The 57671-nt window shown below is 48.7% G+C and carries 47 protein-coding genes, 1 rRNA gene and 1 pseudogene (1 of these 49 running past the window's edge); 22 read left to right on the top strand and 27 right to left on the bottom strand.

All coding sequences use genetic code 11. The annotated features are described in order from the left end of the window. The 6 genes from CWE22_RS00240 to CWE22_RS00215 all read right to left on the bottom strand — a co-directional run. On the bottom strand, positions 1 to 457 hold the 5' portion of the coding sequence (locus CWE22_RS00240; protein WP_169929414.1) for a 1-acylglycerol-3-phosphate O-acyltransferase. The gene continues 281 nt to the left of window position 1, outside the view; the window shows 457 of its 738 coding nt (coding positions 1-457); it begins with the start codon at positions 455 to 457; its stop codon lies off the left edge, out of view. Positions 458 to 523: 66 nt separating this feature from the next. Beyond that, the gene (parC, locus tag CWE22_RS00235; protein ID WP_169929413.1) at positions 524 to 2767 is read right to left on the bottom strand and encodes a DNA topoisomerase IV subunit A; all 2244 of its coding nucleotides are present in this window, start codon (positions 2765 to 2767) and stop codon (positions 524 to 526) included. Positions 2768 to 2777: 10 nt separating this feature from the next. Then, on the bottom strand, positions 2778 to 4670 hold the full coding sequence (gene parE, locus CWE22_RS00230; protein WP_169929412.1) for a DNA topoisomerase IV subunit B: 1893 nt from the start codon (positions 4668 to 4670) through the stop codon (positions 2778 to 2780). 68 nt (positions 4671 to 4738) lie between these two features. Next, positions 4739 to 5317, bottom strand: coding sequence for a YqiA/YcfP family alpha/beta fold hydrolase (locus CWE22_RS00225; RefSeq protein WP_169929411.1), 579 nt, complete (start codon positions 5315 to 5317; stop codon positions 4739 to 4741). Positions 5318 to 5320: 3 nt separating this feature from the next. Then, positions 5321 to 5761, bottom strand: coding sequence for a DUF1249 domain-containing protein (locus CWE22_RS00220; RefSeq protein ID WP_169929410.1), 441 nt, complete (start codon positions 5759 to 5761; stop codon positions 5321 to 5323). Positions 5762 to 5768: 7 nt separating this feature from the next. Continuing rightward, positions 5769 to 6404: an NUDIX domain-containing protein gene (locus CWE22_RS00215; RefSeq protein WP_244595908.1), complete on the bottom strand. Its 636-nt coding sequence runs from the start codon at positions 6402 to 6404 to the stop codon at positions 5769 to 5771. A 258-nt stretch (positions 6405 to 6662) separates the two neighbouring features. Here CWE22_RS00215 and tolC point away from each other — a divergent pair, with 258 nt between their 5' ends. After that, positions 6663 to 8024, top strand: coding sequence for an outer membrane channel protein TolC (gene tolC / locus CWE22_RS00210; protein ID WP_169929408.1), 1362 nt, complete (start codon positions 6663 to 6665; stop codon positions 8022 to 8024). Further along, positions 8017 to 8946 (top strand): LpxL/LpxP family Kdo(2)-lipid IV(A) lauroyl/palmitoleoyl acyltransferase, encoded by a 930-nt coding sequence (gene lpxL / locus CWE22_RS00205; RefSeq protein WP_169930962.1) that lies wholly within the window; start codon positions 8017 to 8019, stop codon positions 8944 to 8946. Before tolC ends, lpxL begins: the two co-directional genes overlap by 8 nt. Positions 8947 to 8948: 2 nt before the next feature. Here lpxL and glnE read toward each other — a convergent pair. Together glnE and CWE22_RS00195 are read right to left on the bottom strand one after the other, a co-directional pair. Beyond that, positions 8949 to 11696, bottom strand: a pseudogene (gene glnE / locus CWE22_RS00200) (bifunctional [glutamate--ammonia ligase]-adenylyl-L-tyrosine phosphorylase/[glutamate--ammonia-ligase] adenylyltransferase); the annotation flags it as partial. A 34-nt stretch (positions 11697 to 11730) separates the two neighbouring features. After that, on the bottom strand, positions 11731 to 13221 hold the full coding sequence (locus CWE22_RS00195) for a CYTH domain-containing protein (protein ID WP_169929406.1): 1491 nt from the start codon (positions 13219 to 13221) through the stop codon (positions 11731 to 11733). A gap of 218 nt (positions 13222 to 13439) precedes the next feature. Here CWE22_RS00195 and putA point away from each other — a divergent pair, with 218 nt between their 5' ends. Beyond that, positions 13440 to 16607 (top strand): bifunctional proline dehydrogenase/L-glutamate gamma-semialdehyde dehydrogenase PutA, encoded by a 3168-nt coding sequence (gene putA / locus CWE22_RS00190; protein WP_169929405.1) that lies wholly within the window; start codon positions 13440 to 13442, stop codon positions 16605 to 16607. Between the two features lie 37 nt (positions 16608 to 16644). Here putA and CWE22_RS00185 read toward each other — a convergent pair whose 3' ends face one another. The 3 genes from CWE22_RS00185 to CWE22_RS00175 form a co-directional block, all read right to left on the bottom strand. Continuing rightward, complete coding sequence (locus CWE22_RS00185) at positions 16645 to 18423, bottom strand: acyl-CoA dehydrogenase C-terminal domain-containing protein (protein WP_169929404.1); 1779 nt, start codon at positions 18421 to 18423, stop codon at positions 16645 to 16647. A gap of 64 nt (positions 18424 to 18487) precedes the next feature. Continuing rightward, positions 18488 to 19177 (bottom strand): general secretion pathway protein GspB, encoded by a 690-nt coding sequence (locus CWE22_RS00180; protein WP_169929403.1) that lies wholly within the window; start codon positions 19175 to 19177, stop codon positions 18488 to 18490. 3 nt (positions 19178 to 19180) lie between these two features. Next, on the bottom strand, positions 19181 to 20614 hold the full coding sequence (locus CWE22_RS00175) for an ExeA family protein (RefSeq protein WP_169930961.1): 1434 nt from the start codon (positions 20612 to 20614) through the stop codon (positions 19181 to 19183). Between the two features lie 106 nt (positions 20615 to 20720). On the opposite strand from CWE22_RS00175, the gene CWE22_RS00170 reads away from it, so the two are divergent. Continuing rightward, positions 20721 to 21815 carry a tRNA nucleotidyltransferase/poly(A) polymerase-related protein gene (locus CWE22_RS00170; protein ID WP_169929402.1) on the top strand — a complete coding sequence of 365 codons (1095 nt, stop codon included), beginning with the start codon at positions 20721 to 20723 and terminating at the stop codon, positions 21813 to 21815. On the opposite strand, the gene CWE22_RS00165 is transcribed toward CWE22_RS00170, so the two are convergent. The 3 genes from CWE22_RS00165 to folB are packed head-to-tail and all read right to left on the bottom strand — an operon-like array spanning position 21812 to position 23498. Further along, positions 21812 to 22609, bottom strand: coding sequence for an undecaprenyl-diphosphate phosphatase (locus CWE22_RS00165; protein WP_169929401.1), 798 nt, complete (start codon positions 22607 to 22609; stop codon positions 21812 to 21814). The genes CWE22_RS00170 and CWE22_RS00165 overlap by 4 nt on opposite strands. Further along, positions 22606 to 23136: a 2-amino-4-hydroxy-6-hydroxymethyldihydropteridine diphosphokinase gene (folK, locus tag CWE22_RS00160; RefSeq protein WP_169929400.1), complete on the bottom strand. Its 531-nt coding sequence runs from the start codon at positions 23134 to 23136 to the stop codon at positions 22606 to 22608. Before folK ends, CWE22_RS00165 begins: the two co-directional genes overlap by 4 nt. 2 nt (positions 23137 to 23138) lie before the next feature. Next, positions 23139 to 23498: a dihydroneopterin aldolase gene (gene folB, locus CWE22_RS00155; RefSeq protein ID WP_169929399.1), complete on the bottom strand. Its 360-nt coding sequence runs from the start codon at positions 23496 to 23498 to the stop codon at positions 23139 to 23141. Positions 23499 to 23595: 97 nt separating this feature from the next. Here folB and plsY point away from each other — a divergent pair, with 97 nt between their 5' ends. Then, positions 23596 to 24198, top strand: coding sequence for a glycerol-3-phosphate 1-O-acyltransferase PlsY (gene plsY / locus CWE22_RS00150; RefSeq protein ID WP_169929398.1), 603 nt, complete (start codon positions 23596 to 23598; stop codon positions 24196 to 24198). On the opposite strand, the gene tsaD is transcribed toward plsY, so the two are convergent. The 3 genes from tsaD to CWE22_RS00135 all read right to left on the bottom strand — a co-directional run bounded on the left by tsaD (position 24179) and on the right by CWE22_RS00135 (position 27428). After that, positions 24179 to 25198 carry a tRNA (adenosine(37)-N6)-threonylcarbamoyltransferase complex transferase subunit TsaD gene (gene tsaD, locus CWE22_RS00145; RefSeq protein WP_169929397.1) on the bottom strand — a complete coding sequence of 340 codons (1020 nt, stop codon included), beginning with the start codon at positions 25196 to 25198 and terminating at the stop codon, positions 24179 to 24181. The genes plsY and tsaD overlap by 20 nt on opposite strands. 65 nt (positions 25199 to 25263) lie before the next feature. Next, the gene (locus tag CWE22_RS00140) at positions 25264 to 26376 is read right to left on the bottom strand and encodes a PilT/PilU family type 4a pilus ATPase (RefSeq protein ID WP_169929396.1); all 1113 of its coding nucleotides are present in this window, start codon (positions 26374 to 26376) and stop codon (positions 25264 to 25266) included. A 14-nt stretch (positions 26377 to 26390) separates the two neighbouring features. Continuing rightward, the gene (locus CWE22_RS00135; protein WP_169929395.1) at positions 26391 to 27428 is read right to left on the bottom strand and encodes a type IV pilus twitching motility protein PilT; all 1038 of its coding nucleotides are present in this window, start codon (positions 27426 to 27428) and stop codon (positions 26391 to 26393) included. A gap of 45 nt (positions 27429 to 27473) precedes the next feature. Between CWE22_RS00135 and CWE22_RS00130 the strand changes: the two genes are divergently transcribed. From CWE22_RS00130 to CWE22_RS00115, 4 genes are read left to right on the top strand one after another with little or no spacing between them, the layout of a single operon-like run. Beyond that, positions 27474 to 28163, top strand: a complete 690-nt coding sequence (locus tag CWE22_RS00130) for a YggS family pyridoxal phosphate-dependent enzyme (protein ID WP_169929394.1) — start codon at positions 27474 to 27476, stop codon at positions 28161 to 28163. 32 nt (positions 28164 to 28195) lie between these two features. Next, entirely contained in the window at positions 28196 to 29026 is an 831-nt protein-coding gene (gene proC / locus CWE22_RS00125; RefSeq protein WP_169929393.1) for a pyrroline-5-carboxylate reductase, read from the top strand. Positions 29027 to 29053: 27 nt separating this feature from the next. Further along, positions 29054 to 29578, top strand: a complete 525-nt coding sequence (locus CWE22_RS00120; RefSeq protein ID WP_169929392.1) for a YggT family protein — start codon at positions 29054 to 29056, stop codon at positions 29576 to 29578. A 3-nt stretch (positions 29579 to 29581) separates the two neighbouring features. Further along, positions 29582 to 30019 (top strand): DUF4426 domain-containing protein, encoded by a 438-nt coding sequence (locus CWE22_RS00115; RefSeq protein ID WP_169929391.1) that lies wholly within the window; start codon positions 29582 to 29584, stop codon positions 30017 to 30019. A gap of 2 nt (positions 30020 to 30021) precedes the next feature. On the opposite strand, the gene CWE22_RS00110 is transcribed toward CWE22_RS00115, so the two are convergent. After that, complete coding sequence (locus tag CWE22_RS00110) at positions 30022 to 31821, bottom strand: potassium/proton antiporter (protein ID WP_338052895.1); 1800 nt, start codon at positions 31819 to 31821, stop codon at positions 30022 to 30024. 20 nt (positions 31822 to 31841) lie between these two features. Between CWE22_RS00110 and rdgB the strand changes: the two genes are divergently transcribed. After that, positions 31842 to 32438: an RdgB/HAM1 family non-canonical purine NTP pyrophosphatase gene (rdgB, locus tag CWE22_RS00105; protein ID WP_169929390.1), complete on the top strand. Its 597-nt coding sequence runs from the start codon at positions 31842 to 31844 to the stop codon at positions 32436 to 32438. Beyond that, positions 32435 to 33571, top strand: coding sequence for a radical SAM family heme chaperone HemW (gene hemW / locus CWE22_RS00100; protein WP_169929389.1), 1137 nt, complete (start codon positions 32435 to 32437; stop codon positions 33569 to 33571). Before rdgB ends, hemW begins: the two co-directional genes overlap by 4 nt. 2 nt (positions 33572 to 33573) lie before the next feature. On the opposite strand, the gene trmB is transcribed toward hemW, so the two are convergent. Further along, the gene (gene trmB / locus CWE22_RS00095; protein WP_169929388.1) at positions 33574 to 34296 is read right to left on the bottom strand and encodes a tRNA (guanosine(46)-N7)-methyltransferase TrmB; all 723 of its coding nucleotides are present in this window, start codon (positions 34294 to 34296) and stop codon (positions 33574 to 33576) included. Positions 34297 to 34430: 134 nt separating this feature from the next. Next, entirely contained in the window at positions 34431 to 35495 is a 1065-nt protein-coding gene (locus tag CWE22_RS12145) for an OmpA family protein (protein WP_275069048.1), read from the bottom strand. 163 nt (positions 35496 to 35658) lie between these two features. Between CWE22_RS12145 and mutY the strand changes: the two genes are divergently transcribed. The 4 genes from mutY (at position 35659) to CWE22_RS00070 (ending at position 39571) form a co-directional block, all read left to right on the top strand. Further along, complete coding sequence (gene mutY, locus CWE22_RS00085; RefSeq protein ID WP_169929387.1) at positions 35659 to 36675, top strand: A/G-specific adenine glycosylase; 1017 nt, start codon at positions 35659 to 35661, stop codon at positions 36673 to 36675. Positions 36676 to 36747: 72 nt separating this feature from the next. Beyond that, the gene (locus tag CWE22_RS00080; protein ID WP_169929386.1) at positions 36748 to 37020 is read left to right on the top strand and encodes an oxidative damage protection protein; all 273 of its coding nucleotides are present in this window, start codon (positions 36748 to 36750) and stop codon (positions 37018 to 37020) included. A 188-nt stretch (positions 37021 to 37208) separates the two neighbouring features. Further along, on the top strand, positions 37209 to 38321 hold the full coding sequence (proB, locus tag CWE22_RS00075) for a glutamate 5-kinase (RefSeq protein WP_169929385.1): 1113 nt from the start codon (positions 37209 to 37211) through the stop codon (positions 38319 to 38321). Beyond that, positions 38318 to 39571: a glutamate-5-semialdehyde dehydrogenase gene (locus CWE22_RS00070; protein ID WP_169929384.1), complete on the top strand. Its 1254-nt coding sequence runs from the start codon at positions 38318 to 38320 to the stop codon at positions 39569 to 39571. The genes proB and CWE22_RS00070 overlap by 4 nt, the downstream gene beginning before the upstream one ends. Here CWE22_RS00070 and waaA read toward each other — a convergent pair. Together waaA and CWE22_RS00060 are read right to left on the bottom strand one after the other, a co-directional pair. Further along, entirely contained in the window at positions 39568 to 41583 is a 2016-nt protein-coding gene (gene waaA, locus CWE22_RS00065; protein ID WP_169929383.1) for a lipid IV(A) 3-deoxy-D-manno-octulosonic acid transferase, read from the bottom strand. The two genes, CWE22_RS00070 and waaA, sit on opposite strands and share 4 nt — an antisense overlap. 9 nt (positions 41584 to 41592) lie before the next feature. Further along, entirely contained in the window at positions 41593 to 42333 is a 741-nt protein-coding gene (locus CWE22_RS00060; RefSeq protein ID WP_169929382.1) for a glycosyltransferase family protein, read from the bottom strand. A 156-nt stretch (positions 42334 to 42489) separates the two neighbouring features. On the opposite strand from CWE22_RS00060, the gene CWE22_RS00055 reads away from it, so the two are divergent. Then, entirely contained in the window at positions 42490 to 44082 is a 1593-nt protein-coding gene (locus CWE22_RS00055) for a cryptochrome/photolyase family protein (RefSeq protein ID WP_338052893.1), read from the top strand. A 46-nt stretch (positions 44083 to 44128) separates the two neighbouring features. Here the strand turns inward: CWE22_RS00055 and CWE22_RS00050 are convergent, their stop codons facing one another. After that, the gene (locus tag CWE22_RS00050; protein ID WP_169929381.1) at positions 44129 to 45964 is read right to left on the bottom strand and encodes a DEAD/DEAH box helicase; all 1836 of its coding nucleotides are present in this window, start codon (positions 45962 to 45964) and stop codon (positions 44129 to 44131) included. Positions 45965 to 46329: 365 nt separating this feature from the next. Here CWE22_RS00050 and CWE22_RS00045 point away from each other — a divergent pair, with 365 nt between their 5' ends. The 6 genes from CWE22_RS00045 to nspC all read left to right on the top strand — a co-directional run bounded on the left by CWE22_RS00045 (position 46330) and on the right by nspC (position 54459). Continuing rightward, positions 46330 to 47784, top strand: coding sequence for an NAD-dependent succinate-semialdehyde dehydrogenase (locus CWE22_RS00045; RefSeq protein WP_169929380.1), 1455 nt, complete (start codon positions 46330 to 46332; stop codon positions 47782 to 47784). After that, a complete protein-coding gene (locus CWE22_RS00040) occupies positions 47781 to 49133 on the top strand; it encodes an aldehyde dehydrogenase family protein (RefSeq protein WP_169929379.1) in 1353 nt (450 codons plus the stop codon). The genes CWE22_RS00045 and CWE22_RS00040 overlap by 4 nt, the downstream gene beginning before the upstream one ends. Positions 49134 to 49164: 31 nt before the next feature. Further along, on the top strand, positions 49165 to 50022 hold the full coding sequence (locus CWE22_RS00035; RefSeq protein WP_169929378.1) for a tetratricopeptide repeat protein: 858 nt from the start codon (positions 49165 to 49167) through the stop codon (positions 50020 to 50022). Positions 50023 to 50105: 83 nt separating this feature from the next. Further along, positions 50106 to 52016 (top strand): tRNA(Met) cytidine acetyltransferase TmcA domain-containing protein, encoded by a 1911-nt coding sequence (locus CWE22_RS00030; RefSeq protein ID WP_169929377.1) that lies wholly within the window; start codon positions 50106 to 50108, stop codon positions 52014 to 52016. A 102-nt stretch (positions 52017 to 52118) separates the two neighbouring features. After that, entirely contained in the window at positions 52119 to 53318 is a 1200-nt protein-coding gene (locus CWE22_RS00025; protein ID WP_169929376.1) for a saccharopine dehydrogenase family protein, read from the top strand. 4 nt (positions 53319 to 53322) lie between these two features. Beyond that, positions 53323 to 54459, top strand: a complete 1137-nt coding sequence (nspC, locus tag CWE22_RS00020; protein ID WP_169929375.1) for a carboxynorspermidine decarboxylase — start codon at positions 53323 to 53325, stop codon at positions 54457 to 54459. A 33-nt stretch (positions 54460 to 54492) separates the two neighbouring features. On the opposite strand, the gene CWE22_RS00015 is transcribed toward nspC, so the two are convergent. From CWE22_RS00015 to rrf, 4 genes are all read right to left on the bottom strand, one after another. After that, positions 54493 to 55230, bottom strand: coding sequence for a type III pantothenate kinase (locus CWE22_RS00015; RefSeq protein WP_169929374.1), 738 nt, complete (start codon positions 55228 to 55230; stop codon positions 54493 to 54495). Then, positions 55208 to 56206, bottom strand: coding sequence for a bifunctional biotin--[acetyl-CoA-carboxylase] ligase/biotin operon repressor BirA (gene birA / locus CWE22_RS00010; protein ID WP_169929373.1), 999 nt, complete (start codon positions 56204 to 56206; stop codon positions 55208 to 55210). Before birA ends, CWE22_RS00015 begins: the two co-directional genes overlap by 23 nt. A 3-nt stretch (positions 56207 to 56209) precedes the next feature. After that, the gene (gene murB, locus CWE22_RS00005; RefSeq protein WP_169929372.1) at positions 56210 to 57223 is read right to left on the bottom strand and encodes a UDP-N-acetylmuramate dehydrogenase; all 1014 of its coding nucleotides are present in this window, start codon (positions 57221 to 57223) and stop codon (positions 56210 to 56212) included. A gap of 362 nt (positions 57224 to 57585) precedes the next feature. Next, positions 57586 to 57671: ribosomal RNA gene (gene rrf, locus CWE22_RS12210) — 5S ribosomal RNA — on the bottom strand; the annotation flags it as partial.

Here is a 57671-nt window from a genome sequence, read left to right as displayed (position 1 = left end):
CCTCTGGAAAGAGCAATATCGAGATATTACGTTGTCGGATAGCTTCTGCAGCTTGTTCGATGGTGCCGCGAGCGCGACCTGTGTTTTTGCGATCGATGAGGATGTTGCCAGCTAACCAATACAGTTGCCCGAAAAAGGGGATCCACTTCAAACTCTTTTTACCAATACTCACTGTATTGTGCGGCATCACATGAGCCAGTGTGAAGATGTCCCAGGTATTCTGGTGGTTGGCAATGTAGACATACGGACCACCATGTTGCTTATCACCATGGTCGAGATGATCGGGAATTCGAATATCAAGCCGCAGACCCAGCAACTTATGCATGCTGCCATACCAATATGCTGCAACTCGAGTATTTTCCGGATGGAAAGGCCGCACTAGGCACATCAAAATGCCTAACGTGCTAAAAATGATAATAAAAATACCGAGTAAAATGATTCGTATAACTGCGAGCATGAATTCTCCTTCTATTTCATGCCCGGTAGTATACCGTGTTCGTCCGCGAAAAACGTCCGATCAGTCTTACTGTTCAACTAATATTCCATCTACCCGCTGCAACCCGCGTGGTAGTTTATTACCCCGACGTCCACGCTCGCCTCGATAGTGTTCAAGATCAGCTGGCTTCAGCGTTAATTTGCGTTTGCCTGCTAACAACGTGATCGCGGTATCGGGCTGTACTACTGCTGTTGCAACCACATATTCCTCGCGCGACTGTGCTCGCAGCGTTGGAATACTCATCATTTTATTGCCCTTTCCTTTCGACAACTCAGGTAAGTCAGCCAGTGGGAAAATCAACATTCGGCCTTCGTTGGATACACAGACCAGGAGTTCCGATGCGGTATCTTGAACGGGCTGCGGTGGCAAAATTTTCGCTCCAGTTGGCAAGTTCAGAACCGCCTTACCATTCTTATTCCGACTCACTAAGTCGCTAAACTTACAGACGAAGCCATAACCAGCATCAGAAGCCATCAGGTAACGCTGGTCATCTTTTGCCATCATGACCTGATCGACCGTTTCCCCTGCGACCAAACTAAATCGACCTGTTAACGGCTCGCCCTGTGTGCGAGCGGACGGCAGTAAGTGTGCCTCACAAGAGAAACTGCGGCCGGAGCTATCAAGGAATACAACCTGTTGATTACTCTTACCCTGCGCAGAGCTGAGGAAGTTGTCCCCAGATTTATAAGCGAGAGTCGTGCCATCGACATCATGTCCTTTAGCAGCGCGTACCCAGCCTTTTGCTGATAGCACCACTGTCACCGCTTCGGCGGGCGTCAGGTCACGCTCACTCAATGCTTTCGCTTCTTGTCGTTCGACTAACGGTGACCGACGATCATCACCATATTTCTCGGCATCCGCCAAAACCTCTTTTCTGATCATCGTTTTCAATCGACGATCTGAGCCCAATACCAGCTCTAATTGTTGGCGCTCCTGCTCAAGCTCGTCCTGCTCACCTTTCAGCTTCATTTCTTCCAGCTTGGCTAAATGGCGTAATTTCAACTCAAGAATAGCCTCGGCTTGCAATTCGGTAAGACCGAAGCGCTTCATCAATTCAGCTTTTGGCTCGTCTTCATAGCGAATAATTGCAATGACCTCATCGAGGTTCAGGTAAGCAACCAATAGACCTTCGAGAATATGTAACCGCGCGAGTACTTTATCGAGTCGATGCTGTAAACGCCGCGTCACAGTGATTTGCCGAAACTCTAACCATTCCTTGAGGACAGCCAGTATCGGTTTGACTTGCGGGCGGCCATCAAGACCCAACATATTCAAATTAACCCGATAGTTCTTTTCCAAATCAGTCGTCGCAAACAAATGCGCCATCATTTGTTCAATATCCACCCGGTTCGAGCGCGGGACAATGACTAATCGAGTTGGATTTTCATGGTCTGATTCATCGCGTAAATCAGTGACCATAGGTAGCTTTTTCGCCTGCATTTGCGCAGCAATTTGCTCAAGTACTTTAGCGCCAGATGCTTGATGAGGGAGCGCGGTCACAACAACCTCGCCATCTTCCATTACATACTTGGCGCGCATCCGAATGGAACCACGACCGGACTCATAAATTTTGATGATTTCGTCACGCGGCGTGATGATTTCCGCGTCCGTTGGATAATCAGGCCCATGCAAATGTTCCATGACCTCCGGCAACCCAGCACTCGGCTTTTCCAACAGCATCGCGCAGGCTTGCGCAACTTCGCGGGCGTTGTGTGGTGGAATATCTGTGGCCATACCAACCGCAATACCGGTCACACCATTCAATAAAATGTGCGGTAAGCGCGCTGGTAACATCCGTGGCTCTTTCATGGTGCCGTCAAAGTTCGGCGTCCAATCGACGGTACCCTGACCAAGCTCGCTGAGTAGCACCTCACTGAAGCGCGACAATCGAGCTTCGGTATAACGCATCGCGGCAAACGACTTGGGATCGTCTGGCGAACCCCAGTTCCCTTGACCATCAACGAGTGGATAGCGATAGGAGAAAGGTTGCGCCATCAGCACCATAGCTTCATAACAAGCACTGTCGCCATGTGGATGGAACTTACCTAAGACGTCACCAACGGTCCGAGCTGATTTCTTATATTTTGCGAGCGCAGACAGGCCCAGTTCCGACATCGCGTAGATGATTCGGCGTTGCACAGGCTTCAAGCCATCACCAATATGCGGTAACGCTCGGTCCATAATCACGTACATTGAATAATTTAAATATGCATCTTCGGTAAATCGGCGAAGGGGCAGTGTTTCTATATTATCTAGGGTATCCATCGACATACTGCTCTCCTTATAACTCTGCCAAATCGACTAAGTTGCCTTTGCTTTCCAACCAATCTTTGCGATCGTGAGCACGCTTTTTCGCCAATAACATATCCATCAATTCTTCCGTGGTTTCGATTTCATCAATAGTGAGTCGGACCAGTCGACGGGTATTTGGATCCATCGTCGTCTCTCGCAGTTGTAACGGATTCATCTCGCCCAATCCTTTAAACCGCTGAACATTGACTTTGCCCTTGCGTTTCTCTGCTTCAATTCGGTCGAGCGTTCCCTGCATCTCATCTTCATCGAGGGCATAAAACACTTCTTTACCGACGTCAATTCGGTAGAGAGGCGGCATTGCGACATAGACATGGCCATGGTCCACTAGGGGACGGAAGTGACGCATGAATAATGCACACAACAGCGTCGCAATGTGTAATCCATCGCTATCGGCATCGGCTAAGATACAGACCTTGCCATAGCGAAGATTTTGCAAGTCGTCGGAGTTCGGATCGACGCCAATAGCTACCGAGATATCGTGAATCTCTTGAGAGCCGAGAATTTGATCAGAGTCGACCTCCCACGTATTTAAAATTTTACCGCGCAGTGGCATGACCGCCTGAAAATCGCGGTCGCGTGCTTGTTTGGCTGACCCCCCCGCGGAATCCCCTTCCACCAAGAACAATTCGCTCCGATTAATGTCTTGGCTAGCACAGTCGGTCAACTTACCGGGCAAGGGTGGGCCTTGGGTGACTTTCTTACGCACGACTTTCTTACTGGCTTTCATGCGTCGTTGTGCGTTGTTGATACACAAGTCCGCAAGTTGTTCCGCCAGATCAGTATGTTCATTCAGCCACAGGCTGAAGGCGTCTTTAACCACTCCAGAAACAAAAGCTGAGCACTGCCGCGACGATAAGCGCTCTTTGGTTTGCCCAGCAAACTGTGGATCCTGCATTTTGACCGACAGAATAAAGCTGCACCGATCCCAAATATCCTCAGGCGTGAGTCGAACTCCTCGCGGCAACAAGTTTCTAAATTCACAGAATTCCCGCATGGCATCCAACAAGCCTTGGCGAAGACCGTTGACGTGCGTTCCGCCTTGCGGAGTTGGGATTAGGTTGACGTAACTTTCCATCACCCCTTCACCGCCTTCAGGCAGCCAGGTTACCGCCCAGTCGACAGCTTCTTCATTGCCACTGGAAGCACCAATAAATGGCTCTTCTGGCATGGTCGGCAATTCAGCGACTGCTTCGACCAAATAATCCCGTAAGCCATCTTCGTAGTACCATGACTGTTCGGTGTTATCGACTTGATTATCAAAGGTGATACGCAAACCTGGGCATAATACAGCTTTGGCGCGTAACAAATGCGTGAGTTTTAAAACCGAAAATTTTGGCGAGTCAAAGTACTTTGGGTCAGGCCAAAAACGCAAACCAGTACCGGTATTGCGTTTACCGACTGTACCGGTAATGGTGAGTTCGCTGACCTTATCGCCATTTTCAAAGGCCATTTCGTAAACGTTACCGTCACGTTTTACGGTAACTTCGACGCGAGTGGATAACGCGTTTACCACGGAAATACCTACCCCGTGCAAACCGCCAGAAAATTTGTAGTTCTTATTGGAGAACTTACCACCGGCGTGCAACTTGGTCATGATCAGTTCGACCCCAGGCACGCCCTCTTCCGCATGCACGTCGACTGGCATTCCGCGACCGTCATCCAATACTTCAAGTGATTGATCAGGGTACAAAATAACCGTTAATTCACGAGCATGACCCGCCAATGCTTCATCGATACTGTTATCGATAACCTCTTGGCCTAAATGATTGGGACGAGTCGTGTCGGTGTACATGCCCGGCCGACGTCGCACCGGTTCAAGACCATTGAGAACCTCTATGGCATCTGCTTTGTAATCTGACATGCGCTGTTCTTCTAATTATCGCCAATTCTCGTTGCAAGAATCGTGGTTATAGGAATCCTCATATACTGTTACAGGACGCCCAGAAACTCAAGCACTGCTGGCAGGTATCGAGGGAAGTTTTGAAAGCGATGATCACCACCTTGTTCAAGAATCATTCGTTGCGAGGAATAACGCTCCTGCGCGAGGCGAACATCGAGAACTTCATCGCCAGCCTGCAACAGCACCAAGAGTTCCACATCATCACGCAATGCATTCTGAGCTGCCGCTAAAACGTCAGCATCTTGAGGTCCCAACCAATATTCTTCTTTGGTATAGGGATGCACTCGCTGATGTGGTTCCGGCGGCATCCAAGCCAGCGGACGCACCGCCGGATTGATTAATACGCCACGTACTTGTTCTCCGCGTTGTTTTAATCGACTCACAACATAATGCGTCCAGAAGCCGCCCAACGAACTACCCATGACTGCGGTTGGCGGTTTAGCTTGCTCAATATATTGATCAAGCAACTGTCGAATAGCGACCATTGACGCGGGTTGTTGCGGTGCCTCGAGGCAAATGGTCGCCTGCTGAGTTTGCAGGAATTGCCGCGTTTCATCTATTTTTTGTGACGCAGGTGAACTTTCAAATCCATGTAAATACAGTAACAACGATTAAATCTCCTGCGCTAACCCTGAACGTTTGATCATCTGCAGCCAATCACTCAAAAACTGATTCATTTGATGCTTTTCATCTGGCTGATGCATGTTGGGATTGGGCTGCGGGTAAACCGGCTGCAAACGCTCAATACCTTGACTGCGCACAACTTCCGCAAGTTGCGCATCATGATAGAGTCGCACATCCAACTGCGTTTCTTTCAAGCCTGGCAACTGCTGCGTAATCGATTGTTGTTGGATGCGCACTTCCGTCGTATAGGGTGCCGTTTCGGTTACCTCTATGGTGAAATGTAACTGACGGCCAACTTTAATCCGGCGTGCTGTCGCTGTCTTTAAGTTCTCAACCATAGTTTGTAACAACGCATAATTGACCGCCGCCATGCGTTGCAGGGCTGCTAAATCAAATTGATATCGTTTGCGTTTTACATCTGTTGTCATAGCACCACTAAACCTTGTTTTGTTGCCACCATTGCAACAGGCGTTGCCGGTGGAGTTGCATCCATTGTAGCCCAATGACGCTGGCCGCATTGTTTATTTTTCCATGTGCTAATAACTCATCCACTTCCGCACGTGGCAGCACATGAACACGGATATCTTCATTCTCAGTCACTAAACCACCGTGCTTTGAAGCTTGCGAACTATCCACCGTAGCCACGAAAATAGTAATCTTTTCCGTGCAACCACCCGGTGAAGAGAGATACGTAAGGGCGTAGTAAAAATGGCTGGCGATTAAGCCCGCTTCCTCATCTAATTCGCGAGCAGCGACCGCCTCGGGCGTTTCCTCTGGCTTATCTACCATGCCCGCAACAAATTCAAGCAGCCACGGGCTTGCGCCATAATGGTCTGCCTCATCGAGTGCACCAATTCGAAATTGCTCAAGCAGAACATAACAATCACGCTCCGGATCATATGGAATAACCACTACGGCGTGACCACGATCCATAATTTCTCGCTCAAATTCGGGCGACCAACCACCCGCAAACAATCGATGTCGTAACCGATAACGATACAAACTTAAAAAGCCCTCGCGAATGGGTTCTCGTGTTATAATATCGACATCATCTCGATTAAATTTTTGCACAGTAAACTTCCCGTCGTTGTTGATCGTCTTAAATACTCGCTTGAGCGCGTCTCGGACTATTTCTAATTGTAAATACCGCGCTTCAAGCCACATAATTAGTTACACTTGAGCACTTGTTGTTGCATCTCAACACCTGAACGTTGATCCAGTTCGGTGTAAACTAGTATTCATTCATGAGTGTATGTAAAATACATTCACAATTCGGTTGGTTGACAGTGCAACACAACGCAGTCTTACAAAATCAGGAACCTTGAGATCATGAAAAAGCACGTTTTGTCAGTACTTATCGGTTTATCATTTGCCGCCAGTAGTGTGCCGGCCTATGCTGACGATTTAGCACAAGTTTTCCAATTAGCGTTGCAAAACGACCCAACACTGCAACGAGTTGATGCAGAGCGCCGCGCCGCACAAAAAGGCGTGAACATTGCCCGTGCTGACTGGTGGCCTCAAATTGGCTTTGAAGCCGGCTACTCCCGCAGCCAAGCCGATCGTACCAACTTTGATTCAAACGGCAATGTCTTCGTCATTGACCAAACGAGTCGGGGTTGGGACGCCGGCGTCAGTTTGTCACAAACCCTGTTTAACATGAATGTTTGGGATGAGACTGAAATTGCTGAAAAGCGCGCCTACCAAGCTGAAGTGTCCTATTTAAATGCGCGTCAACAACTGATGATTCGCGTCGTCAATGCATACTTTACCGTGCTAGAACGACAAGATGATTTAGAGTTTGCAGGCGCAGAGAAAAATGCTATCGAACGTCAGCTCGAACAAACGAAACAACGTTTTTCGGTCGGTCTGACAGCCATTACCGATGTTCATGAAGCTCAAGCACAGTTCGATAATGCTGTCGCACGCGAAATTCAAGCGAAAAATGCGGTTGAAATTGCTCAAGAAAGCTTGCGCGAGATTACTGGGCGCTATCACGAGGACTTGGCGTCACTGAACACTGAGACCTTCAGCCCAGAAAGCCCATCGCCACAAGACGCCACGAATTGGGTCAAAGTAGCAGAAGAGAAAAACTTAGATTTGTTGGTTCAACGGGTTGCCGTAGAAATTGCTGAGCAGCAAATCGATGTCGCACGCAATGGTCACTTACCAACAGCATCGTTATCTGCCTCATTTGGTACGAGCGATGGTGAATCCGAGACGCAAGGGTCACCCACCGTAGATACCCCTCGATTAGATAGTAGCCAAATTGGTGTGACCGTTCGAGTGCCTATTTTTTCAGGTTTCCGTACCTCTGCTGCGACCGACCAAGCGCGTGAGAACTACGTGGCTTCCAGCCAACAGTTAGAGTTCATTCGCCGTGATGTCGAGCGTTTAGTTCGGAGTTCGTATTACGACGTAGTCGCGTCGATTGCAACCATTCGTGCGCTTGAGCAAGCGGTCGTATCAGCGGAAAGCGCATTGAAAGCGACACAAACTGGCTTCGAAGTCGGTACTCGAACCATTGTCGATGTACTTGATAGTACTCGTAATTTATTCAACGCAAGACGTAATTTGTCGACCGCACGGTATGGCTATATCCGTCAATCCCTTGCATTGAAGCAATCTTCAGGGCAAATTAGCGAGCAAGATTTAACTGCCATAAACGCTAGTTTGACCGATGAAAATAATTGAGACACCTAAATTTGAAGCCAAGTTTCTCCACCCTCGTTATTGGTTAACTTGGCTCGGTGTTTCCTGTCTTTATCTCATTTCGTGGTTGCCATATCGTTGGCAACTCGCCCTCGGTCGGGGCGTAGGTCGATTATTTTATCGCTACGTCCCGCGTCGAGCCGATATTGCGCGCCGTAATCTCGAACTCAGTTTTCCCGAAATGTCAGCTGCTGAGCGTGAACAACTTGTCAAAACCAATATGGAAAATACTGGCATCGCTTTCTTTGAAACGGGCATGGCATGGTGGTGGCCGGATTGGCGAATCAAACGAAAACTGCATGTGCATGGCGTAGAGCACCTGTTACAGCCACAACAGGAAGGTAAGGGCGTGCTGATGCTGTTGTTCCACTTCCTAAGCTTGGAAGTTCATGCGCGTCTACACGGTTTCGTGCGTCCAGCAGTCGGATTGTATCGCCCCCACAATAATGCGGTCATGGAATTTCTTCAGACTCGTGGACGTGGTCGCTCAAACAAGTATTTGATTCCGCGTACAGACGTTCGTAGCATGCTTCAAGCCCTAGACAATGGGGACATTGCGGGATACCTGCCGGACCAGGATTATGGTCGCAAACGTACTGTATTCGTGCCGTTTTTTGACGTAAAAGAAACGAGCTCAACCACAGGAACTTTGTTATTCGCGGGTAATGCGAATTGTGCAGTAGTACCAACAACATGTTTTCGACGTGATGACGGAACGGGCTACGATGTAACCTTCTACCCGCAATTCGAGCAATTCCCGAGTGACGATGAATTAGCGGACGTGCGTCGCGTCAACGCGATGGTAGAGTTTGCGATTCAACAAAAGCCTGAGCAATATTTATGGGTGCATCGGCGTTTCAAAACACGCCCCAACCCTGACGATCCCGATCTGTATAAGCGTTAATTCTAATTCTCGCTGGTCGAGTCCAACCACCTTGCCCAGTGCGCACGCACAAAATCACGCGCCACAGTAAAGTCTGCATCGGTCACACTTTCGCGGTCATCCAGTGCCAGCCGGTGCACAATTTCACGCAAATCAATATAAGTATCGATAAACTGTTGCGCATCTTTGGGCGACAGTAAACCGACCTGCTGTGCAGCTTCAAGAATACGAATATTATCCGTATATTCCGCAAGTGCTGGGTGCTCATGAGAGTAACGTAGTACTAAATATTGCACGAAGAATTCAATATCGGTAATTCCCCCTGCGCCCTGTTTGAGATCAAACGAATCCGTTTTCTTCAGTAAATGACTGCGCATCTTCTCGCGCATATCCTGCACTTGTTGGGCTAAAGGCGCATGTTCTCGCTGCCGCTGTAGGTGGCGCTTTCGCAACGCAATGAGTTGCTCTCGCACTCGCGGCGACCCATGCACTGGACGCGCGCGCACTAAGGCCTGCATCTCCCAGGTCCAGGCATCCTCTGCAAGATAATGATCGAAGGTCTGTAGCTGAGTGACCAATAGACCTGATTTGCCGGATGGTCGCAAACGCATGTCCACGTCATAAAGCGTCCCAATCAAGGTTCGCGTCGTAAAGAGATGCAAAATACGCTGCGCAAGACGTAAATAGAATTGCTGCACTTCGATAGGTTTTGGACCTGCCGTCTCACCTTCATAATCGACATCGGTCAGAAAAACCAAGTCGAGATCAGAGCCGTAACCCAGTTCCAAACCGCCTAACTTGCCATAGGCCAGCACTGCGAAACCCGTATCATCAAATGTCCGCTGTGGTGGCGCACCATACTTCTCAGTCAGCTGGTACCATGCGAGTCGAACTACATGCGAGATCATAGCTTCTGCCAAATAACTCAGGTGATCACTGACCTTCATCAGCGGCAATGCCCCGCTGACATCGGCCGCAGCCACTTTTAATTGCAGGGCTTGTCGGGCTTGCCGTAGCGCATCCATTTGCGCTTCTAAATCTTGCTCTTGCTCGGGAATTCGTAGCAAGTATTCACCAACCAATGCTGGATACTCCGTGAGTTCTGGCAGCTGGTATAAATGACTAGGGTCAATTAACTCATCCAACAAAATTGGGTATTGTGCGAGTTGCTTAGTAATCCAAGAGCTAGCACGGCACAACTTGATGAGTTGTTCACGGGCACCGATATTCTCGAGCAACAGCTCTACGTAGGCCGTTCTCGACATAATTTGCTTGAGTACTGCGAAAACTCGTTCTGTAGAGGTGACGGCATCATCGGCGCGAATCAATTGTTCGAGTAAAATGGGAACCAAACGAGCAAGTGCCTTTCGACCTCTCGGTCCACTGCCCCGGCGACGACTTTCCTGCCGCAACTCACTAATGCTGTTCCACATCTGACGCACCGCGTCTGCATCCAGTCCGCGCTCTGCCAGCACCTCCAAAGCCGTCTCATCAGCGACCATGTCTTGCCATAAAATTTGCAGGTCACCAGCCTCTTCATCTTCCGCATCCGGGTCACCGATCACCGCTTGGAAATGCCCATGAATCATTTGCATGTGCTGATCGGTCTTCTGAACAAGAGCGTCCCATGAACAACCCAACATCTGCGCAATTTGTCGTTGCTCATCTGGGTAGCTGGGCAGTACCTGCGTTTGCTCATCATTGCGCTGCTGTAACGCATGCTCAACACGCCGCAACCAGTGATAGCCGGCTAATAGTTCCTGCACATCAGCCACTTTCATTAGCTCTAAATCGACGAGTGCTTGATAGGCTTGATATAACGATACGGTCTGCAATTGTCGTTGCTGGCCACCACGAATCAATTGAAACGACTGCACGATAAATTCTACTTCGCGAATGCCACCCGGTCCGAGTTTAATATTGTTACGAACGCCTTGACGGCGAGTCTCTTGGGTAATCAAGGACTTCATCTTGCGCAGCGCATCGATCGCTGAGAAATCAATATAGCGGCGGTAAACAAAAGGTCTAAGCAGTTGCATTAATTCTTTCTGATAGCGCTCTGGCGCTCGAATGAGCCGCGCCTTGACCATGGCGTAGCGCTCCCAATCACGGCCCTGCTCCTGATAATAATGTTCAAGTGCCGGCAGGCTGGCGACTAAGGGTCCCGATTGCCCAAACGGACGCAGCCGTAAGTCGACTCGAAACACGCGACCATCAACGGTAACGGTATCAAGTAGCTGGATAAGACCTTGCACCAGTTTGGTAAAAAACACACTGGTTTCAATGGGCTTGCGCGGATGGTCGGTCTCACCTTGCTCTGGATACGCAAAAATGAGGTCAATATCAGAGGAGAAATTGAGTTCGCCGCCACCTAGCTTACCCATACCAATGACGAGTAATGGTTGTGGCTCACCATCTGCGGTTCGTGGAGTACCGAAGCGCTCCGAAAATCGTGGGTAGAGCCATTGGATTGCAGCATTGATCAGTACATCCGCGGTCTCGGTCAAATGTGCCAGCATCTCAGCCAAACTGAGCTCTTCAGTTAGATCTGCGGCGGCAAGTTGTGCATACCAACGGTGCCGCAGCAAACGCAACTGTCGCTGTGCCTCTATTTCACTCTGACAGTTGGCCAACGTCTGTTGTGCTTGGCTTTGGTATTTCTCCAACGCTGGCTTTTGAACACGACCTTGCTGCCAGGTAATGGCATCCGGTTGCTGCTCTAGCACTCGTGCCAGGAAGGGACTGACTCGGCTCAACCACTGTTGATCACGTACATCGGCTGCCATCACTTCATCCTAAGGTTACTTAAGCATCCCAGTAAGGTTCTTGCTTCAAAGCTGCTCGACGTGAATGATCTAATGCAAACAACAGCGTTTCAAGTTGCACTGTTTGCCAAGCGAGGAGCTTTTCTGTATTCACCTCATCGGTGTCTTTGATTGCTTCGCGTAGCAACTTCAGTGCCATAATTTCTCGAATACCTCGGACCATATCTAACCAAGGTGCTCGAAATTGCTCACGATCTTCTGTTGGGAAAATTGCACCCACGCAATAGCCCAGTTGCAAGGAGCCTTGCAAGGGCGACAGTTGCTTTAAGTAATGCTCTGCGCGCCATTCTTGGTCACGCGCAAATGTCTCAGCAACGACCTGCCAGTCTTCCCGTAATCGTTGGGTTGCCCATTGTTGCAGTGGTGCGTTCATTAACGAATCATGGCGTGGTTGCTCAAAACATAATTCGCCCAACTCAAGAAGAGTCATTTGATAGTCATCACGCTTGCTGAGCTCGATAACAAGCTCCATTTGCACGGAGTGCTCTTGTTGTTCTTGAATATGTTCGTAAAGCTTTGGATATTGCTTCAGAGCACGGTGATAGGCTCCATCCTCAGCGGTTAACTCGGTGAGACCATCGTAGCGACTGAGCCAGCCCAAATGGCCAAGCATTTGCTCCAAGCGGACAATGTAATCGGCCACATCCACTTCCAACTGCGCTAGTTGCTGTAAAACAACTCGACTGAGACGAATCCCGTCCGTTATGCCCGCAACCGCACGCACACTGGGTTGCTCGCGCAAGCAGGAATCGTTGTGTTGCCAGTAATGCAGTGCATAGGTCAACGCTTTATATAAGCCAGCACCAATATCATCATGGTTATCTAACGGCACAAAATGGGCTTGGGTAAAAGGTTCTAATACAGTTTTCTGCGCCAGCAGGTAACCGCGAGCGGCTTTACTCTGACTGCCCACACAAGCCTGCACCCGTGTGATTAATCGACGCGCCATTTTATAAGCATCAGTACTGAGTCCACCCTGAACTTCCAATTCGACTTCACAGATAGGTCGAGTCTTATCCCCAGCTCGGATTTCGCCCTCGTCCACGACAACTTCAATGCGCCCCTCACCACTTGGCACGTGCCAACGATGGCGAGTGAAGTCGGTACAAAAGATTTCCTGCAAATCACGCTGGATATCAAATAAAGGGAACTCATCTGGCCAAATATCGCTCTCAAATAGTGTGAGGTCTGGCGTCTCATTTTGAACCACAACATTGTATTCGGGCCGTTTGTGCATGCCGCCCAACACCTCACCCGCGAGTTTGATCGTTTGTTCACGCTCTTGCCCTCGGGTTCTGATCCGCAATCCCATGTCGAACTGCCGCAACCGTAAGTCATCGGTATCGAAATAACTGTTGGTCAGTTGAAAACTTTCTGGCTCTGCACCGTCAGCAAAACGCGCACAGAGTTTCAGAACTGCATCACGTTGCGCTGGATCGATCAGGAGTTTTAATTCGCTTTCTTGACTCACAATTAAACCTTTTGTCGCTACTTCGATAAGTGTTCATTACGGTACTCGGAGCACCTGCATTGGTCAATAGAAATGGGCTTGACAGCGCTGTGCAAAAAATGCACCGTGGGCGCTTGAAAAAAATGGTAGTAGCGGGCTTTACGCGCCTAAAAAAAAGCCTATACTGGCGCGAAAATTCTACCCCTGCAGCCGTAAAGGCTAGTCTTACAGGAGAAGCTATGTTCAAAGCGAGTGAAGTGCTTGCTAAGCAGTACACCAGTGCCGATTTAGCGCAATTACAACGCGCAATCACAGAAAACTATTTGGTGGATGAAGATGCATATATGCAGGAATTGTTGGCGTTGGTGCCAGCAGATGAATCCGCGATAGACGTGATTACCGAAAACTCGGCAAAACTAGTGAAGCAAGTTCGCGCCCAAGCCGATGGGGGTGGTATAGATGCCTTCCTGCAGGAATACAGCTTGGATACTAAAGAAGGCATCATTTTGATGTGTTTAGCGGAAGCATTGTTGCGTATTCCTGATGCTGCAACGGCTGATGCATTAATCCAAGACCGCTTATCCGGCGGTGATTGGCAAAAGCATATGGGCCAGAGCTCATCATGGCTCGTTAACTCGGGCTCATGGGGACTGTCATTGACCAATACGGTGATTAATCCGACCGGTGCGCCGATGGAAACGCCACGCGGCGTTTTCCGCAGATTAACCCGCCGGTTGGGTATGCCGATTGTTCGCAAAGCTACCTATGCCGCAATGCGGATTATGGGGACCCAATTTGTATTAGGTCGCACCATCCAGGAAGCTTTAAAGAACAGTCGAGCGAACCGTGACAAAGGCTACACACACGCTTATGACATGCTCGGTGAAGCCGCGCTTACGATGGCCGATGCTCGCCGTTATCATGCGGATTATGTAAATTCGATTAAAGTTGTGGCGCAAGAGAAGTTCAATAACCCCAAAGCGCCACGTCCTACTATTTCTATCAAATTATCCGCCTTGCATCCGCGCTACGACATGGCGAATCACGAGCGTGTGTTGACTGAGCTAGCACAAAGCCTCACTGAACTCGTGAAGCTAGCCAAAGAGGCCGATGTTGGAGTCACTATTGACGCCGAAGAATGTGACCGCCATGAGCTGTCTCTCGAATTATTCGAGAAAGTTTATCGCAGTGGCGTTTGCAAGGGCTGGCCGCGGTTTGGCTTAGTTGTGCAAGCGTACTCTAAGCGCGCGTTACCCACCTTGTGCTGGCTGACCGCCCTCGCCCATGAATGTGGCGATGAGATCCCAGTTCGTTTGGTGAAAGGTGCATACTGGGATACCGAAATTAAATGGTGTCAGGTGAATGGCTTGACCGGCTATCCAGTGTTCACACGCAAAGCAAATACGGATATCAGTTATCTGGCTTGTGCTCATTATTTGCTCAGCGAAGCGACTGATGGTGCTATTTATCCACAGTTTGCGACGCACAATGCGCAAACTGTGGTCGCCATTCGCCATCTCAACGAGAAATATCAGCGCCGTATTGAATTCCAGCGCCTGCACGGCATGGGCGATGATTTGTACGACACTATTTTGGATCAAGAACCTGATACCACAGTGCGAATTTATGCACCTGTAGGTGCGCACAAAGATCTACTTCCCTATTTGGTGCGTCGCTTATTGGAAAACGGTGCAAACACCTCATTCGTGCATAAGTTAGTTGACCCTGAAGTTCCCGTTGAGCAACTGATTCAGCATCCGCTGCAAACCGTCAGTCAGTACGAAACTTTTGCGAACCACAAAATTCCATTACCGACGCAGATTTTTAGCGATCGGAAGAACTCGTTAGGATTAAACATGAACATTCACTCACAAGCAGACGATTTTATTGCCGCCGTTCACCAATATCGTGACAAGCAATGGCAAGGCGGCCCCATTGTGAATGGAGATGTCATTGACGCACATCACCGCGTGGCCATTTTTAGCCCGCAAGAAAATGAACGTCAGATTGGTGTGATCAACTGGGGTGACAAAGCCTTAGCCGAGCAAGCATTGAATAGTGCCAATGCAGCGTATCGCCGCTGGCGCGATACCGATGTTGAAGTTCGTGCGAAAGCATTAGAGAAATTGGCTGATTTACTCGAAGCCAATCGTAACGAGCTGATTGCATTATGTAGCCTAGAAGCAGGTAAGAGTCTCCAAGATGGCATCGATGAAGTGCGTGAAGCTGTCGACTTCTGTCGCTACTACGCAGTTCAAGCTCGGAAAATGATGGGTGAAGGAACCACATTGCCTGGTCCTACTGGTGAAACCAACGAACTATTCTTGCAAGGCCGCGGTACTTTTATTTGTATCAGCCCATGGAACTTCCCATTAGCAATTTTCTTGGGTCAAGTGTCAGCTGCGTTGGTGACCGGTAACTGCGTGATCGCCAAGCCCGCGGAACAAACTGGCCTGATTGCCTTCCGTGCCGTCCAATTAGCGCTTGAAGCCGGCATCCCAGGTGATGTCCTGCATTTCATGCCGGGTAGCGGCGCCGAAGTCGGCTCTTATTTAGTGAGTCAAGAGGACATTGGTGGAGTCTGTTTCACAGGTTCTACGTACACCGCTCAATCAATCAACCGAGCGTTAGCAGCGCGAACTCGCGCTATAGTGCCTTTTGTTGCCGAAACCGGCGGTCAAAATGCCATGTTGATTGATTCAACCGCACTACCTGAGCAAGCTGTTACCGACATCGTGGCGAGCGCGTTCAAGAGTGCTGGACAACGCTGTTCTGCCCTCAGAGTACTCTTTGTTCAAGATGACATTGCGGATCGTGTCATTGAACTACTGAAAGGTGCGATGGCGGAGCTCGAAGTGGGTGACCCAATGTTGCATGAGACCGACGTAGGCCCAGTGATTGATGGGGTTGCGAAGAGTAACCTAGAACAACACATTAACGATATTAGCCAAGCAGGCCGTCTGATTGCGCGGGCAAACATGCCGGAATACACGTTAAAAGGCACCTTCGTAGCTCCGACAGCAATTGAAATTGATAGTATCAATCAATTGGTCAAAGAGAACTTTGGACCGATTTTGCACGTGATTCGTTATAAAACAGACGAACTCGATGCAGTGATTGATAGCATCAATAACACCGGCTTCGGTTTAACGTTCGGGATTCACAGTCGCAACGAGACTTTCGCTGCGGACGTAGCACGCCGCATTGATGTTGGTAATGTGTACATCAACCGTAACCAGATTGGCGCCGTTGTTGGCGTGCAACCATTTGGTGGTCAAGGCTTGTCCGGTACCGGTCCGAAAGCTGGTGGACCGCATTACTTAACGCGGTTTGTCACTGAAAAAACCAAAACCAACAACATTACTGCTGTGGGTGGTAACGCAACGTTATTGTCGCTGGGCGATTAATACCGTTGCTGGTTGCTTGAGCAAAAAAAACGGCGAGTTAAAACTCGCCGTTTTCGTGTAAGTAAAGGCTTTCACTGCCGTCTCGAATGGCTACTGCCAAACTTTCGATGCGTGGCAGCAGTCTCGCAAAATAGAATTTTGCGGTTTTAACTTTGCTACCCAAATAAGCACGTTCAGTGAGTAACGGTTCCGCCACTTTAGCCATTCGCAACCACATGTACCCAAAACTCACGTAGCCTACCAAGTGCAGATATTCAACGGCGACGCTGTTGATCACGTTTTCATCACCGTTCGCGACCTGCTCAAGCACGTGACTTGTGGTTGCTTTCATTAAATCAACGGCAGCGGCAAGCTGCTCGTATTCACGGCTCAGTTCTTGCTGCGGCTCTGCTAGTAGTTCCTCAATATCCGCTATCAACGGCTGCAACAATTGACCGCGCGAACCGACGACCTTACGTCCGAGCAAATCGAGCGCTTGGATACCATTGGTGCCTTCATAAATCTGCGCAATTCGACAGTCGCGAACCAATTGCTCTTGGCCCCACTCCCGTACATAACCATGACCACCCAACACTTGTTGCCCAATAATGGTCGATTCAAGCCCCGTGTCTGTGAGGAACGCCTTAGCAATCGGAGTCAAAAGTGCGACGAGCGCGTCCGCTCGTTCGCGTTCAGAGTCGTCAGTACTATATTTGGCGCGGTCCAACTGCTGACCAACATACGTTGAAAATGCGCGACCGCCTTCAACAAAAGCCTTCATAGTTAACAGCATCCGACGAATATCACCATGTACCAGCAATGGATCGGCTTCTTTTGCTTTATCTTGTGTAGCTTTCGCACCACGACCTTGCAATCGCTCCTGCGCGTATTCTAATGCGGTTTGATAGGAGCGAGCCGCTGCACCCAGACCCTGAATACCGACGCCTAAACGCTCATAGTTCATCATGGTGAACATGGCTGGGAGGCCTTTATGCGGTTCACCAACAAGCCATGCTTTCGCACCATCAAAGTTCATAACACAGGTGGCTGATGCATGGATTCCCATCTTGTGTTCAATCGAGCCGCAATGGACACCATTGCGCTCACCAAGCGAGCCATCTGCATTGACCAGAAATTTTGGAACAACAAATAGACTGATTCCCTTTGTTCCCGGCGGTGCATCAGGTAACTTCGCTAACACCAAGTGGACAATATTGTCGACTAAATCATGTTCGCCACCGGTGATGAAAATTTTCGTTCCGGAGAGCTCATAGCTCCCGTCATCCAATGGGTTCGCTTTGCTTCGAATAATACCTAAATCCGTTCCAGCATGCGGTTCGGTCAGACACATAGTCCCTGTCCATTCGCCCGCTATCAGCTTCGGTAAATAGGTTGATTTCAGTTCATCACTGCCGTGTAAGTCGAGCGTCATAATGGCGCCAGCAGTCAAACCTGGATAGAGTGAAAATGAAATATCAGCAGCACACAGCATTTCTTCGTACTGTGCTGAAATCGATTTAGGCAGCCCCATACCACCGTATTCGGGATTTGCAGTTACACCAACCCAGCCGCCTTCGGCCAGTTGTTTGAACTGTTCTCGATAACCTTTTGGCGTGGTCACACGGCCGTCTTGAAAAGAGACCCCTTCCTCATCAGCCGCACGACAATTCGGGGCAATGAGGGTTTCTGCTAGCTTACCGGCTTCGTCGATCACAGCCTGAGCTGTATCGATATCGAGCTCAGCTAGCGCTGCAAACGTCGACCAATCTTGGTGAACTTGAAAGACATCCTGCAACAGAAATTGCATATCATCTCGAGGAACTCTGTAATCTGCCATAACCTTCACCTTTTACCGCTAATTCGAACAAAAGATTTAAACAGGTGTTTTAATAACAGATCGACTAGGGTTTTGTCCAGTCTTCTAAGGCGGGTTGCAGAAATGCTTGGTTATCTTTTGCTAACACCACATGCGCAGGTGCAATACGAATCACACTCAATGCCTGCCAGCGGTCGCCCTCTTGCAAACGTTGACCGGAAAGTTCAATCCAGCGCGAATTGGAGCGTGATGAATACTGATGACCGTCGTAGGTAAAACTCGGTATTTGCTGCTGAAACGAGCGACTCAAAGTGAGTAATGCAGGGACTACGCTAGCGGCCTCACCTGCCTCAGAGCCCGTTGCCGCAATAGCCTCCTCAAAGGCGCTGAGTAGTTCGGGAGATACTGTATCTAAGTTCACCGCCTGTGGTTGCTCTGGAGCCTCTTGTACAACCCGGTTTGGTTCGATTCGCGTACCGGTATCAACTACCGGCCTATCAGGTTCAAGATCGGGTACCCTCACAACTGTAGCATCGCCCAAATCATAGGTTGGCTCCATCACCACTGTCGGTGACGATGAAACGGTTTGTTGATTGGGAGCCGCCAACCACCAACCAATGGCACCGGCTAGTGCTAACAATACGATCATCAACAAGCTGCGCACGACACGCTGGAGCCCCTCGCGTTGTACTGGGGCACTAGTGAGTTGTCCCTGTGAGCGCGGTGGGATGTGTGGCGACGACTGTTGCCGCAAAGCCTTAAGAACCGATGACATATCTTAATCCTCTACCTGACGTTGCTGCAGTCGTGGTCCAGTGGTTTGTCGATGTGCGGTCAACCATGCGAGAGTTGCACCGTCGAGTTCACCGCTCACCGGAATTCCCGCTTCAACTTGAATCGTTCGAAATTGATCCGCAATCGGTAACGAAGGATCGACCTGAAATGATTGCAACGTCTTCACCAACCAGCGCTCGTAAAGTGACTCATCTTCTGCAAAATAACCGGGGGGTAATTGCCAAAACATCACATAACGCCCGGTCCAATTGCTTGCGGGTTGCGCACTGGTCGAGCCAATAAATTGATACTCGCCGGTATCTAACTCCAGCAACATGGGGTAATTAATTTGCAATAGTTGGTCAAACCGCATTTGCCCGCGTAAACAACCTAACTGATACTCCGTTATCCAATCACACAACGCGGTCCCGCTGGGCGGTTGCGGTAACTGCCATGCTCGCAATAGCGCAGCTTCGCCTACTGGGGCAGAGGTTTGTTCAACTGAGGTTGATTCGGCTGCTGGCACTGCCATTTGATTGCGCCATACATAGGTACCGAGTAATACGATCACGATCAGTAACGCTAAGATAATTTCACGTCCCCAGCCGTTGCTGTCATTCGCTTGTTGAGGAGGACCGTCCAATTCGCTCGCGGCTTCTTTCACATGCCTAACCGCAACCACAGGGGCTTGCTCATTGTAAGCTGCTAATAACGCCCGATCACACAACAGATTTAAGCGCCGAGGAATTCCTTCACTAAGCCTATGAACGGTGCTAATGGCTTTGCTATCAAACAAGCCACGAGTCGCTCCACCGACTTGGAGTCGATAGTTGATATACCGTTCAGTATCTTCGAGCTGCAAAGGTAACAAATGATAACGCGCAGTAATACGTTGCGCTAACTGCCGTAATTCCCGGCGACGCAGCAGATCTTGTAACTCCGGTTGCCCAATTAAAATGACTCGTAACAACTTCTCTTGATTCGTTTCGAGATTGGTAAGAAGACGCAGCTGTTCGAGGACCTGTGGTTGTAAATGCTGTGCTTCATCTATTAAAACGACGCATTGTTCGCCATTGGCATGCGCTTCAAGCAAAAAGGCACTGAGTTTATCCGTCAGTTTCTTGTCGGTCACCGAGCGCTTGGCATAGCGAATACCAAACTCATCGCATAATGTCGCGAGCAGTTCATGCTCATTCAACATAGGGTTTAATATGAACGCGGTGCGGGTAGCTTCTGAAAGTTGTTCTAGCAAGGCTCGCGATACCGTCGTTTTGCCGGTACCCACCTCTCCGGTCAATAAGATAAACCCGCCACTGCCTTGCAAGCCATAGGTTAAATGTGCCAACGCCTCTTGATGGCGTTCGCTCATGTACAGAAACTGAGGATCCGGAGCAATGGAAAAAGGTGTGGTATGAAGCCCAAAGTAGTTCAAATACATAGCCACAAACGAGTCCTTGTGAAAACAATATCGCATCAGTGTAACGAGTCACTTGCATCATCGCTAGTGATTCGCGATCATCAGTACTTCGTTTTAGGAGAATATCTTGAAAACCTACCTTGTTGGCGGTGCAGTGCGTGATCAATTACTCGGCTTACTGGTGGTTGACCGAGACTATGTTGTTGTGGGCGCAACGCCTGCGGCGATGCTCGCGGCTGGATTTCAGCAAGTGGGCAAAGACTTTCCGGTATTCCTGCACCCACGAACGCAAGCTGAATACGCTCTCGCTCGAACCGAACGCAAACAAGGTAAAGGCTACACAGGCTTTGCCGTCAACGTCGATCCGACGGTTACTTTGGAAGAAGACTTGTTGCGGCGGGATCTAACCATCAATGCGATGGCGGAAACAGCACAAGGTGAAATCATCGACCCTTACGGTGGTCAGCAGGATATCGAACTACGTCTTCTACGCCATGTGTCACCAGCTTTTACTGAAGATCCATTGCGAGTGTTGCGGGTGGCTCGATTCAATGCTCGCTTTCACGCACTTGGTTTTACGATAGCAACCGAAACCCGAGCCTTACTCAAAGAAATTGCGGATCGAGGTGAGCTTGCAACCATCAGCGCGGAAAGAGTCTGGCGAGAAACAGAGTTAGCGCTGAGAAGTTCGTCTCCAGCTGTTTACTTTGAGACACTCAATGAGGTTCATGCACTAGCGCCGTGGTTTGCTGAATTAAGCGATGTGATTGATACAGCGCTGGAACGACTGCGCCTCTGTTCCGCATTAAGCGATGATAGCCAGATTCGGTGTGCTGCACTCTTTTCAGCACTTGCTGATGCGCATGGAAAGGCTATCTGTACGCGGCTAAAGGTACCCAATAGAGTAAAGCAATTAACCCGTGCAGCTATTCAAACCACTGTATTTTGGAATGACCAGTGGTCTCCGGATTCAATTTTGACGATTCTCAGCAAAATAGACGGCTGGCGCCAACCAGAGCGCGTGGAAGCTATGCTGCCCATCTGGTCGGCACAAGGCATGTCTTCGGAGCATTTGAAAACTTTACAAGACTGCTTTGCGGCTGCGCGTGAAGTGAGTATTCAATCGCTAGCAGAGGAAACAAATATCGAACACCTGCAAGGCCCAGCAATAGGCGCTGCTATTCAAGCAGCTCGATTAGCTGCTGTTCGAAGTGCGTTTTAAGCGAAAACAAACCAGAGCAAAAATGCGCCGAGCACTAATCGATAGATGACAAAAGGCAGCATCCCCATCCGTTCAATCACCTTCAAGAACAAATGAATGCAGGTAAATGCCGCGAGAAAAGAAACGCCCACTCCGACCGCAATGACAGTCCAATTTACCGCATCGCCTAACTGAATTAATTTGACAGCATGGTAGCCACCCGCCATCACAATCACTGGTATCGACAAGAGAAAAGAAAAACGGGCCGCATCGAGACGCTTTAATCCCAGCAAAAGTCCTGCTGTCATCGTAATTCCGGAGCGTGATGTACCCGGAATAAGCGCTATGGCTTGCGCTATCCCGACCAAGAGAGCTTGGCGGATAGTCAGCGACTCGATACCTGACTTCTCGCTTGCGCGCGCATCGGCATACCAAAGAACCAATCCAAAACCGATAGTCGTGATGGCAATAATAAGTGCTGAGCGCGCATAATTTTCAACTAAATCGCTGCCGAACAATCCTGCTAAACCGGCTGGGATAGTTGCCAATATAATCAGCCAAGCGAGGCGCCCAAACTCACTGTGACGGCCGGTCATCGAGCCAACCCAGCCTACGGCCAATTGACCAACATCCTGTCGATAATACATGACCACCGCCAGCAGCGTACCAACATGAACCGCAACGTCGAATGCCAATCCTTGATCGGCCCAACCCAAAACCTGCGATGGCAAAATTAAATGGGCAGAACTCGAGATAGGAAGAAATTCAGTAATGCCTTGAATGAGTGCCAACCAAATGGCTTCGACGATACTCACAATGCTTGTCCTTGCCGTAAGTGCGGAATCGATGGGAACTGAAATTCTATCGGGTGTAGTTGCTGAGCGCTATGATAATTTTGCCAAAGTTCCGCAAATGTTTGCTGATCGAGCGGATGCACAAAGTTTGGCAATACCTCACTCAATGGCCACAAAACAAAAGCGTTGGTGACAATTTCATCACGCGGCACCTGTACTGGACCAGCCTGTATCAAGGATCCATAGATGAGGATATCAATGTCTAAGGTACGCGGACTGAAACGTGGCGCATCGCTGTTGTGGCCATGCTGGCTCTCAAGGGATTTGCACACGGTTTGTAGCGCCTGACAGGTCATGTCGGACTCAAATGCAACAACGAGATTATAAAAAGGCTGACCTGCAAAACCAACTGCATCACTCTCAAACACCCGCGAACAATAGATGGGAGTGTCAACAGTACCGAAGGCTTTTACTATGCCCTCAATGCCGGCACCAATGTGGTACCTGCGCTGTTTATTGCTTCCTATACCTAGAGCGACTATGGGCACAATTAATCCAATTTGCGTCCGCGTTCGATTTGAACGGCAACTTGAAAGGCCTCTTTGACGGCAGTTGGCTTCGCCACTTTGACGCGCAACCATGCGACCGAAAAAGTCTCGCGTATCATTGCTGCAATTTCTTCCGCAACGGTTTCAATTAACTGTCGCGGTTGCTTCTGAACCAACTCAGTTACCGCTCGACTTACCGCATCGTAATCAAGTGCGAGTTTTATATCATCGGTTTTTGCGGCAAGCTTCTGATCCCATGCCATCACTAAATCAATGATCAACGGCTGGGGCTGCTCATGCTCCCATTCAAACACACCAATCATGGCATCGACTTTTAAACCTTCAACATGCACTGTGTCCATGGACAACTTCACCTCAGTATTCATAGAAATTTTGACGTATTCGACATATGCTATGGGCTTGGCATACTAAACGAAAGCAAGTTGGAAACAAACTTTCATGGGCGCATTAATCATACTCGCCATTATGTCTGCTTACCTATTCGGCTCTATCAGCAGTGCCGTCCTGGTCTGCAAACTTTTTGGCTTGCCCGATCCGCGATCTGCGGGCTCCAATAATCCTGGCGCCACCAATGTCTATCGAATTGGCGGTAAACTGCCGGCTATTCTGACATTGTTTTGCGATGTGCTGAAAGGCATGATTCCTGTCTGGGTGTCATACTTTCTCGGTATAGAACCTTTTTTTCTCGGTCTCATTGCCGTATCGGCCTGCTTAGGACATATCTTCCCGCTGTACTTCCAATTTCGCGGCGGCAAAGCCGTAGCAACGGCTTTGGGCGCTATGTTTCCAGTGGCGTGGGAAATGGCTTTGTTATTGATAGCAACTTGGCTCGTGGTATTCCGGGTAAGCCGAGTGTCATCTTTAGCGGCCATAATTACAGTTGCACTCGCACCATTTTATGCGTACTGGATTAAACCTCAGTACACAGTGCCCATTATCATGATTTCCGTGCTCATTATGTGGCGACATCAATCCAATATAGTCCGCCTTCGTAGCGGCCAAGAAACCCGTATTCAGCGGCCTAAATCGAAGGAGGATTAAGTGTATCCATTGGCCAGCGCGGCCGCGCGATAATTGCCAGGTCGGATTGTTCACCAGCCAACAACCGTTGCGCTCCCGCATAAGCAATCATCGCACCATTATCCGTACAAAATTCGCTACGTGGAAAAAAGACTTGCCCACCAATACTTTGTGTAAATTGCTCGAGTTGCTCCCGCAGATGCTTATTGGCACTCACACCACCAGCGACAACAAGTCGTTTCAATCCTGTTTCTTGGAGAGCTCGGCGACACTTGATCACCAGAGTATCGACAACCGCATCTTGGAATGCGCGCGCTATATCAGCTCGTGTTTGCGCATCATCTGCTGCGCTCGCTATGGTATTTGCCGCAAACGTCTTCAAACCGCTAAAGGAAAAGTCGAGCCCGGGTCGGTCCGTCATTGGGCGCGGAAATTGATATTGCTGGTCACGGCCCTGCTCGGCTAATGCAGCCAATCTCGGTCCGCCAGGATAATCAAGACCCATTAGTTTCGCCGTTTTATCAAAAGCTTCGCCCGCGGCATCGTCAACCGACTCACCCAATAACTCATAGTGACCAATAGCATCAACCCGAACGAGTTGCGTATGACCACCGGAAACAAGTAAAGCGATAAATGGAAATGCGGGCGGATTCTCTTCCAGCATCGGCGCCAACAAATGACCTTCCATATGATGAACGCCAATAGCTGGGATCTTCCATCCGTATGCGAGGCTTCTGCCAATACAGGCACCGACTAGCAACGCTCCAACCAAGCCCGGTCCCATTGTGTAAGCAACACCATCAAGATCTTGCGCACTGAGTTTAGCTTTGGCCAACGCTTGTTCTATTAGAGGGAGTGTTTTACGAACATGGTCCCGGGATGCCAGTTCTGGCACCACACCACCATAGTCAGCATGTAATTTGACTTGAGAATACAGACAATGCGAGAGCAAACCGCGCTCAGTATCGAAGATCGCGATTCCTGTTTCATCACAAGATGTTTCGATTCCTAAAACGCGCATACTACCTCTAGATTCTTAGTTTCATTCGGGCGCGCAATTGTAACGGATTGCCAAACGAACGCCAATTAATCTGAATCTACGGTAACGCCCGCTAGTGGACTATCGCCATCGTCAGCCTTTTTGTCGCCCGACAGTTTAATTCTTAGGCGCAAATCATTCGGCGCATCGGCATGGCGTAATGCATTTTCATAGGTGATACGGCCTGCTTTGTATAAATCATATAATGCTTGGTCAAACGTCTGCATACCCAATTCGCGCGACTTACCCATGATTTCTTTGATTTCACCCATTTCGTGATTCGCAATTTTATCAGCGACAATAGGGGTATTGAGTAAGATTTCGATGGCGGCAGCTCGTCCACCTTCAACTGTAGGAACCAATTGCTGTGCCACAATGCCACGGAGGTTTAGAGAGAGGTCAAACATCAGTTTGTTCACTTTATCCTCGGGCACCATTTGCATGACTCGTTCAATAGCTTGGTTTGCATTATTGGCGTGTAATGTGGCGACACATAAATGTCCTGTTTCAGCGAAAGTTAGTGCATACTCCATGACTTCTTGGGAGCGAATTTCGCCCACCATAATAACGTCTGGTGCCTGCCGCAACGAACTTTTCAGCGCCGCATCAAACGATTCGGTATCGCTCCCTACTTCTCGCTGCGTCACCATACACTGACCATGCTGATGAACAAACTCGACGGGATCTTCGATGGTGAGAATGTGGCCACGAGAATTCTGGTTTCGATGTCCAATCAACGCAGCAAGGCTGGTTGATTTACCAGTACCAGTTCCCCCCACGACGAGTATCAAACCACGTTTAGCCATGATCAGTTTCACGAGCGCTTCGGGAAGCTTCAACTGTTCCACGGTAGGAATTTCGGTCACAATTCGACGAATGACCATGCCTGCCATTTCGCGCTGCCAAAATGCGCTAACCCGGAACCGACCAATACCCTCGCGAGCAATCGCAAAGTTCGCCTCTTTGTGGGTTAAGTATTCGTCCAAATGGGCTTCACCGAGTGCTTGCTTCACCAACGCAAGTGCTGCCTCATCACTCAGCTTTTGCTCGGTCAATGGCGTTAACTCACCATTGATTTTGGCGCTTGGCGCCAGACCCGCTGATATAAATAAATCGGAGGCATCGCGGTTGATCATCGCCTGTAATAATTTATCCAGCATCACAAAGCTCCTGATTAGTTAAATGCATCTTTAGAACTAGCTTTTGATTTTGCATCCACGCGAGAAATAACACCTTGGTTCAGGAGGTTTTGCAGACACTGATCTAAGGTCTGCATGCCATGCGCGGCCCCGGTTTGTATGGAAGAGTACATCTGCGCGACTTTGTCTTCTCGAATCAGGTTCTTAATCGCCGATGTAGCAATCATAATCTCGTGCGCAGCAACTCGCCCACCGCCCACACGTTTCAATAACGTTTGTGAGATAACCGCACGGAGTGACTCGGATAGCATCGAGCGAACCATCGGCTTCTCATCACCCGGAAACACATCCACAATCCGGTCAATCGTTTTGGGTGCAGAGGTGGTATGCAAGGTACCAAACACCAAGTGGCCCGTTTCAGCTGCTGTCATTGCCAAACGAATGGTTTCCAAATCCCGCATCTCACCAACCAGAATTACATCGGGATCTTCACGGAGTGCTGAGCGCAAGGCATTGCTAAAGCTATGGGTATCGCGATGTACCTCACGCTGGTTGATCAGAGCGCGCTTATTCTTGTGCACAAACTCGATCGGGTCTTCAATGGTTAAAATGTGATGATGTTTAGTTTCGTTGATGTAGTCGATCATCGCCGCCAAGGTCGTCGATTTACCCGAACCCGTTGGTCCAGTCACCAACACGAGGCCGCGCGGATTATCTGAGATGGTTTTAAAAATTTCGGGAGCACCCAACTGTTCTAGGGTCAGTACTTCACTCGGGATAGTCCGCAATACTGCGCCAGCACCGCGATTTTGTTGGAAAACGTTAACCCGGAATCGCGCCAAGTCTGGAACTTCAAACGAAAAGTCACACTCAAGATTTTCTTCATATTCCTTTCGTTGCCGATCGTTCATAATGTCATATACAAGTTCTTGTACTTGCTTATGATTGAGTTCCGGAATATTGATTTTACGAACGTCACCATCAACTCGTATCATGGGGGAAGAACCCGCCGATAAGTGTAAATCGGATGAGTTATGCTTAACAGCAAAGCCGAGTAACTCTGTGATATCCATAGTGATGAACCTTCTACGCTAACCGTGAGTGAAAATAATAATCTGATGAATAGCATAGCTGAGCAATTAAATGAAGTCCGCAAACAAATTTCCGCAGCTGCGAGCGCCGCTCAGCGAGAGGCGTCTGACATTACACTGATTGCGGTCAGTAAAACGAAACCAATCGCCGCAATCCAAGATGCATATGCTGCTGGACAAAGGCATTTTGGCGAAAACTATGTTCAAGAAGCTGTCGACAAAGCCTCTGAACTCAAACAGTTTGACGACATCGTTTGGCATTTTATCGGTCCGCTGCAATCCAATAAGACAGCAGCAGTTGCCGAAACCGCTGATTGGGTGCATAGCGTAGACCGAGAAAAAATAGCGCGCCGACTTGCACAACAGCGCCCCGCTTCAAAACCACCTTTAAATGTATTGATTCAAGTCAATATCGATGCAGAAGACACTAAGTCGGGCGTAGCTCCGAGTGCTGTCGGTGAGTTAGCATCTTTCATCGCTAAGCAACCTGAGTTGCGCTTGCGAGGTTTAATGGCGATACCTGCTGCCGGGGCCAATTCCGCAATGCGTAAAACGAGCTTCCAAGCCATGCAAGGGTTGTTTTCACAGCTACAGTCCCAATATCCATCCGTAGATACTTTGTCCATGGGCATGAGTGATGACCTCGATCTCGCTATTTTGTACGGCGCTACGATGGTACGTATTGGTACCGCAATTTTCGGCGCTCGGGCCCGCTAAGCGACATCCTAGATAAACTACAGGAGTTTTGAATGAGCACACCAACCCCGCGTAAAATTGCATTTATCGGTGCAGGCAATATGACTCAGAGTATTGTCGGTGGCATGGTGAAAAGTGGCTATCCAGCAGATCATATATTTGTTAGTAATCCGAGTGATGCGAAACTAAATACGTTGAAAGAGCGCCATCAGCTTCATGTCAGCAATGATAACGCAGAAATTGCGCAACAAGCCGAAGTCATAGTGCTCGCGGTCAAACCACAACTGATGGCCGATGTTTGTGCAGATTTAAGTAGGCGGGTTCCAAACCTAGACTCGAAACTCATAGTCTCGATTGCAGCGGGCATTCGCATTCCTAAGTACCGCCAATACCTGAACGAAAATATCACGATGATTCGAGTCATGCCAAACACACCCTCTCTGGTTGGTGAGGGAGTCTCTGGTTTAGTGGCTGATGATCGTGCCAGTGCTGCCGACAAAGCGTTTATTGAGTTTGCCTTCGACGGCGTTGGGCAAACGCTTTGGGTTGCCGATGAAGATGAGCTAGATATTCTAGGAGCGGTTGCAGGTAGCGGTCCTGCGTACTTCTTTGAATTTATGGCAAGTCTGCAGAAAGCCGCTGTAGCGCTTGGATTTGATCATGAAAAAGCTCGCGCCATGGTTCAACAAACAGCGCTGGGTGCAGCCACTATGGCCATTGATAGCGATCTTGAGCTCGAAGATCTTCGTAAACAAGTAACGAGCAAAGGTGGCTCAACAGCCAAAGGTATCGAGGTCTACCAAGCGGCCGACATTGACGATATTTCCGAGCAAGCCGTGCGCGCAGCCGTTGCACGAAATCAAGAAATGGCTAAGCTGTTTTAATCGAAAGGCCTAACACAGGAACAACTCATGGACCTTATGCGATTTTTAGTCGAAATGGTATTCGACTTATTTTTAATTGTGGTGCTGTTACGCATCTGGATGCAAGTTGCGCGTGCTGATTTCTATAATCCGCTGAGTCAGTTTGTAGTGAAGGTGACTAATCCGCTAGTGCAACCACTGCGAATGGCTCTTCCTATGGTGGGCCGCTGGGATCTCGCATCGGTAGTGTTGGCTTGGTTAGTCGGCATCGGAAAGTACGTTGTCCTCAGTGCCATTATCGGTATTCCGTTTATGTGGGGCGACATTTTAGTAATCGGTACCCTTTCGGTATTGAGTCAGTTCCTAGATTTGTTGTTCTGGATTGTTTTGATTCGAGCATTGTTAAGTTGGTTTGCACAGGGCTATAACCCGATGATGGCATTACTCCAACAGTTAACGGAACCTTTCTTAGCGCCGATCCGACGCATTATCCCGCCTATTGGTGGGTTAGACCTATCGGTGCTGGTGCTGATTATCGCTATTCAGGCAGTTCGTATTGTCATTGGAGTGTAAAACATGAACATGAAGTGGCTACTGATATCTCTACTGCTTTTAGGTCTTGTTTCACCGTCAGTAGAGGCGGAACAAAGCAAGCGCTTAGGTCCATGGGAAGTGCACTACAATGCTTTTAACTCAACATTGTTGCGCCCAGAAATGGCGCAGCAATACAACTTAGAACGTAATGCCTATGTAGCAACATTAAACATCGCTGTATTAGCGGCAAATGAGGCGGGCAAACCGGCTCAACAAGTCAGCGTCAGTGGCTACACCATGAACCCACTGAGCATGCAATCACGACTTGAATTTCAGGAAGTGATCGAGGGCGATGCGGTTTACTATCTAAGCCAAGCAGAATTTACCGCCAATGAAGTCCTGCGCTTTTTTATTACGATCGAAGACGAGAACGGCAACTCTCAAGAGCTGCGTTTTAGCCAGGAGTTCTGGGTTAACTGAGACTAGGATTCCAATAACTTTACACCTACTTGCTCAATTTCTCCGGTGCTGCGAAGGTCGCGCACCGTCAACTGTACCTGTCCCAACTTCAATTGATCGCCCACAACAACCCGGCGGTGGAACTTCTCGGTAAAGTAAGCGCTGATACTTAACTGTTGAATCTTCTCGTCGAGCTCTCCCGTTGGGTAGAAGCTTGCTATGTCAGCCAGCGTCAACGAACCTTTGAGACTGAAATCACCGAAGAAGTCACTATTGCGTAATTCTGTTGCACTGCCGCCCGCAGATAGGACGCGACTGACTTCATCGAGGTGCTCGACTTTGGCTACCACAAGGACCATGTCCCCTTCCAATACCTGCGGACGACGCTCCGGTAGGACCCACTCACCGTCACGAATAATACCCACAAACTCCACCGGCACTGACCACCGTAATTCATGCCAATAATGATCACATGCAGGTGAGCGCTCGCTGACCTGATAGCCCCATAGTTCCATTGGATCTTTACTACCTACGAGCTCCAATGGCATGCGGCGATCAGGCTCTGCAGTTGCGGGAACCTCGAGACCTAACCAGCGCGCAAACGGCGCCAGTGTCCACCCCTGTAACAACAAAGAAATCAACACGACCATAAAGGCGATATCGAAGAACAACTCTTGATCTGGCACACCACTGAGCCATGGATACAGTGCCAAGATAATTGGAACAGCCCCACGCAGACCTACCCAACTGATAAAGAGCTGCTCGCGCCACGGAAAAACAAAGGGTAGCAAACTGATAAAGACTGCAATGGGACGAGCTACAAAGATCATTAAAGCTGCTACTGTTAACGACAGTGGCCAAGATTCCAACAAGTGTGAAGGCGTCACCAACAGACCGAGGATCAAGAACATCATGATCTGACTGAGCCAGGCCAAGCCATCTTGGACCTGCAGAATATGCATCAGCTGCGGCAAACGTGAATTCCCAATCACAAATCCCATCAGATAGACAGCCAGAAAGCCACTTCCCCCAATGCTCGTGGTCAATGCAAAAATGACGACCGCCGAGGCTGCTGCGAGTAATGGAAAAAACGTAAATTGAACCGATATTTTGCGCGCCATGTAAATGAATACACGGCCGCCAAACCAACCAATGAACAGTCCTAGTACTAGCTGTTGCACGATATCCAAAACCATGGCGTTGATAGTGAACGAGTCAATATTCACCACCACTGCAGTCAGCGTCATGGTCAAAATGACTGCCATGGGGTCGTTAGTCCCAGACTCAATTTCCAGAGTTGATGCAACACGTTGCTTAATACGCAGATTCGCTGATTGGAAGATACCGAACACTGCAGCAGCATCGGTAGAACTGAGAATAGCACCAATTAAGAGCGCCGTTGGCCAGGGAAGATCAAACAACCAAACCACACCAGCAGCAGTGATTGCGCAGGTGAGAGCAACGCCAAGTGTGGCTAAACTGATAGCTGGCCAGAGCGCCACCCGGAAACGTTCCCGTTGGGTACGCATACCACCATCGAACAGAATTATAACGAGTGCCAATGAACCGATAAAGAATGAGATCTCTGGACTATTAAATTGAATACCTAACAATCCCTCTTCACCGGCAAGCATTCCAATAACTAGGAATGTGAGTAGTAATGGAGCGCCAAGACGAGATGAGACGACAGCCGCGAGGATACTGATCACCAGTAACGCGCCCATCAATAGCATGATTCCCGTCAGTTCTGCCACTTGATTACTCCCTGATTCCGCTACGACGGTAGTCGTTGCCGCCTCTAGCCCGTATAATACCAACACCACAACGAAATAGGTAAACCTCGATGCAAGAAATCGTATTAGCCACTGGTAACCAAGGCAAAGTAAGGGAGTTGCAAGCTATGCTAGCTCCCAAATTGTGGTCAGTACGAGCGCAAACTGAATGGGATTTTGCTGAAGCCGAAGAGACGGGGCTTACCTTTATTGAAAATGCCATCATCAAAGCGCGACATGCCGCAACGTTGACAGGTTTGCCGGCTCTCGCTGATGATTCCGGTCTGGCGGTTGATGCCCTAGGTGGGGAGCCCGGAATATACTCTGCTCGCTACGCAGGCCCCAAAGCATCCGATCAGGAAAACCTTGAGAAACTCCTCAAACAGTTAGCCGATGTCCCCGCTGAGCAGCGCACAGCTCAGTTTCACTGCGTTCTTGTCTATCTGCGTCATGCTCACGATCCAACTCCTTTAGTGTGTCATGGCACGTGGCATGGCTCCATCACGACACAGGCGAGTGGCTCACAAGGTTTTGGTTACGATCCAATTTTTTGGGTCGACAGTCATCAGTGTACAGCAGCGGAACTCGAGCCTGCGGTCAAACGCCAATTGAGTCACCGCGGTAAAGCATTACAACAATTGCTGCTAGCTATGGATGAACGTTCGTGAAACTTCCTCCACTCTCGCTCTATGTCCATGTGCCCTGGTGTATTCAAAAATGCCCCTACTGCGATTTTAATTCACATGCACTTAAAGGTGGTTTACCTGAACAGGAATACATCAGCAGACTCTTAGACGACTTGCGAGCGGATGTAGAGTGGGCACAAGGCAGAGAATTACATTCCATTTTCATTGGTGGCGGAACGCCAAGTCTGCTCAGTGCCGATGCGGTCGCGAGACTTCTCGATGGAATCAATGCCTCTGTTCCTATCGCGCAGCGCGCGGAAATTACGCTAGAAGCAAATCCGGGAACCTTCGAGACCGAACGATTCTCTGGCTTTGTGAGCGCTGGTATTAATCGGCTATCAATTGGTGTCCAGAGCTTCCACAGCGAGCATCTGGAGCGCTTAGGGCGCATCCATAACCCTGACCAAGCGAAAGCCGCCGCTAAGCATGCACAAAGCTTACCATTGCGTAGTTTCAATTTAGATTTAATGCATGGGTTACCACAACAAACTGTACCGCAGGCCTTAGCCGACCTTGAACAAGCACTCGAACTCGAACCGCCGCACTTATCTTGGTATCAGTTGACTATTGAACCTAATACCGCTTTTGCGAGTCGTCCGCCGCAACTACCCAACGATGATCGGCTTGCCGAAATACAAGAACGAGGCCATGAATTGCTCCTCAGCGCAGGCTATGAGCACTATGAGGTCAGTGCTTACGCCAAACCGGGGCATCAAAGCGCGCATAATCGTAATTATTGGACTTACGGCGATTATTTAGGAATTGGCTGTGGCGCACACAGCAAAGTGACGCAGCCAACGACACAGCAGATTCAGCGCTGTGAGAAGATCAAGCATCCTCAAGGCTATTTGGATTTGACGCGGTCACTACGCTACAAGCAATGGACCGTGCCGACCGATGAATTGGTGTATGAATTCTTCATGAATCAATTGCGCTTGAATGAGGCCATTCCGAAAACCCGATTCTCAGAACGCACTGGGCTCACCATTGAACATGCCGAGTCCTCAATCGTCACAGCAATGGAGCAAGGATTACTGATTTCCACTCCGGTAGAATGGCAAACGACGCCACTCGGGCGCCGTTATATGAATAATATTCTCGACCAGTTGATTTAGGTTTAGGCAATTCGCTCGAATTTTAAGTCCCAAACACCGTGCCCAAGCTTTTCGCCGCGGTTTTCAAATTTGGTGAGTGGTCTTTCGGCTGGACGCGGGATGTAATCGCCGGTCGCTGCTAGATTACGAAAGTGTTTAGAACCCTGCATCACTTCCAGCATGTGCTCCGCATAATTTTCCCAATCTGTCGCTAGGTGAATCACTCCACCGATCTGTAACTTGGGACGCAATAACTCGATAAATGCGGGTTGAATTAGACGTCTTTTATGGTGACGTTTTTTATGCCACGGGTCAGGGAAAAATATCTGAACCGTTGCTAGACTGCCGTCATCGAGACAGTTTTCGATGACTTCAACTGCGTCGTGCTCGATCAGGCGTAAATTGGTCAGTTCTTTTGCTTCAGCTTCATGCAAACAGGCACCGACACCAGGGCGATGCACTTCAACGCCGATAAAATTCTTCTCTGGCGCAGCTGCAGCCATAGCCACGAGGGACTGCCCCATACCAAAACCTATTTCGAGAACAGTCGGCGCGCTGCGACCAAAAATAGCTTCTAGGTCATAACGACTACCTGAATAATCCAATCCCATGCCAGCCCAGTTACGCTCAATCGCCGAGGCCTGCCCTTTCGTCAGCCGCCCTTCGCGCTTAACAAAACTGCGAATCTTCCGAATGTATTTGTCTTCGGCTATCGCTCGTTTCAAATTATCTTCACTGTCTGCCATGGTTTTGTTTCACTTTAATTAGGGATCGGTGATGCAAAGCGGTAAATGCGCGGAACATTATGCAAAAAGGCACGCCAAACGCAAGTTTGGCGTGCCTTTAGTTTTACTAAAGACTTTCGTCTAAGTCGCAGTAATTAATCTTTTACTGGAACTTGTTTAGTCACTGACATATTCGCTTCGATACGGCGGTTCAACGCACGATTTTCGCGAGTATCATTTGATACGCGTGGCTTGGTTTCGCCATAGCCGACCGTTTTCACACGAGACTGCTCAATACCAAAGTCAGACACTAAGCTATCACCGACAGCTTTCGCACGTCGCTCTGATAACCATTGGTTGTAGTCAGCTGGACCCGTGCTATCAGTGTGACCTTCAATGGTCACATCTAGCTGCGGATATTCTTTCAGGAAGTCTGCTGCTACGCGGATATCACCTTTCTGGTTAGCAGGAATTACTGAAGAATCGAAACCAAAAGTGACGACTAAATCACGGCGAACGGTTTCGTTTTCATAAACAGTACAACCATTTGCATCGACTTTATAACCAGTTGGAGTGTCTGCACACGCATCACGGTCATCTGGCACACCATCGCCATCACTGTCGCGCACGACAGGAGCTGGAGCTACCGCTGGTTCAGCCGGCACTGAATTTGGGTTGTAGCCATTTATTCCGAAGTAGTAGCGCAGACCTGTCATGAGCAAGAACTCAGTTAAATCACCCTCATCTTGCTGCACAGCGCCTTCAACGGTTAATGCCCAATCGTTGTTGAGGAATGTTTTGTGACCTAAGCCAACGCGGTAAAAGCGATGTACTTGATCAGCGTAATCCGTTGCGTTGAAACCGATGGTTCCGTACCAATTTTGGTCGAAGTTATACATGACGTCGACACCGAAAATAGTACCGTCGACGGTACCTAGAGACTGAGCATCACCGCGTAAGTAATCGAAATACATGCGATAACCCCACTCCGGCGTGAAATTCAAGCCTGCTTCGATTCCCGCAAAAGCGCTATCAAAACCACCTGCAAAGGTATCCACACGTCCGTTGTCTGCAGCCAAACGGTCGGAATCAGTTCCAAATAACCCAATTCGCGGTCCGACATAAACATCATATACAAGTGTGTCATTTTCACGCGCCATCGATGGCAGTGAGACTATCGCCGCTAAAACTGCAGCTGATACAATTGTTAATCGCTTCATGAGATGCTCCTTTTAATTCTCACCGAATCAATATTAATATTGCCGTCAATATACACCATAATTGTAAAGATTGCTCGTTTTACTCCATCTTTACGTTATATTTGCACATAATTTGCTAAGCAATTTATTCCACTAACCAATTAAAACTTCAGGACTTAATTCTTTGTCACACAAATTATCAACGTTTTCATTCGTTGAAAGTGTTAATGCTTGGCAGCAGCAACATGGTCGCCACCAATTACCATGGCAATTGAACGTCAACCCCTACAAGGTTTTGGTGAGCGAAATCATGCTGCAACAGACTCAAGTAGCAACGGTCATTCCCTATTTTGAGCGTTGGATGCAAAACTTTCCAACCGTCGAAGCGCTCGCGCAAGCGACAGAAGATCAAGTTCTCAATTGCTGGCAAGGTCTGGGCTATTACAGCCGCGCTCGGAATTTGCGCCGCGCAGCTCTCTACATCACCGCAGAACTAGCAGGACAAATTCCTGCAGATATTGAAGAGCTACGTAAAATTCCGGGAATTGGACCTTATACGGCTGGAGCGATCTTATCGTTTGCATTTAATCAACGCGGTGTCATTGTCGATGGTAACGTCAAGCGTTTATTCGCAAGGTATTTTGGTATTCGTGGTGCGGTGAACAGCACCGCTTTTTCGAAAACTGTGTGGGCGTATGCCGAAGCGGTCACTCCCACTCAAGACAATCGGCGTTTTGCGCAAGGACTTCTCGATTTAGGCTCGACTGTTTGTAAACCTCGTCTACCGCTTTGTGATGCATGTCCGTTACGCCCAGAATGCTTTGCTTGGGCGCATAACCAAGTCGAATCTTTACCGGAGAGGTCTCCGAAAAAGACCATACCGAAACGTACTGGCCACTTTGTCTGGGATTATAACTCTGAAGGCTTGCTCCTTGAGCAACGCAATGACACTAGCGTGTGGCCTAAACTGTGGGCATTGCCAGAAATTGATACCCCAACTTCTACCGCTAAATCCAAAGGTGAGTTTCATCATCAGTTTTCACATTACAAACTTCATGCCTGTATCTGGCACTCAAAAGATCATCAGAGTGACAACAAACAGTCTCGATTCACCGTCAATCAATTAGACACTGTCGGATTGCCTGCGCCTATGCGCAAGTTCATTGAATCCGCTCTCGACCTGAACGCCGAAGAATCATGAAGTTTGCGTTGGTCCCACGGGGCATCGTAAACTAACGCGAATTCATACCTAACGCAGTAGCGGAGAACGATTATGAGCCGTACCATTTTCTGTCAATATCTTCAGCGAGAAGCTGAAGGACTCGATTTCCAGCTCTATCCAGGCGAGTTAGGAGAGAAAATCTTCAATAACATCTCTAAAGAGGCATGGGCCGAATGGCAGAAGAAGCAAACCATGTTGATCAACGAGAAGCGTTTAAATTTGATGGACCCACAATCACGAGAATTTCTCGAGACTGAAATGAAAGCCTTCTTATTTGAAGGAAAAGACATCAAAATTGAGGGCTACACGCCCCCCGCCCAATAAACAACTCACTAAGCCTCGCAAATGCGGGGCTTTTTTTTACGCTTTTTTCACACAAATATCACGAAACCAGAGCTCTCGCATCAAAGTAAATAGCAGTATGACCGACATAGCCTGCATTTATACCCTCAAACTAGAGAAAGTAGCCTAAATCTGTTAGACTACGAACGAATTTTCGAGAGGGACATAGAATGAAAATGCCATCTTGGCGACGTGCCGTTATCAAAGTCGGTAGCGCATTAATAGCGCCTGATGATAAAGGTACAAGCTCAAAATACTTGTTAGCAATAGCGCGGTTTATCATCGAATGCCATGAACGCGGTCAAGAAGTTGTTTTAGTGTCATCGGGCAGTGCTGCTGCTGGACGTAAGCACATCAGTTTCGACGGCGACAAAATTCCAGTCACCGTCAAAAAAGCGATGGCTGCCGTAGGTCAAACGGACATGATGGCCAACTGGTCACGATTCTTTGACTTCCCCTGTGCTCAGGTACTCATGACTCACGGTGACTTGCGCGATAGAGCGCGTTATGTGAGTGTCCGAAACACCCTTCGCACTTTGTTAGAACACAATGTATTGCCAATTGTGAACGAAAACGATGCACTCGCAACCGATGAGATGAAAGTAGGTGATAACGACAATCTAGCAGCTATGGTTGCTACTTTGGTTGATGCCGACGCTTTAATCATTTGTTCAGATATCGACGGTTTATTTGATGCCGATCCACGCGTGAAGCCAGACGCTAAAAAGATTCCTGAAGTGACGGAAATTTCTGAAGAAATCTTTGCTTTGGCTGGTGGTACGACAAACAAGATAGCGACAGGTGGCATGCGCACTAAAATCGAAGCTGCTGAGAAAGCAACCTCGCACGGCATCGATACCTATATTGTGAATGGTCGCAAGGGTGAATCGTTTGAACTCATGTTGCAGGGCGAAAACCCTGGCACCTTGTTTAAACGCCAATCCGACCCGATGAGCAATAAGAAGCATTGGCTACGCCATACGCTGATTTCGCAAGGTGAAATAGTCGTCGAACCAGATACTGCAGAAACATTGCGTCAAGGCAATGCGCTCACAACTACTGGGATTGTTGACGTACAGGGTGACTTCAATCGCGGTGATGCAGTAGTCATTCGCGATGCTGAAACGGCAGAGGCAATCGGCAAGGGTATCTGCCAATACAGTTCTCACGAGCTGATGCATATCAAAGGCCAAGAAGCCAGCAGTATAGCTGAACAATACGGTTACAGCCCTATAAGCGAAGTCATCGAAAGTACCGATTTAATGATATTGGAGGAAGTATGAATAGCTCCTTAGCAACTGAAATTTCAAAACGTGCGGCCGTAGCGGCACGTGCCGTCGCGACGCTGAATGAAGCAGAAAAGAATCTTGTATTACAACGCATGGCAGACGCCATCCGTGCAGCCCAAGATGAAATCATCCAGACCAATGAGAAAGACCTAGCTAGTGGTGCCGAGAAGGGCCTCTCGGATGCCATGATGGATCGTCTGAAGCTCACCCCTGAGCGTGTTGAGGGAATGGCGGCGGCTATTGAAGAAATTATTGAACTGCAAGACCCAGTTGGAGAGCGCTATCCTTTTACAACCCGTCCGAATGGCATTCAAGTAGATAAAATGCGTATACCGCTCGGCGTCATTTGTATGATTTATGAAGCGCGCCCGAACGTCACCGCAGATGCCGGCGCACTTTGCTTCAAATCAGGAAACGCGGTTATTTTGCGATGTGGTCGTGAAGCCATAGAGAGTAGTAAAGCGATTGCTGCTGCATTACATAAAGCGCTGAAAGACAGTAACCTGCCTGAAGATGTCATCACGGTAGTTCCAACATCTGATCGTGAGTTGATGACTGAGCTGTTGAAGCAAGATCAATATATTGATCTCGTCATTCCACGTGGCGGCGAGGGCTTAATCCACTTTGTCAGCGATAACAGCAAGATACCAGTGATCCAGCACTACAAAGGCGTCTGTCATTTGTATGTCGACCAAGACGCGGACCTCGACAAAGCTCTGCAAATCTTGTTGAACGGTAAAACACAACGAACTGGCGTCTGCAATGCGCTGGAAGGATTACTTGTCCATCAAGCTATCGCGGATAAATTCCTACCGATGGCGGCGCAGGCACTGGCCGAGAAGGATGTCGTTATTCATAGCGATCAGACGTCGGCGAAGTACTTTGATAATGCCGATGTGATAGCGGATGACGCCTTTGGTGAAGAATACTTAGCGCTGGAAATCGCAGTTCGCACTGTCGCAGACTTTGACGCAGCTATTGAACACATTCAGAATTTCGGTAGCGGTCACACCGAAGTCATTGTGACAGAGAACAACGAAACAGCAGAACGCTTTATTCGCGTTGTTGATTCAGCAGTAACCATGGCAAACGCATCGTCGCGCTTCAGTGACGGCGGTCAATTAGGTTTAGGCGCAGAAATTGGGATTTCAACCAGTAAGCTACATGCTTACGGCCCGATGGGACTGCAAGCACTAACGACCGAAAAATTCGTGGTGACGGGTACTGGACAAATCCGCGACTAAGATTCGTAACCAGCCAGCAGCTGAGGCCAATCTCGGTCCTCATCAAAATGGAAAGCAGTCGATTGTTCGGCTGCTTTTTTTTGCTCTTTCAACAAGGAGCGGAGCAAACGTTGAAGATTCGCCTGTTGCCACTCCCCTGCGGATTTAAATCCGCACTTATCAAAATCAACCAACCAGACTTTGCGCTGCTCATCTACGAGAATATTGTGGCAATTCAAATCAGAGTGATAGACACCAGCCTGGTGAAACTGTTTTACGGTGGCACCAATCGATTGCCAACAGTCAGCCGCTAACGCGTCTTTTTGCAATCGTTTAAAGACATCAGCAGCTGCTGGAATCACCTCAACCAAAATATCAGCCCGATAACCCCAACCCGGCGCGAGTTTGAAGTGCGCAGCCACTGGATTAGGTACTGGAAGCTCGAGTTCACGCAGCTTCAACAGCAACGAAAATTCAGCCATTGCTCGACTTTGCTCGACAGGTTCGCGTTTAAATCTGTCTTTATTAACTTTTCCGACTAACCCACCTCGATAGTAATGTCGCAGTAGTAACTGATGCTTGTCCGTTTCTACAAAGAAAGCTGTGCTACGTCCTGTTGCGGCACCTCGAATAGCATCCCGCTCACGCCAATAATCGGCTTGAAACAGAGCTGCACTGACGCTACTAAAGTAGGTTTCATCAAACCATATGGTTTGGCCGGGTGTCGGATTGAGTGAGCGAATCATACTGATCGTCCTTATAGTCGACGGTGGCGAAGGCAAGCGAGCCCGAATCGTATCAGTCAGTCTATCCTTCACGCCCGATTCGCGCGAAAATTCAGTAGCAGCGCGATGTGCCTGCTGCTCCGCTGCACTACGATCGGCGAGTAACTGGTTGACCGCCGCTGCTATCTCGTCCTTTGAATTTGCCCACAGCACCGCATTGGCGTTATCAAGACGTTGATAAACTTCGGTGAAATTAAATATGTGCGAACCACTGATAACAGGTGTCTGGGTCGCTATCGCTTCCAGAGGATTATGCCCGCCCCGCTCAATGAGGCTACCACCAATGAAAGCTGCATGGCTGGTTGCATACCAGAGGATCAATTCGCCCATGGAGTCACCTAACAAGATATGATGCTGAGCAGACACACTACCATCCGTACTTCTGCGACAACTGCGTAAACCAGAGCTCTCAATGAGTTTAGCGACTTGATTGAACCGTTCAGGATGGCGAGGTACAAGTATCAGCAATGCGTCCGGATGACGCATCAAAACCTTTTTATGCGCTTCCAACAACTGCTCATCTTCGCCAGCGTGTGTGCTCGCTGCGACCCAGATTGGCCGCTGCCATTTTTGTTTCAGCACCGTGCCAGCCTTCAGCGTTGACGACGGTGCCTGAAAGTCGTACTTCAAGTTCCCCATAGTGACCACCCTGTCGCTAGCAACGCCTAGTTCAAGCACTCGTGTGGTGGTCGCGGTATCTTGAGTCGCAATATAGTCTAACTGCAACCAAGGCTCACCAATTAACCAACGATGCTTGTGGTAGCCCTTCGCAGAGCGCTCCGACAGCCGAGCATTGACCAACGCACACGGAATCTGACGGCGCTTCAACTCAGCGAGGAAATTCGGCCACAACTCGGTTTCCAAGATAATGACATGACGCGGCTGCAACCCTGAGACAAAACGTTGCATAGCAGAGCGAGTATCAATGGGTAAATAGACGTGAAAAACCTCCTTCCCAAACAGCTTCTGCGCGAGCGCCCGAGCGGTTGGAGTCATTGAACTCAATGTGATCGGGAGTTGGGGATAGGCAGCTATGATTTGCTTGATGAATGATTGCGCAGCAACCGTCTCGCCCACTGACACGCAGTGAATCAAAATACCATCACGTTGTGATAGCTTAAATGATTGCCGCGCAGTGCGCTCCAACCAGTGTTGACGGTACTCTGGCGCACGCTTACCTCGAAGCCACAAATAACCAAATATGAGTGGCTTTAATCCGCTGATCAGCGTGCTGTATGTGCGCAGCATAAGTATAACTCAGCGCCAGTATTCATTGATCCAAGTTGTCGGCAGAACCTTCCGATACCATTTACCACTGCGTCCGGCAACGGCATCATCTGGGTGTGGACGACCATGGAAAATAATGACCTTGGCGCCCTCAGGAATACGCGGTTCCTGAAAGAAACTCAATGGAAACGGGCGCAAACAATGTCGTTTAAAGCTGCGACACCAAGCTGCTGGCCAGTATTTCAGTTTACCTTGGCGAGCCACATACTGAGTGATAAATTCTTGTTCATTTCGCACGTCTTTGCGCGAACCGACTGGATCTGCTTTCAAATGTTCAAGGGCATCCACATGCGCACCAATATTGAAACGAAAAACAGAAGTGTTGCCGGTAGCATCCGACTTATCCCATTCTTTGATGACTAGGAATTCACCTTCGGGTTCGAAGAACTCATCTAAGGAGCCCACAATCACAATATCAAGGTCGAGGAATAATGTAGGTCCCTCTAAATCATAGAGTGGTTGTGCAAAACAGGTTAACTTCAGCCATCCGTGTGCGAAGGTCCAAGGTTTGCGTTGGTCAAAATCTTCGAAACCTATAGGTGGAATCGGCTTCACTTCAACTTCTTCACGAATTCCCTCGTGATCATCACTGAAGCAAACAAAACGAAATGGCCGCGATAAATGCCTGCTCACCATAGAATACAGTGTGTTGACGTAATCAGAACCGTATTTCGTTCCCCATTTGATACAGATTACATTGACCGGTTGCATGTGGGCACCTATTGAGAGCTATCAAGAATAAGCGGCATGATGCCAAAAAAATGCAATAACAGCTACGTTTGGCTACACTTTTCACGGATTTCTAACGATCTAGACGTACGCGAAACACGTAAGTGAAGCCAATAATCAGTCAATTCTGGAATTTGCGTGACGAATCGATACAGCAACCGTTCTAAGTTGTCTCAAGCTATCAACGACCAACCGATCTCAAGTGTGGCTCTGATCATGGGTGATCAATTGCACGCTGGTCACTCATGGTACAAATCCACTCAAGATGAGCGCCTGTTCGTGTTAATGGAGATGCGTCAGGAAACCGATTATGTCGTTCATCATAGGCAGAAAATCCTCGCCTTTTTCTCTGCCATGCGTCATTTCGCTGATGCTCTAACCACCGCCGGCCACCGTGTTTTGTACCTGCAACTCGATGCGCCTGATAACACCCAAAGCCTGACCGAAAACCTCAACTGGATTGTCGAACAAACCACAGCGAAAGATGTTCATCTACAACAACCGGATGAGTACCGCGTCGATCAACAACTGCAACAGTGGGCTGAGACTGCCAATTGTGCGGTCCATTGGCATGATAGTGAACACTTCTTAACGCAACGTGATGTCCTCGACCGCTGGTTCAGCGGCAAATCAAATACCATCATGGAGCATTTCTATCGCCGAATGAGAAAAGAAACCGGCTACTTAATGACGGTCGATGGTAAGCCCGAGGGCGGACAATGGAATTACGACAAGGAAAATCGCGAGAAATTGCCGCGCGACCATGATATTCCCCAACCACTCTGCTTTGCCAATGATGTCAGTGTTATTGATACCATGCTTGAGCGTTGTGAAGTAAAAACTATGGGCCACGCGGAACCACGCAAACTCATTTGGCCAGTGACCCGCAGTCAGGCACGCGAATTACTGTCTTTTTTCATCGAGAATATGCTCATTCATTTTGGTCGCTATCAAGATGCCATGACCACAGACGGCTGGTCGCTTTATCATGCTCGCGTATCGTTTGCTCTCAACACCAAAATGATCACGCCGCGTGAAGTGGTGGATAAAGCTATAGAGTACTGGCGTTCGCATCAAGATACCGTATCGCTAGCGCAAATTGAGGGATTCGTGCGGCAGATTATTGGCTGGCGAGAGTATGTACGCGCTATATATTGGCAGCGTATGCCCGATTATGAGTCGGTGAATCATTTTAATCACAATCGCGAATTACCCGATTTTTACTGGACTGCGAATACCAAAATGGCGTGTCTGCAACACAGCATCAATCAGTCACTCGATTATGCCTATGCGCATCACATTCAACGACTGATGGTGACGGGAAATTTTGCGCTACTGATTGGCGCTCATCCAGACTTTGTCGACCGCTGGTATTTGGGAATTTATATTGACGCGTTACAGTGGGTTGAACTACCCAATACACGTGGCATGAGCCAATATGCGGATGGTGGTGTACTAGCGACTAAACCTTATATTTCCAGCGGTAGTTACATTCAAAAAATGTCGCACTATTGCAATGACTGTCACTATCAGGTGCAGCGTAAAGTGGGCGAAAAGGCTTGTCCGTTCAATAGTCTGTATTGGCATTTTATTGATCGCCATTTCGACGAACTCAGTCGGAATCCGCGTATGGCATTGATTACCAAACAATGGGAAAAGCGTGCCGATGCCGATAAAAAAGAATTGATTCAACAAGCCAATCATTACCTTGAGTCGCTCGAAGACCTATAAAAAAGGCCGCATTCAATGCGGCCTTTGTCTCATATTTCGTTAATGCTTATTGAAAGCGGCGACTGCGGTTACCGCGGTCAGCTTTGCCGTCACGTCCAGCGCCAGCAGCTCGTTTTGGAGCGCCTTTGAAGGCCGGACGTTCACCGCGAGGTGGCTTATCACCACGTGGCTTACGGGTAATCTGTTCACCAGCCAACTCCATCCCCATTTGATGCTGACGTACCCGTGCTTTTTGCAGTACGCGTAAAACAGCAACCGGAAGGCCTTTTGGCAATTCAACCAAGCTATGACCGTCAAATAACTGAATTTGACCAATAAAACGACTATCCATCGACGCTTCATTTGCTATGGCACCCACGATATCCTGTGGCCGAGCACCGTGCTCACGACCGACTTGTATCTTGTAGGTATCGAACTCAATATTTGCATCACGTGATTCACGCGGTCCACGCGCTGGTCGTTCGCCACGCTCAGGACGGTCACCACGTTTCGCGTCACGCGCGCGACGCTCTGGTTTGTCCGAGTATTCGCGAACCTTAGGATCATCAGCAACAATCAACGGTCGAGCTTGTTGAGTTTGTGCCAACAATGCGGTCGCAATTTGCAACAGTGACAATTCAGATTCGGTTTGCAGCTTTTCGACAATAGTCGTTAACTGCGTTAAATCTTGCTTCGCCACCGTTTCTTGAATGGTGCTGAGTAATTTCAATTGACGATGCGTGCTCAACTCACTCGCATTCGGAATTTCAAAAAACTCAATGGTGCCGTTAGTGAGTCGCTCATAATGACGCAACAAGTGTTTCTCACGCGGACGGAAGAACAAAATAGCTTCGCCGCTACGTCCGGCACGGCCGGTACGGCCAATGCGGTGAACGTACGACTCTGAATCACCTGGTAAGTCATAGTTAATGACGTGTGTGATTTCAGGAACATCAAGACCACGAGCAACAACATCGGTTGCGACCAGGATTTCAACATGACCACTACGGAGCTGAGATACCGTTTGCTCACGCTGTACTTGAGTCAAATCACCACTTAACGGTGATGCTTTGAAGCCAAGACGCTGCAGTTGCTCGGTCAGGTCCATGGTATCTTGACGAGTACGGACGAAGATCAATACGCGTTGATATTCCATGGTCTCTAAAAGACGTGCTAATGCGGTTATCTTAGTGACACCGCGTACTTGCCAAGCGCGCTGACGAATAGTCGCTTGTGCTTGCGTTTTCGCAGCAATTTGAATGTTTAATGGCTGTTCACCGGCTTCATTCACGAGGAAGGTTTTCGCTAGTTTACGGATAGCCGTCGGCATGGTTGCAGAAAACAACGCACGCTGCGAAGTCGCAGGAACTTTCGCCATAATGGTTTCGATATCTTCAACGAAGCCCATGTTCAACATCTCATCGGCTTCATCAAGAACAGCAAGACGCAGCGCTGATAAGTTCAACACGCCTTTATTCAATAAATCGAGTAATCGACCTGGTGTTCCAACAACCACTTGTGCGCCACCGCGCAAAGCTTTGATTTGTGGGCCAAATGCAGAGCCACCATAAACGGTTGCCACTTCAACACCACGCATTTTTTGACCAAATTCGGTAATTGCGGCAGCAACCTGCATCGCTAGTTCACGCGTTGGCGCAACCACAAGCATTTGCGTGCTGCGTTCTTTCGGATCTAACAAGGTTAGTCCTGGCAAGCCGAACGCAGCTGTTTTACCAGTTCCGGTTTGCGCTTCGCCAAGTACGTTTGTGCCTTCGAGCAATGCTGGAATAGCTTGCGCTTGAATTGGTGTAGGGGTCGAGAAACCAAGGGCTTCTACTTGTTTTGCAATAATCGGGGCTAGACCCATTTCCGCAAAGGAAAGGCCTGTCATAACTTCAGACATATTTTTCTCACAATGTTCTGTTTACCGCGCACGCAATCGCACAGCGACACGCTAAAAGGCGTCGGTAAGCTCTCTTCAACTTACAAGGGGGCTGAATACACCAAGCAACAGAACATGATGAACACTCTGGCAGGAATTAGGCGCTGTTTACCCCAACGATTCAGGGGTAAAGCCGCTCCCATCAATAGCGGTAATGACCCTGAGGAGCGCGCACTATACGCGAGGTTGTGAATAATTACAAGCAAAAGTCAATTTGGTCGCTACGGTTGAAGTTGGCGTATTTAACCTCAATACTCTTGTATATAAGTAGCTCAACTCACTCAAGTACCATTGTCGTTTGCTACAGCGACTTAGAGGAGATGTAGATGGCTCACAGTAAACGTTCACTTATACAAACCAATGCTTTCATTGACGGGCATTGGGTTCCTACCGATGAACGCTTTTCAGTTAAAAATCCGGCGACCTCTGAGGTCATTACAGAAGTCGCTGATGGCGACTCGCAATTGGCCGAGCGAGCAATTGATGCGGCCTATCGTGCTCTGCCACTGTGGCAACAAAAGACGCCGGCCGAACGTGCCGCAGTACTGCGAAAATGGCATCAAGCTATTTTGGCGAACAAACAAGCTCTCGGCGAGCTGATGAGCTCTGAGCAGGGTAAACCTGTTGCAGAAGCCGTAGGCGAAATTGAATACGGTGCGAGCTTTATTGATTGGTTTGCAGGCGAGGCCGAACGTAGTTATGGCGATATTCTGCCGCAGTCGCAAGCGGAGCAACGGAGTTGGATCACCAAGCAAGGTGTCGGGGTCTGCACAGCCATTACACCGTGGAACTTCCCGAATGCCATGATCACTCGCAAAGTAGCACCCGCTCTCGCTGCAGGTTGTACCATAGTGGTCAAGCCACCGCAGCAAACCCCATTATCTGCATTAGCTCTGGCGCAACTCGCGAGCGAAGTCGGTATCCCTGATGGGGTCATTAATATTGTCCCGACAACCGATGCTAAAGCTGTCGGTGAGGTACTGACCACGCATCCTCGAGTTCGCAAGTTCACCTTCACTGGCTCAACGGCAGTCGGCAAGCAACTCATGGAACAATGTGCAGGCACCATGAAGAAGGTGTCACTAGAACTGGGTGGCAACGCACCGTTCATTGTCTTTAAATCAGCCGATATCGACCATGCGATTGACCAGCTCATGATTGCCAAATTCCGCAATGCCGGGCAAACCTGTATTGCGGCGAATCGAGTATTCATCGACGAAGCGATTGAAGAGGACTTTATTCAGCGTTTGGAGCAACGTTTGGAGAGCCTCAAAGTTGCTGCTGGCGATGTCGAAGATGCCGACTACGGCCCCTTAATTGATGAAAGTGCCGTTGAAAAAGTCGAACGTCTAGTAGCTCAAGCCCAAGAGCAAGGCGCCAAACTTGTTCGTGGTGGCAAGGTGCTGACTGACCTTGGTCGACAATTCTATGCACCGACTTTACTTAATAAAGTAACAGCAACTATGGCTATTGCGCAGGAGGAAATATTTGGACCTGTGATTGCCATTCAAACATTTGCGGATGAGGAAGAAGCCATAACCAATGCAAACTCGACGCCATTTGGCTTAGCTGGCTATTTCTGTTCGCAAGATATCGCTCAAATCTATCGCGTGAGCGAACAACTCGACTGCGGTATGCTAGGCATCAATGCTGGTGCCATATCGCATGCTTACAATGCGTTTGGTGGTGTCAAAGAGTCAGGTATCGGACGCGAGGGATCTCGCTACGGTTTGGCTGAATACCAAGAAACCAAAAATATTACCTTAGGCGGATTAGCATGATTGAATCACTGCGCACTACCTACGCAACAGGAGTTACGCGCTCCTACAGCTGGCGTAAACAGCAACTTGAAGCGCTAGATAAACTGATCGTTGATAATGAAGAAGACCTTTTACAAGCACTTCATGACGATTTAGGAAAATCTACCGCCGAGGGTTGGCTGACCGAAATTGGTTTTTTGCGCAGTGATATCAAACACACATTGAAGCATCTACGTCGATGGATGCGCCCGCAGCGGGTTTCCCAACCGCTGCTGGCCTGGCCAGGTAAAAGTTACTTACAACCGGAACCTCTCGGCGTGGTTCTGATTATGGGTGCTTGGAACTACCCTATTCAATTGTTGCTCAGTCCATTAGTGGCTGCTATTGCAGCTGGTAATTGCGCTGTCCTTAAACCATCCGAATTGGCTGATGCGACAGCGACTTTGTTGGCTCGGCTGTTGCCCGATTACTTAGATCCCAAAGCCATTAAGGTCTTCACTGGTGGCGCAGAAACGGCACAACAACTGTTGGCAGAGCGCTTTGACCACATCATGTACACTGGGGGCGGGCGCGTTGGCCGTATCGTCATGAAAGCAGCGGCTGAACACTTGACCCCTGTCACCCTTGAGTTGGGTGGTAAGAGTCCCGCGGTGGTGCTGAATGATGCGGACCTTCCCACTACCGCTCGACGTATTGCTTGGGGAAAATGGATTAATGCTGGACAAACCTGTATTGCCCCAGATTATGTGTTGGTCGATGCTCGTCAACACGATGCACTAGTCGATGAATTAAAAAAGGCCATTCACGAATTTTTTGGTGCGGAAGCCGATCAAGCTAGTGACTATGGCCGCATCGTGAATGAACAACATTGGCAGCGGCTGGTCGGGTATTTGAGCGATGGAACGGTTGCCCATGGCGGTAACTATGAGCGTGAAGAACGCTACATTGAACCGACCATACTCACTTCAGTTGCTGCCGACAGCGCGGTCATGCAGGAAGAGATTTTTGGTCCTATTCTGCCGGTGTTGCCGGTAAATAACTTAGCTGAAGCCATTGACTTTATTCAGCGGCGTGACAAACCACTGGCTCTGTACGGTTTCAGTAGCAACAGGTCGACATTGCAACAGCTAACAGAGAACACCCATGCGGGAAATCAGTGCAACAATGATACTTTGATGTTCATGCTCAATCCCGAGCTACCTTTTGGTGGTGTAGGACCGAGCGGTATGGGCCGCTACCATGGAAAATTTGGCTTCGACACCTTTAGCCATCACAAGGCGTTGATGTCGCGACCTTTCTGGTTTGATCCCAAGTTTCGCTATCCGCCTTACACCTCGTTTAAACAAAAGCTACTACGTTGGTTTTCGTAATACTGGTTAGAATCTATATATTGAGGTCACTATGCTTTCGACAGCAGCAAATATCGTCGATGTGACGGTTCAGAACTTTCAAGAAACCATTTTAGAAGGTTCTCAATCCAAATTAGTTCTGGTGTTTTTCTGGGCTGATTGGAATGAGCCCAGCATGCAATTGCTCCCCATTTTAGAGAAATTAGCTGCTGAACATGCAAGTACAGTCGTATTGGCCAAATTGAACTGCGACGAACAACAGCAGCTTGCAGCGCAATTCGGCGTTCGCAACCTGCCAACTGTTGCATTCTTTAAAGACGGCCAACCGGTCGATGGTTTTGCCGGTGTTGAGCCCGAAACGGCGATTCGCGAGCGGATTCAAGGACACCTGCCGAGTCCAACTGAAGAACTCATCGAACAAGCGATGCAGCAACTCGAGGCAACGGACTATGAAACTGCTTATGGGTTAGCGAAGCAGGCCTTTGATATCGATTCCAGTGCAGCTCAAACCCGACTCGTTCTGGCAGCCGCAGCACTGGAGCTCGGCCGTCTCGGGCAAGTCCGTGAACTCCTAGACTCGATAACTATGGTTGATCAAGACAGCTTTTATCAGCACCTCGTCAGCAAATTAAAAATAGCAGACGAGGCGGCTGATTCACCGGAACTGAGACAGCTCGCTGAACAACTCAGCGCCCAACCGGAGAATCTAGAACTGAAAATGGATTTTGCTATGAAGTTGTTTGAGGCCAAACGCATGGAAGAGGCTCTCGAGCAAATTTTCGGTGTGTTACGGCACGATCTCAACTATGCCGACGCACGTCAACGCGCTACTGATATGCTCAATGCGTTACCTCCCGGAGATCCGCTCGCAACGAAATATCGCCGAGTGTTATACAGTCTGCTCTACTAAGGACAGAGTAGACTTTCTTCGTAGTCTAATAACAGGTAATCTCTGGATCTCAGCAACTGACTGTGAAAACCTAACGTTAATCTATGATCAATCGCGTACCAGAGATGCTAACTAAACTGGCGGAGCAACGTCACCGTGGCGTGCTCCTGTTGGATGGCGATGCGTCGTGGTTGGCTGAGAACTATCAGCAGCTGCAACAACAGTCGATAGACCTTTGGCTAAGCGATTCCGACCCGCAACAGATTGCCGTTCATCGCTACCGAGATTGTTTAGGTAAGACCACTCAACGAGTTGTGCTTGATCTGCGTAAAGGCATCCATGCGGATGCCTTGGCGGCGTGTTTGGGCACTGTTACCGGTGGTGGTTTAATGATCGTATTGTTGCCGCCGCAAACGAGCGCCTTCAAAAAACGACTATTACTGTGGGCTCAAAAAGTTTCCACTGTCATTGTTCTGACGCCCACACATACTCTCGACTGGTCGCTAATTTCCGAATCAAGTGCTGAGAAAAAATCTTCGGCTAAAGCTGAGTTCGAGCTGACCGATGAGCAACATCAAGCAAGTGCCACTATGGCGGATCTCATTGGTACCTGCCATCTGATTATGGCTGACCGAGGGCGAGGAAAAAGTACTACATTGGGCGTTGCTTGTCGTCATTACTATCGTCAATACAAAGAACCCATCATAGTTACCGCTGCACATCCACACGCCGTTCAATCTCTGCTCGAGCAAGCCGGTGATGCTGCAGTGTTCCGTCCTTGGGATAAATTACTCCAAGCCGAACCAGAGGGACATGGCAAGCGATTAATCATTGACGAAGCCGCGGCAATACCTCTGCATATTTTACGGCAACTGGTTGATCGTTACTCAGTGTGGGCCGTTGCTACCACTATTGATGGTTATGAAGGATGCGGGAAAGGCTTTGCTATCCGTTTTGTCGACTGGTTACGTCAGCGACGAATCTGTAAAACGCATGAACTGACCCAGCCACTGCGCTGGCATTCAGATGACCCCGCAGAACAATGGCTGCGTAATTCGCTGATTTTGCAGACAGAACCTCTCACGATTCCTGAATCCAGACAGAAAGACATCAGTATTCGCGATTGCCATGCGACACAACTCACTGAACAGGAACTTCGTGACGTCATGGTGCTACTACTGGATGCACATTATCAAAGCAGTCCGAATGACCTCAGGCTTCTTCTTGACGACAATCATCAACGTCTCCTGCTGACTTACTCAGGGAAGACGGTCATCGGCGTGATTTGGTATGTCGAAGAAGGCCCGCTCACGGAATCACTTCACGGCGCAGTGCTCAAAGGTGAGCGCAGACTTTTAGGCAATATCATGCCGCAAGCAATCTGCTTCTACTTGCAGCAACCTGAGGCTCTCTCGTGGCGCTGGTGGCGAGTCACACGTATCGCTGTTGCTACAGTACTTCACCGCCAAGGACTTGGTTTTCGGATGTTACAAGAACTGAAACAACGAGCACGCGAGAGCAACGTAGATGCTTTGGGCAGCAGCTTTGGTGCCGAACCTGGGGTAATGAAGTTCTGGCTGGCTGCTGACTTTCAAATTCTCCGCATGGGTAGAAAAATGAATATGGCCAGCGGGTTTCCGAACGCGCTTATCGCTTGTGGATTAAAAGCCGCCCAACGGCTTCTTATTGATAATTGGTCGCACTATTATGCGACTGAAATAGGCTGGTTACAGCGCCATGAGGTGACACTGTCGCCCTCTTGCTACAGCATCGCCCGACAACAATTGGCTGGTTTTGCATTCGGCCATTTACCATTCAATGACGTGCAATTCGCGTGGCGGGTGTGCGATCATAAAAAGTCTTTAACAGCTTACGAAGTAAAACTCCCCGGCGGCTTGTTAGAGGCGCGCGGAACCCTTGCCGAGCTCGCTAAAAAATATGGATTTCCTGATCAATCATCCATGCAATCTCAATTACGTCAATTGGCCCGTCTGTATTTAGAACGAACTCGGTAATTCGCCTTACATTTCATGCGAAATCCTCATTTTTGTGCTATCTTTTGCCCTTAATTTCATTGCCGACAAAATTGGCTATTTAGACAAAAAGGGTATTGATACATGTCTCGAGTCTTAATCATTGGAGCAGGTGGTGTTGCTGGCGTGGTCGTGAAGAAATGTGCCATGTTACCGGAGTATTTTTCAGAAATTCACCTTGCCAGTCGCACACTATCAAAATGCGAACAATTGCAAGCTGAAGCTGGAAAAGATCGGGTGGTCGGCGTCTATAAAGTGGACGCGGATCAAGCCAGTGAAGTTGCAGAATTAATACGCAAAGTTCAACCAAGCTTGGTGATTAACGTTGCTCTACCCTATCAAGACCTCCCCATTATGGATGCCTGTTTAGAAACTGGCGTGCATTACCTTGATACTGCGAACTACGAACCCAAAGACGAAGCGAAGTTCGAATATTCGTGGCAATGGGCTTATCAAGAGCGGTTCAAAGAAAAAGGCATCATGGCGTTACTCGGAGCAGGCTTTGATCCGGGCGTGACCAACGTGTTCACCGCATATGCAGCTAAACATTACTTTGACGAAATTCATTATCTAGATATCGTCGATTGTAACGGTGGTGATCATGGCCAAGCGTTTGCAACGAACTTCAATCCAGAAATCAATATTCGCGAAATCACACAACGCGGAAAATACTGGGAAAACGGTGAGTGGCATGAAACCGACCCAATTAGTGTTCGTGAAGATCTCGATTATCCAAACGTCGGTGTCCGCGCATCCTACTTGCTGTTTCATGAAGAATTGGAGTCCATCGTTAAGCATTTTCCAACCCTAAAGCGGGCTCGCTTTTGGATGACCTTCGGTCAGGAATATTTGACCCACTTACGCGTTTTAGAAAACGTTGGCATGACATCTATTCAGCCAATCGAGTTTCAAGGTCAGAAAATCGTTCCACTTGAGTTTTTGAAAGCGGTACTACCAAACCCGGGCTCACTCGCCGAGGGTTATACAGGGCTCACCTGTATCGGTGCTTACGTAACGGGTATCAAAGACGGCAAAGAAAAAACTATTTTCATCTACAACAATTGTGATCATGCAGTGTGCAATGCTGAAGTTGGCGCGCAAGCGGTCTCCTACACAACTGGCGTCCCAGCTATGATTGGCGCATCAATGATGTTGCAAGGACATTGGATGAAACCGGGCGTTTGGAATATGGAACAATTCGATCCTGATGAGTTCATGGCGCGTCTGAACAAGTATGGCTTGCCGTGGCAGGTCGAAGAATGCGAATCGCCATTTAAGCGCTAATGACATGACCAATAAATACTTAGATTCAGCGATTCCGTCGCCTTGTTACGTTTGTGATGAGGCGCTTCTTGAGCGTAACCTCCAGCTAATGCAGCGGGTGCAGCAAGAAAGTGGCGCGCACATTATTTTGGCACTCAAAGGTTTCTCAATGTGGAGCACGTTCCCACTCGTCAGAGAGTACTTAGTAGGCTGTACCGCGAGTTCAGTCTGGGAAGCGAAACTTGCAGCCGGCGAGTTTCAGCGTGAAGTCCATGCTTATGCACCTGGCTACAAGCAAAGTGAAATTGATGAGCTATTACCGCTCGTTAACCACATCTCATTCAATAGCTTGAATCAATGGCAGCGCTATAGAGAACAGACCATTGCTGCGGGGGTTTCAGCAGGAATACGGGTGAATCCGGAACACCAAGAAGCGGAGACCGAGTTGTACGATCCGAGCGCACCTGGTTCGCGACTGGGTATTCGCGCCAGTGAACTGGAACAAGCCGATTTAACGGGAATTGAAGGTCTTCATGTCCACAATTTGTGTGAATGTGATTCGTTTGCCCTAGAGCGCACTCTAGCTGCTGTTGAGCAAAAGTTTGCTCAGTGGTTGCCGCAAATGAAGTGGTTGAATCTTGGCGGTGGTCATCTAATGACGCGTCAGGGATACGACGTCGATCACCTGATTGCGCAATTGAAACGATTACGTGAAACCTACGACCTAGATATTATTTTAGAGCCAGGCTCAGCTGTCGCTTGGCAAACAGGTCCTTTGGTAGCAGAAGTCGTTGATGTGATAGAAAACGATGGTTTGATTGCAATTCTGGATGTATCGGCAACCGGGCATATGCCTGATGTGCTAGAAATGCCATATCGCCCAGCCGTTACTGATGCGCGCGAGCCAGGCGTCTTACCTTACACCTATAAGCTAGGTGGTAATTCCTGTTTAGCCGGTGACGTGATTGGTCTTTATAGCTTTGCTGAGCCGCTGCAACCCGGCTCACGTATTATTTTTGAAGATATGATGCATTACACCATGGTCAAGACCACATTCTTTAATGGTGTTCAACATCCGCATATTGGGATCTTACGCAAAGATGGGCGGTTTGATTTAATCCGTTCATTCAGTTACGAAGATTTCCGCTCGCGACTATCCTGATAACACAAAAAAGCGGCGCTTCTGCGCCGCTTTTTATTTCTGCTCTGCGTACCTAGCCAAACCATAGAGTACGAGTTCAGTGCGTAATTCACCTCGACGGCGCAAGTCAATCGGAATCAGTGGCGTTGAGCCTCCACTAAAAATTATCCGATAATCAAACCAATCGAGTTCAGTCTCCGTGACAGCGAGAGCTTGCCGAATAAATCCGACCATCGCGTTGGTACAGCCATTACTTAAACCATCGGGTGTCGAAAGTCCAAGCTGGTTCACTTTGCCCCAAGAGCCATCGTGGTGGCGAAATACCTTCGGAGCGCGGTCTATGACTGCCTGTTGCATTAAATCCACACCTGGTACGATCCAGCCACCGAGATGACGACCACCGGAGTCCAACCAGTCCGCTGTTATTGCCGTTCCGGCATCAATAATCAAAGTAGCGCGTTGTTGCTCACTAAAAGCACCAATCATGGCTAACCATCGATCAATCCCTAAGCTTTCCGGTTGTTCGTAAGCATTAGTCACACCAAACGCACTTTTTTCGGAATGCACTTCCCTGACTTCCACTGGAGCTTGATGAAGCCAGTCACTGAGCAATGCCATACGCTCCTGATTGCTCACCGCGCCCATCCAAACGTTTTCGATGTCACTGGGGAAAGTCGTATTTTTAAGCTCGGAATACGACACATTGAAGAGAGGTTCGAGATGACCATCTGCATCCATTAACGCAGTCTTCACCCGGGTATTCCCGGCATCAACGAGAAGTTGCTTCATCATTTCTTAAACTTACCTCGCCTGCATGATAGGCTTCAATTTTACCGTCGCGTTTTAACAACAACGCACCTTGTTCATCTATACCAACGGCAACGCCTCGAATAGCATGAGCTCCCATAAGCAATTTAACGGCCTGATTCTGATAGGCATCAAATTGATTCCAGCTGTCACGAAATGGTTTTATTCCCTGATTTTGGTAAATCTTTAGCGCTTCTCGCACTGCGGTGATGATACGTGCGACCCACTCGTTGCGATCAAAATTACCACCCAGCGCCTGTTCCAAGTCAATCCAAGGTTGCTCAATGTCGCGTGCAGCCCACTCGGGCATACTTAAATTAACACCAATCCCAATAATAGCGGTTGCCGGACCGGTCGCTTGTCCTTCAAGCTCGATCAGAATACCGGCAATTTTGCGTTTCTCGACTAAGACATCGTTAGGCCATTTGAGTTGCACAGCCTGAATACCAGCCTCCGCAAAAGTTTTAGCGATAGCGGTACCAATGACCACACTTAAGCCCATAGCTTGACTCATACCATTTTCGAGTGGCCAATACATGCTTAAATACAGATTGGTCCCAAACGGTGAACTCCAACTGCGACCACGCCGACCGCGACCCGCAGTTTGTGCCTCCGCGACCACCGCAAATCCTGCCGTTTGAGAACTTTGCTTAACAACTGTTTTAAGAACATCGTTACTTGAGCCAACTATGCGCTCAAGTACCATGTTGGCGGCGCCCTCTCGACTCAAATAACTCGCTAATTTATCCTCATCAAGAAGTTGTAGTGGCTTATTTAGCCGATATCCCCGCCCAGTAACGCTATACACATCAAGACCTAACGCGGATAACTTTTTAATATGCTGATTGATGGCAGCACGGCTGAGATTCAACTCAACACCAATCTGTGTCCCTGAGTGAAACTGTCCGTCACTGAGTATCTCAATTAATTTTACTAATGTTTGCTCTTGTCTTTGTGTCATCAGCTATAGCTCTATTAAGTCTGATGGACCAAGGAGGCGTACTTCCACCTCAAGTTGAATCTGAAACGCGTTCGCCACCGACCGAACAATAGCTTGAGCGAGTGCGAGCAAATCTTGGCCACTACCGGGCTTAGTATTGACTATCACGAGCGCCTGTTGCGGATGTACCAAAATGTCGCCAAATTTCTTGTTCTTCCACCCTAACCGATCAATCAACCAACCAGCCGGTACTTTGACTAAATCGTTCGGGAGTGAATACCCCGGAAGATCGGCATACTTAGATAGCAACGCCTGATAATAATGCGTGGGGATAACTGGATTTTTGAAGAAACTTCCCGCATTCGGACTCGTTTTGGGGTCTGGTAGTTTATGTGTTCGCACCGCAACCACGCGTTCAAATATATCGAATGCACTCACTTTGTCACGGTTCAAGCTTTGCAATTCGCCATAGCTCACTTCTCGACGCCATACTTTTGATATTAAAAAAGTTACCGAGGTGATCAACCATCGTTCCGGATTTCGCTTAAAAATACTATCTCGATAACCGAACAGGCATTCCTGACTATTGAACTCGACAAACTTAGATGTATGTCGATCCCACGCCCGAACACTATAAATAAATTCGCTGACTTCACGTCCATACGCACCAATATTCTGAACAGGTGCAGCACCAACTGTACCCGGAATCAATGCTAGGTTTTCAAAGCCAAATATATTTCTCTGAAGGCAGTGAAGTACCAAATCATGCCAATTTTCACCGGCACCGATAGTGAGCTTCCAATCAGTCGTGGTCTCTTCACAAGTAATGCCCTTAATTTTGTTCACTACAATGGGGCGACCGAAGTTCTCAGTAAAAACCGTATTGCTACCCTCACCTAGAACGTAATAATTATCTTGCGGTAGCTTTGGACAATCAGATTCATCATCGATTTCACGCACTTCAGAACCCAAACAGGGTAATTGAAATGTATGGATATTGCTAAGTGGGACATTACGATGCGTCGTGATCATACGCATATGATAGTGAATATCGACCAAACAGGGAATAGTGAACAGGGAACAGAAGGAACAAAACCTAAAAGCGTTACTAGTTACTAGCGATTAGCTACTGGTTTGGCTTTGCGAGTAGCTAATAACTAGTAGCCAGTAGCGTGTGTGCGCAGCGCACATAAAAAAACCCCAGCCCATTGGGCTGAGGTTTGTTTATTTGAAGCCTGGCGGTTTGCCAGGGACTCGCAGAGCTCGTCCCGCTACGCAGGCGAAAGCCTAAACTATTAGGCTTTCGAATTCCCTGCTTCGCCCTACTCGAGAGTAGGACACCTTCATCTGATTGGAAATAAAAAACCCCAGCCCATTGGGCTGAGGTTTGTTTATTTGAAGCCTGGCGGTGTCCTACTCTCACATGGGGAGACCCCACACTACCATCGGCGCTGAAGCGTTTCACGTCTGAGTTCGGAATGGAGTC

The sequence above is a fragment of the Pseudidiomarina aestuarii genome (assembly GCF_003987355.1).
Lineage (GTDB): Bacteria > Pseudomonadota > Gammaproteobacteria > Enterobacterales > Alteromonadaceae > Pseudidiomarina > Pseudidiomarina aestuarii.
The sequence above is the reverse complement of the archived record's forward strand: the minus strand, read 5'-3'. Positions and strand labels throughout refer to the sequence as shown.

Coding starts and splice junctions, on each gene's coding strand:
- parC (WP_169929413.1), bottom strand. CDS start 2,767: ATGTCGATGGATACCCTAGATAATATAGAAACACTGCCCCTTCGCCGA.
- parE (WP_169929412.1), bottom strand. CDS start 4,670: ATGTCAGATTACAAAGCAGATGCCATAGAGGTTCTCAATGGTCTTGAA.
- CWE22_RS00220 (WP_169929410.1), bottom strand. CDS start 5,761: ATGACAACAGATGTAAAACGCAAACGATATCAATTTGATTTAGCAGCC.
- tolC (WP_169929408.1), top strand. CDS start 6,663: ATGAAAAAGCACGTTTTGTCAGTACTTATCGGTTTATCATTTGCCGCC.
- putA (WP_169929405.1), top strand. CDS start 13,440: ATGTTCAAAGCGAGTGAAGTGCTTGCTAAGCAGTACACCAGTGCCGAT.
- CWE22_RS00185 (WP_169929404.1), bottom strand. CDS start 18,423: ATGGCAGATTACAGAGTTCCTCGAGATGATATGCAATTTCTGTTGCAG.
- CWE22_RS00180 (WP_169929403.1), bottom strand. CDS start 19,177: ATGTCATCGGTTCTTAAGGCTTTGCGGCAACAGTCGTCGCCACACATC.
- CWE22_RS00175 (WP_169930961.1), bottom strand. CDS start 20,614: ATGTATTTGAACTACTTTGGGCTTCATACCACACCTTTTTCCATTGCT.
- folB (WP_169929399.1), bottom strand. CDS start 23,498: ATGGACACAGTGCATGTTGAAGGTTTAAAAGTCGATGCCATGATTGGT.
- plsY (WP_169929398.1), top strand. CDS start 23,596: ATGGGCGCATTAATCATACTCGCCATTATGTCTGCTTACCTATTCGGC.
- tsaD (WP_169929397.1), bottom strand. CDS start 25,198: ATGCGCGTTTTAGGAATCGAAACATCTTGTGATGAAACAGGAATCGCG.
- CWE22_RS00140 (WP_169929396.1), bottom strand. CDS start 26,376: ATGCTGGATAAATTATTACAGGCGATGATCAACCGCGATGCCTCCGAT.
- CWE22_RS00135 (WP_169929395.1), bottom strand. CDS start 27,428: ATGGATATCACAGAGTTACTCGGCTTTGCTGTTAAGCATAACTCATCC.
- CWE22_RS00130 (WP_169929394.1), top strand. CDS start 27,474: ATGAATAGCATAGCTGAGCAATTAAATGAAGTCCGCAAACAAATTTCC.
- proC (WP_169929393.1), top strand. CDS start 28,196: ATGAGCACACCAACCCCGCGTAAAATTGCATTTATCGGTGCAGGCAAT.
- CWE22_RS00120 (WP_169929392.1), top strand. CDS start 29,054: ATGGACCTTATGCGATTTTTAGTCGAAATGGTATTCGACTTATTTTTA.
- CWE22_RS00115 (WP_169929391.1), top strand. CDS start 29,582: ATGAACATGAAGTGGCTACTGATATCTCTACTGCTTTTAGGTCTTGTT.
- rdgB (WP_169929390.1), top strand. CDS start 31,842: ATGCAAGAAATCGTATTAGCCACTGGTAACCAAGGCAAAGTAAGGGAG.
- trmB (WP_169929388.1), bottom strand. CDS start 34,296: ATGGCAGACAGTGAAGATAATTTGAAACGAGCGATAGCCGAAGACAAA.
- CWE22_RS12145 (WP_275069048.1), bottom strand. CDS start 35,495: ATGAAGCGATTAACAATTGTATCAGCTGCAGTTTTAGCGGCGATAGTC.
- CWE22_RS00080 (WP_169929386.1), top strand. CDS start 36,748: ATGAGCCGTACCATTTTCTGTCAATATCTTCAGCGAGAAGCTGAAGGA.
- proB (WP_169929385.1), top strand. CDS start 37,209: ATGAAAATGCCATCTTGGCGACGTGCCGTTATCAAAGTCGGTAGCGCA.
- CWE22_RS00070 (WP_169929384.1), top strand. CDS start 38,318: ATGAATAGCTCCTTAGCAACTGAAATTTCAAAACGTGCGGCCGTAGCG.
- waaA (WP_169929383.1), bottom strand. CDS start 41,583: ATGCTGCGCACATACAGCACGCTGATCAGCGGATTAAAGCCACTCATA.
- CWE22_RS00060 (WP_169929382.1), bottom strand. CDS start 42,333: ATGCAACCGGTCAATGTAATCTGTATCAAATGGGGAACGAAATACGGT.
- CWE22_RS00050 (WP_169929381.1), bottom strand. CDS start 45,964: ATGTCTGAAGTTATGACAGGCCTTTCCTTTGCGGAAATGGGTCTAGCC.
- CWE22_RS00045 (WP_169929380.1), top strand. CDS start 46,330: ATGGCTCACAGTAAACGTTCACTTATACAAACCAATGCTTTCATTGAC.
- CWE22_RS00040 (WP_169929379.1), top strand. CDS start 47,781: ATGATTGAATCACTGCGCACTACCTACGCAACAGGAGTTACGCGCTCC.
- CWE22_RS00035 (WP_169929378.1), top strand. CDS start 49,165: ATGCTTTCGACAGCAGCAAATATCGTCGATGTGACGGTTCAGAACTTT.
- CWE22_RS00030 (WP_169929377.1), top strand. CDS start 50,106: ATGATCAATCGCGTACCAGAGATGCTAACTAAACTGGCGGAGCAACGT.
- CWE22_RS00025 (WP_169929376.1), top strand. CDS start 52,119: ATGTCTCGAGTCTTAATCATTGGAGCAGGTGGTGTTGCTGGCGTGGTC.
- nspC (WP_169929375.1), top strand. CDS start 53,323: ATGACCAATAAATACTTAGATTCAGCGATTCCGTCGCCTTGTTACGTT.
- CWE22_RS00015 (WP_169929374.1), bottom strand. CDS start 55,230: ATGATGAAGCAACTTCTCGTTGATGCCGGGAATACCCGGGTGAAGACT.
- birA (WP_169929373.1), bottom strand. CDS start 56,206: ATGACACAAAGACAAGAGCAAACATTAGTAAAATTAATTGAGATACTC.
- murB (WP_169929372.1), bottom strand. CDS start 57,223: ATGCGTATGATCACGACGCATCGTAATGTCCCACTTAGCAATATCCAT.